This is a genomic window from Aneurinibacillus tyrosinisolvens (assembly GCF_001015055.1).
GTDB classification, from domain to species: Bacteria; Bacillota; Bacilli; order Aneurinibacillales; family Aneurinibacillaceae; genus Aneurinibacillus_A; species Aneurinibacillus_A tyrosinisolvens.
In genome coordinates this window covers 1-56885 of the sequence record NZ_BBWZ01000020.1, presented here as the reverse complement: position 1 = coordinate 56885, position 56885 = coordinate 1, and the positions used below count along the sequence as shown (strand labels likewise).

Annotated in this window: 61 protein-coding genes and 4 pseudogenes (1 of these 65 running past the window's edge); 19 read left to right on the top strand and 46 right to left on the bottom strand. The window is 43.1% G+C overall.

All coding sequences use genetic code 11. From position 1 onward, the window contains the following. On the top strand, window positions 1-97 hold the 3' portion of the coding sequence (locus tag MBEAL2_RS32985) for a hypothetical protein (protein ID WP_236692920.1). It extends 68 nt beyond the left edge of the window; the window shows 97 of its 165 coding nt (coding positions 69-165); its start codon lies off the left edge, out of view; its stop codon occupies window positions 95-97. Window positions 98-242: 145 nt separating this feature from the next. After that, a pseudogene (locus tag MBEAL2_RS17040) lies at window positions 243-1200 on the top strand (aromatic acid exporter family protein). A gap of 70 nt (window positions 1201-1270) precedes the next feature. Here MBEAL2_RS17040 and MBEAL2_RS17035 read toward each other — a convergent pair. From MBEAL2_RS17035 to cdaS, 5 genes and pseudogenes are all read right to left on the bottom strand, one after another. Beyond that, window positions 1271-2011, bottom strand: a pseudogene (locus MBEAL2_RS17035) (tripartite tricarboxylate transporter permease); the annotation flags it as partial. Further along, the gene (locus MBEAL2_RS17030; protein ID WP_047153470.1) at window positions 1930-2142 is read right to left on the bottom strand and encodes a hypothetical protein; all 213 of its coding nucleotides are present in this window, start codon (window positions 2140-2142) and stop codon (window positions 1930-1932) included. The gene MBEAL2_RS17030 and the pseudogene MBEAL2_RS17035, both read right to left, overlap by 82 nt. 57 nt (window positions 2143-2199) lie before the next feature. Further along, a complete protein-coding gene (locus MBEAL2_RS17025; RefSeq protein ID WP_236692919.1) occupies window positions 2200-2634 on the bottom strand; it encodes a disulfide oxidoreductase in 435 nt (144 codons plus the stop codon). Then, window positions 2631-3374, bottom strand: coding sequence for a DsbA family protein (locus MBEAL2_RS17020; protein ID WP_052947777.1), 744 nt, complete (start codon window positions 3372-3374; stop codon window positions 2631-2633). Before MBEAL2_RS17020 ends, MBEAL2_RS17025 begins: the two co-directional genes overlap by 4 nt. Before the next feature lie 126 nt (window positions 3375-3500). After that, window positions 3501-4121 carry a sporulation-specific diadenylate cyclase CdaS gene (cdaS, locus tag MBEAL2_RS17015; protein WP_047153469.1) on the bottom strand — a complete coding sequence of 207 codons (621 nt, stop codon included), beginning with the start codon at window positions 4119-4121 and terminating at the stop codon, window positions 3501-3503. Between the two features lie 160 nt (window positions 4122-4281). On the opposite strand from cdaS, the gene MBEAL2_RS17010 reads away from it, so the two are divergent. Further along, window positions 4282-4500, top strand: a complete 219-nt coding sequence (locus MBEAL2_RS17010; protein ID WP_047153468.1) for a hypothetical protein — start codon at window positions 4282-4284, stop codon at window positions 4498-4500. A 36-nt stretch (window positions 4501-4536) separates the two neighbouring features. On the opposite strand, the gene MBEAL2_RS17005 is transcribed toward MBEAL2_RS17010, so the two are convergent. The 8 genes from MBEAL2_RS17005 to MBEAL2_RS16970 all read right to left on the bottom strand — a co-directional run bounded on the left by MBEAL2_RS17005 (window position 4537) and on the right by MBEAL2_RS16970 (window position 11544). Then, complete coding sequence (locus tag MBEAL2_RS17005) at window positions 4537-5514, bottom strand: ABC transporter ATP-binding protein (RefSeq protein WP_047153467.1); 978 nt, start codon at window positions 5512-5514, stop codon at window positions 4537-4539. Window positions 5515-5541: 27 nt separating this feature from the next. Next, window positions 5542-6354 carry an ABC transporter permease gene (locus MBEAL2_RS17000; RefSeq protein ID WP_047153466.1) on the bottom strand — a complete coding sequence of 271 codons (813 nt, stop codon included), beginning with the start codon at window positions 6352-6354 and terminating at the stop codon, window positions 5542-5544. A 6-nt stretch (window positions 6355-6360) separates the two neighbouring features. Continuing rightward, window positions 6361-7164 (bottom strand): ABC transporter permease, encoded by an 804-nt coding sequence (locus MBEAL2_RS16995; RefSeq protein ID WP_047153465.1) that lies wholly within the window; start codon window positions 7162-7164, stop codon window positions 6361-6363. 159 nt (window positions 7165-7323) lie between these two features. Next, complete coding sequence (locus tag MBEAL2_RS16990) at window positions 7324-8529, bottom strand: cytochrome P450 (protein ID WP_047153464.1); 1206 nt, start codon at window positions 8527-8529, stop codon at window positions 7324-7326. Between the two features lie 209 nt (window positions 8530-8738). Beyond that, the gene (locus tag MBEAL2_RS16985) at window positions 8739-9188 is read right to left on the bottom strand and encodes a DinB family protein (protein WP_047153463.1); all 450 of its coding nucleotides are present in this window, start codon (window positions 9186-9188) and stop codon (window positions 8739-8741) included. 61 nt (window positions 9189-9249) lie between these two features. Continuing rightward, entirely contained in the window at window positions 9250-10173 is a 924-nt protein-coding gene (locus MBEAL2_RS16980; protein ID WP_047153462.1) for a S66 peptidase family protein, read from the bottom strand. 123 nt (window positions 10174-10296) lie between these two features. After that, complete coding sequence (locus MBEAL2_RS16975) at window positions 10297-10533, bottom strand: DUF1450 domain-containing protein (protein ID WP_047153461.1); 237 nt, start codon at window positions 10531-10533, stop codon at window positions 10297-10299. Window positions 10534-10575: 42 nt separating this feature from the next. Then, the gene (locus MBEAL2_RS16970) at window positions 10576-11544 is read right to left on the bottom strand and encodes a cupin domain-containing protein (RefSeq protein WP_047153460.1); all 969 of its coding nucleotides are present in this window, start codon (window positions 11542-11544) and stop codon (window positions 10576-10578) included. 338 nt (window positions 11545-11882) lie between these two features. Here MBEAL2_RS16970 and MBEAL2_RS16960 point away from each other — a divergent pair, with 338 nt between their 5' ends. Beyond that, window positions 11883-12086, top strand: coding sequence for a DUF3311 domain-containing protein (locus MBEAL2_RS16960; RefSeq protein ID WP_047153458.1), 204 nt, complete (start codon window positions 11883-11885; stop codon window positions 12084-12086). Further along, entirely contained in the window at window positions 12086-13582 is a 1497-nt protein-coding gene (locus MBEAL2_RS16955) for a sodium:solute symporter family protein (protein ID WP_047153457.1), read from the top strand. Before MBEAL2_RS16960 ends, MBEAL2_RS16955 begins: the two co-directional genes overlap by 1 nt. 79 nt (window positions 13583-13661) lie before the next feature. Here MBEAL2_RS16955 and MBEAL2_RS16950 read toward each other — a convergent pair whose 3' ends face one another. From MBEAL2_RS16950 to MBEAL2_RS16940, 3 genes are all read right to left on the bottom strand, one after another. Beyond that, window positions 13662-14480: a dienelactone hydrolase family protein gene (locus MBEAL2_RS16950; RefSeq protein WP_047153456.1), complete on the bottom strand. Its 819-nt coding sequence runs from the start codon at window positions 14478-14480 to the stop codon at window positions 13662-13664. A gap of 181 nt (window positions 14481-14661) precedes the next feature. Beyond that, window positions 14662-14988, bottom strand: coding sequence for a YnfA family protein (locus tag MBEAL2_RS16945; protein ID WP_047153455.1), 327 nt, complete (start codon window positions 14986-14988; stop codon window positions 14662-14664). 115 nt (window positions 14989-15103) lie between these two features. Beyond that, window positions 15104-15778, bottom strand: a complete 675-nt coding sequence (locus tag MBEAL2_RS16940) for a stalk domain-containing protein (RefSeq protein ID WP_082129987.1) — start codon at window positions 15776-15778, stop codon at window positions 15104-15106. Window positions 15779-15944: 166 nt separating this feature from the next. Here MBEAL2_RS16940 and MBEAL2_RS16935 point away from each other — a divergent pair, with 166 nt between their 5' ends. Beyond that, a complete protein-coding gene (locus tag MBEAL2_RS16935) occupies window positions 15945-16691 on the top strand; it encodes an AAA family ATPase (RefSeq protein ID WP_047153454.1) in 747 nt (248 codons plus the stop codon). A 139-nt stretch (window positions 16692-16830) separates the two neighbouring features. Here the strand turns inward: MBEAL2_RS16935 and MBEAL2_RS16930 are convergent, their stop codons facing one another. Further along, window positions 16831-18594 carry a helix-turn-helix transcriptional regulator gene (locus MBEAL2_RS16930; RefSeq protein WP_047153453.1) on the bottom strand — a complete coding sequence of 588 codons (1764 nt, stop codon included), beginning with the start codon at window positions 18592-18594 and terminating at the stop codon, window positions 16831-16833. 191 nt (window positions 18595-18785) lie between these two features. Here MBEAL2_RS16930 and MBEAL2_RS32980 point away from each other — a divergent pair. The 5 genes and pseudogenes from MBEAL2_RS32980 (at window position 18786) to MBEAL2_RS16910 (ending at window position 22617) form a co-directional block, all read left to right on the top strand. After that, a pseudogene (locus MBEAL2_RS32980) lies at window positions 18786-19919 on the top strand (serine hydrolase domain-containing protein). Beyond that, window positions 19919-20998, top strand: coding sequence for an alpha/beta fold hydrolase (locus tag MBEAL2_RS16920; protein ID WP_052947774.1), 1080 nt, complete (start codon window positions 19919-19921; stop codon window positions 20996-20998). The pseudogene MBEAL2_RS32980 and the gene MBEAL2_RS16920 overlap by 1 nt, the downstream one beginning before the upstream one ends. An 86-nt stretch (window positions 20999-21084) precedes the next feature. Then, complete coding sequence (locus MBEAL2_RS31175; RefSeq protein WP_152667822.1) at window positions 21085-21477, top strand: phosphatase PAP2 family protein; 393 nt, start codon at window positions 21085-21087, stop codon at window positions 21475-21477. Further along, a complete protein-coding gene (locus MBEAL2_RS34005) occupies window positions 21420-21689 on the top strand; it encodes a phosphatase PAP2 family protein (RefSeq protein ID WP_152667824.1) in 270 nt (89 codons plus the stop codon). The genes MBEAL2_RS31175 and MBEAL2_RS34005 overlap by 58 nt, the downstream gene beginning before the upstream one ends. Window positions 21690-21711: 22 nt before the next feature. Beyond that, the gene (locus tag MBEAL2_RS16910; RefSeq protein WP_052947773.1) at window positions 21712-22617 is read left to right on the top strand and encodes an alkaline phosphatase family protein; all 906 of its coding nucleotides are present in this window, start codon (window positions 21712-21714) and stop codon (window positions 22615-22617) included. Window positions 22618-22667: 50 nt separating this feature from the next. Here MBEAL2_RS16910 and uptA read toward each other — a convergent pair whose 3' ends face one another. The 5 genes from uptA to MBEAL2_RS16885 form a co-directional block, all read right to left on the bottom strand. Continuing rightward, a complete protein-coding gene (uptA, locus tag MBEAL2_RS16905) occupies window positions 22668-23261 on the bottom strand; it encodes an undecaprenyl phosphate transporter UptA (protein ID WP_047153452.1) in 594 nt (197 codons plus the stop codon). A gap of 31 nt (window positions 23262-23292) precedes the next feature. Then, window positions 23293-24402 carry an O-antigen ligase family protein gene (locus tag MBEAL2_RS16900; protein WP_047153451.1) on the bottom strand — a complete coding sequence of 370 codons (1110 nt, stop codon included), beginning with the start codon at window positions 24400-24402 and terminating at the stop codon, window positions 23293-23295. Window positions 24403-24600: 198 nt separating this feature from the next. Further along, the gene (locus MBEAL2_RS16895; protein ID WP_047153450.1) at window positions 24601-25785 is read right to left on the bottom strand and encodes an MGDG synthase family glycosyltransferase; all 1185 of its coding nucleotides are present in this window, start codon (window positions 25783-25785) and stop codon (window positions 24601-24603) included. Window positions 25786-26420: 635 nt separating this feature from the next. After that, window positions 26421-27095, bottom strand: a complete 675-nt coding sequence (locus tag MBEAL2_RS16890; protein WP_047153449.1) for a YwrJ family protein — start codon at window positions 27093-27095, stop codon at window positions 26421-26423. Between the two features lie 37 nt (window positions 27096-27132). Further along, window positions 27133-28464, bottom strand: coding sequence for an arsenic transporter (locus MBEAL2_RS16885; RefSeq protein ID WP_047153482.1), 1332 nt, complete (start codon window positions 28462-28464; stop codon window positions 27133-27135). A gap of 57 nt (window positions 28465-28521) precedes the next feature. Between MBEAL2_RS16885 and MBEAL2_RS16880 the strand changes: the two genes are divergently transcribed. Then, window positions 28522-29637, top strand: coding sequence for a methyl-accepting chemotaxis protein (locus tag MBEAL2_RS16880; protein WP_082129985.1), 1116 nt, complete (start codon window positions 28522-28524; stop codon window positions 29635-29637). On the opposite strand, the gene MBEAL2_RS16875 is transcribed toward MBEAL2_RS16880, so the two are convergent. After that, window positions 29627-30046 (bottom strand): EamA family transporter, encoded by a 420-nt coding sequence (locus MBEAL2_RS16875; protein ID WP_269082484.1) that lies wholly within the window; start codon window positions 30044-30046, stop codon window positions 29627-29629. The genes MBEAL2_RS16880 and MBEAL2_RS16875 overlap by 11 nt on opposite strands. A gap of 99 nt (window positions 30047-30145) precedes the next feature. Here MBEAL2_RS16875 and MBEAL2_RS16870 point away from each other — a divergent pair, with 99 nt between their 5' ends. Further along, window positions 30146-30631, top strand: coding sequence for an aminotransferase class I/II-fold pyridoxal phosphate-dependent enzyme (locus MBEAL2_RS16870; protein ID WP_082129984.1), 486 nt, complete (start codon window positions 30146-30148; stop codon window positions 30629-30631). Window positions 30632-30639: 8 nt separating this feature from the next. Here MBEAL2_RS16870 and MBEAL2_RS16865 read toward each other — a convergent pair whose 3' ends face one another. Together MBEAL2_RS16865 and MBEAL2_RS16860 are read right to left on the bottom strand one after the other, a co-directional pair. Next, the gene (locus MBEAL2_RS16865) at window positions 30640-31890 is read right to left on the bottom strand and encodes an ATP-binding protein (protein ID WP_047153446.1); all 1251 of its coding nucleotides are present in this window, start codon (window positions 31888-31890) and stop codon (window positions 30640-30642) included. A gap of 366 nt (window positions 31891-32256) precedes the next feature. Further along, on the bottom strand, window positions 32257-32898 hold the full coding sequence (locus tag MBEAL2_RS16860; RefSeq protein ID WP_047153445.1) for a hypothetical protein: 642 nt from the start codon (window positions 32896-32898) through the stop codon (window positions 32257-32259). Between the two features lie 177 nt (window positions 32899-33075). Between MBEAL2_RS16860 and MBEAL2_RS16855 the strand changes: the two genes are divergently transcribed. Continuing rightward, window positions 33076-33675 (top strand): MORN repeat-containing protein, encoded by a 600-nt coding sequence (locus MBEAL2_RS16855; RefSeq protein ID WP_047153444.1) that lies wholly within the window; start codon window positions 33076-33078, stop codon window positions 33673-33675. Between the two features lie 164 nt (window positions 33676-33839). After that, a complete protein-coding gene (locus MBEAL2_RS16850; RefSeq protein ID WP_047153443.1) occupies window positions 33840-34370 on the top strand; it encodes a YozF family protein in 531 nt (176 codons plus the stop codon). An 87-nt stretch (window positions 34371-34457) separates the two neighbouring features. Here the strand turns inward: MBEAL2_RS16850 and MBEAL2_RS16845 are convergent, their stop codons facing one another. The 10 genes from MBEAL2_RS16845 to MBEAL2_RS29380 form a co-directional block, all read right to left on the bottom strand. Beyond that, complete coding sequence (locus MBEAL2_RS16845) at window positions 34458-36125, bottom strand: YndJ family protein (RefSeq protein ID WP_082129982.1); 1668 nt, start codon at window positions 36123-36125, stop codon at window positions 34458-34460. After that, window positions 36083-36331, bottom strand: coding sequence for a hypothetical protein (locus MBEAL2_RS31165; protein ID WP_047153441.1), 249 nt, complete (start codon window positions 36329-36331; stop codon window positions 36083-36085). Before MBEAL2_RS31165 ends, MBEAL2_RS16845 begins: the two co-directional genes overlap by 43 nt. Before the next feature lie 91 nt (window positions 36332-36422). Further along, window positions 36423-38156 (bottom strand): YcdB/YcdC domain-containing protein, encoded by a 1734-nt coding sequence (locus MBEAL2_RS16835; RefSeq protein ID WP_047153440.1) that lies wholly within the window; start codon window positions 38154-38156, stop codon window positions 36423-36425. Between the two features lie 203 nt (window positions 38157-38359). Next, window positions 38360-38650 carry a hypothetical protein gene (locus MBEAL2_RS16830; protein ID WP_047153439.1) on the bottom strand — a complete coding sequence of 97 codons (291 nt, stop codon included), beginning with the start codon at window positions 38648-38650 and terminating at the stop codon, window positions 38360-38362. A gap of 8 nt (window positions 38651-38658) precedes the next feature. Continuing rightward, entirely contained in the window at window positions 38659-39036 is a 378-nt protein-coding gene (locus MBEAL2_RS16825; RefSeq protein ID WP_047153438.1) for an SHOCT-like domain-containing protein, read from the bottom strand. Then, entirely contained in the window at window positions 39033-39419 is a 387-nt protein-coding gene (locus tag MBEAL2_RS16820; RefSeq protein WP_047153437.1) for a DUF2089 domain-containing protein, read from the bottom strand. Before MBEAL2_RS16820 ends, MBEAL2_RS16825 begins: the two co-directional genes overlap by 4 nt. A gap of 247 nt (window positions 39420-39666) precedes the next feature. Continuing rightward, window positions 39667-40047 carry an SET domain-containing protein gene (locus MBEAL2_RS16815; RefSeq protein WP_047153436.1) on the bottom strand — a complete coding sequence of 127 codons (381 nt, stop codon included), beginning with the start codon at window positions 40045-40047 and terminating at the stop codon, window positions 39667-39669. A 61-nt stretch (window positions 40048-40108) separates the two neighbouring features. Continuing rightward, window positions 40109-41194: a CotH kinase family protein gene (locus tag MBEAL2_RS16810; RefSeq protein ID WP_047153435.1), complete on the bottom strand. Its 1086-nt coding sequence runs from the start codon at window positions 41192-41194 to the stop codon at window positions 40109-40111. Between the two features lie 126 nt (window positions 41195-41320). Beyond that, window positions 41321-41875: a hypothetical protein gene (locus MBEAL2_RS16805; RefSeq protein WP_047153434.1), complete on the bottom strand. Its 555-nt coding sequence runs from the start codon at window positions 41873-41875 to the stop codon at window positions 41321-41323. A gap of 174 nt (window positions 41876-42049) precedes the next feature. Beyond that, window positions 42050-42694, bottom strand: a complete 645-nt coding sequence (locus MBEAL2_RS29380) for a DUF4871 domain-containing protein (protein WP_052947771.1) — start codon at window positions 42692-42694, stop codon at window positions 42050-42052. A 203-nt stretch (window positions 42695-42897) separates the two neighbouring features. Here MBEAL2_RS29380 and MBEAL2_RS16795 point away from each other — a divergent pair, with 203 nt between their 5' ends. Continuing rightward, entirely contained in the window at window positions 42898-43707 is an 810-nt protein-coding gene (locus MBEAL2_RS16795) for a YybI family spore inner coat protein (protein ID WP_052947770.1), read from the top strand. Between the two features lie 507 nt (window positions 43708-44214). Here the strand turns inward: MBEAL2_RS16795 and MBEAL2_RS16790 are convergent. Together MBEAL2_RS16790 and MBEAL2_RS31830 are read right to left on the bottom strand one after the other, a co-directional pair. Next, on the bottom strand, window positions 44215-44511 hold the full coding sequence (locus MBEAL2_RS16790) for a hypothetical protein (protein WP_152667821.1): 297 nt from the start codon (window positions 44509-44511) through the stop codon (window positions 44215-44217). Between the two features lie 464 nt (window positions 44512-44975). Further along, the gene (locus MBEAL2_RS31830; protein WP_161798225.1) at window positions 44976-45134 is read right to left on the bottom strand and encodes a hypothetical protein; all 159 of its coding nucleotides are present in this window, start codon (window positions 45132-45134) and stop codon (window positions 44976-44978) included. A 223-nt stretch (window positions 45135-45357) separates the two neighbouring features. Here MBEAL2_RS31830 and MBEAL2_RS16780 point away from each other — a divergent pair, with 223 nt between their 5' ends. Continuing rightward, window positions 45358-46410 carry an ABC transporter substrate-binding protein gene (locus MBEAL2_RS16780; protein ID WP_047153431.1) on the top strand — a complete coding sequence of 351 codons (1053 nt, stop codon included), beginning with the start codon at window positions 45358-45360 and terminating at the stop codon, window positions 46408-46410. A 146-nt stretch (window positions 46411-46556) separates the two neighbouring features. Here MBEAL2_RS16780 and MBEAL2_RS31160 read toward each other — a convergent pair whose 3' ends face one another. The 3 genes from MBEAL2_RS31160 to MBEAL2_RS16765 form a co-directional block, all read right to left on the bottom strand. Continuing rightward, complete coding sequence (locus tag MBEAL2_RS31160) at window positions 46557-47006, bottom strand: hypothetical protein (protein WP_152667820.1); 450 nt, start codon at window positions 47004-47006, stop codon at window positions 46557-46559. 95 nt (window positions 47007-47101) lie between these two features. After that, entirely contained in the window at window positions 47102-47455 is a 354-nt protein-coding gene (locus MBEAL2_RS16770) for a DUF5316 domain-containing protein (protein WP_152667819.1), read from the bottom strand. Window positions 47456-47778: 323 nt separating this feature from the next. Next, window positions 47779-48171 (bottom strand): thiol-disulfide oxidoreductase DCC family protein, encoded by a 393-nt coding sequence (locus MBEAL2_RS16765; protein WP_047153429.1) that lies wholly within the window; start codon window positions 48169-48171, stop codon window positions 47779-47781. A 193-nt stretch (window positions 48172-48364) separates the two neighbouring features. Here MBEAL2_RS16765 and MBEAL2_RS16760 point away from each other — a divergent pair, with 193 nt between their 5' ends. After that, entirely contained in the window at window positions 48365-48859 is a 495-nt protein-coding gene (locus MBEAL2_RS16760; RefSeq protein ID WP_047153428.1) for an S-layer homology domain-containing protein, read from the top strand. 262 nt (window positions 48860-49121) lie between these two features. On the opposite strand, the gene MBEAL2_RS16755 is transcribed toward MBEAL2_RS16760, so the two are convergent. Then, window positions 49122-50132, bottom strand: coding sequence for a methyl-accepting chemotaxis protein (locus tag MBEAL2_RS16755; RefSeq protein ID WP_236692914.1), 1011 nt, complete (start codon window positions 50130-50132; stop codon window positions 49122-49124). A 202-nt stretch (window positions 50133-50334) separates the two neighbouring features. Between MBEAL2_RS16755 and MBEAL2_RS16750 the strand changes: the two genes are divergently transcribed. Continuing rightward, window positions 50335-50778, top strand: a complete 444-nt coding sequence (locus MBEAL2_RS16750) for a VOC family protein (RefSeq protein WP_047153427.1) — start codon at window positions 50335-50337, stop codon at window positions 50776-50778. 112 nt (window positions 50779-50890) lie between these two features. Here MBEAL2_RS16750 and MBEAL2_RS16745 read toward each other — a convergent pair whose 3' ends face one another. The 5 genes and pseudogenes from MBEAL2_RS16745 to MBEAL2_RS16725 all read right to left on the bottom strand — a co-directional run bounded on the left by MBEAL2_RS16745 (window position 50891) and on the right by MBEAL2_RS16725 (window position 56775). Then, window positions 50891-51883 carry a zinc-dependent alcohol dehydrogenase gene (locus MBEAL2_RS16745; RefSeq protein WP_047153426.1) on the bottom strand — a complete coding sequence of 331 codons (993 nt, stop codon included), beginning with the start codon at window positions 51881-51883 and terminating at the stop codon, window positions 50891-50893. A 72-nt stretch (window positions 51884-51955) separates the two neighbouring features. Then, the gene (locus MBEAL2_RS16740; protein WP_047153425.1) at window positions 51956-53263 is read right to left on the bottom strand and encodes an MFS transporter; all 1308 of its coding nucleotides are present in this window, start codon (window positions 53261-53263) and stop codon (window positions 51956-51958) included. Window positions 53264-53602: 339 nt separating this feature from the next. Continuing rightward, a complete protein-coding gene (locus MBEAL2_RS16735; RefSeq protein WP_047153424.1) occupies window positions 53603-54487 on the bottom strand; it encodes a LysR family transcriptional regulator in 885 nt (294 codons plus the stop codon). 43 nt (window positions 54488-54530) lie between these two features. Next, window positions 54531-55558: pseudogene (locus MBEAL2_RS16730) on the bottom strand (NAD(P)-dependent malic enzyme). A 17-nt stretch (window positions 55559-55575) separates the two neighbouring features. After that, window positions 55576-56775: a CaiB/BaiF CoA transferase family protein gene (locus MBEAL2_RS16725; RefSeq protein ID WP_047153423.1), complete on the bottom strand. Its 1200-nt coding sequence runs from the start codon at window positions 56773-56775 to the stop codon at window positions 55576-55578. Between the last annotated feature and the right edge of the window lie 110 nt (window positions 56776-56885).

The window sequence follows — 56885 nt, the reverse complement described above, 5'->3', positions numbered from 1 at the left end:
TATGGGGCCTAATAGCCAGGGCAGCGGGACATGTATCACCGTAAAAATCAGCGCTCCCGCCAGCGCAATACCCAGCGCTTCTGCTGCCGAAGTATAATTTTTTTTATTTCTCTCCTCCATCTCCGCCTCCGTTTTATCATTCTCTTTGTTATTCTACTAACCAAAAATCTAAATTCCATTTATAATAAATAATTATATCAAAAGAAATTAATGTAAAAACATACGTCCAGAAGGGGAAAGTTATGAAAATCGGGTACCGCACGATCAAAACAGCCATTGGAACTTCGCTTTCGATTTTTCTTGCTCAATGGTTTGGGCTGCAATTTGCAGCTTCAGCTGGAATCCTCACCATCCTGAGCATCCAGATTACAAAAAAACGTTCCTTACAAAATGCATACGCCCGTTTTTCAGCGTGCCTGCTGGGACTGCTTTTTAGCTTCATTACTTTCTATTTCCTTGGGTACCATCCTTACAGCCTTTTCCTTTTGTTATTGCTTTTTGTGCCTCTTTTAGTCCGGTTAAACATTCAGGAAGGCTTTGTCACCTCCTGTGTTATTATCTTTCATCTTTACTCGATTCATAAATTTTCCCTGTCTTTTCTAGTGAACGAATTATCCATCATGGGCATTGGGATCGGATGGGCTGCTTATGAATGGATATATGCCAAGTATGGACGTTGAGCTTCAGAAGTACCAGCAGAAAATCGAAAATAACTTCCATATTATTATGAAAGAATTAGTCGTTTATTTAAGAAATCATGAAAGTGTATGGGATGGCAGGGAACTCATCGAAACAGCGGATTTGCTGAACCGGGCGAAAAGCCTGGCCATCCGAAAGGTAGAAAACCACCTGCTTCGGAATAAGGACCGCTATTATCATTACTTTGAAATGAGGGAACAGCAGTTTGAATTGCTGGAACGCATGGTTCCGCTCATTTCTACCTTAACGTACTCCGTGCCGCAAAGCGAGAAAATCGCGGATTTTCTTGACCATCTGAGCAATCATATTCATTCCGGCAATACCGCTCAGCTTTTTTTACAAAAGCTGCAGAAGATGAGAAGAGAAATGGAACAAACGGATCTGCCAAAAACCCGGGAAGAATTTGAAACGAGAGCCAACTTATTTTATTTCCTCCGGGAAATGGAACGCTATTTAATTATTAAACACCAATCTCAGTCCAATCCACCGCAGGTGTCATAACAAAAAGCCTGATCTTGCCTCTTCAAAAGAAAAGAGACAGCTTCAGGCTAAGTGTTCATATTAAAGGGAATTATGCCTCTTCATTTACAATTACGTTCTTCCCTCTCATTTTGAGAATGATCGGAATCGCAACCCAAAGCAGCGCAATAATCAGAAAGATAAGAGAAGCAGGTCTGTGGATAAAAACCATCATATCCCCGTTGGAAATCGTTAAGGCTCTGCGCAGGTTATTCTCAATCATCGGCCCCAATACCAGGCCTAATACAAGAAGAGCCATCGGATAGTCATTTTTAGACAAGAAATACCCGAGTACCCCGCAGCCAATGAGCAGGAACAAATCGAACGTTGTCACCCGTACCGCATACACACCAAAAATGGAGATGGCAACAATGATCGGAATTAAATATTTGGGCGGTGTTTCAATAATTTTCGCAAATACCTTCACCAGGGGCATATTCAGGAGCAGCAGCATTAGGTTCCCGATAAACATGCTGGCAATAAGTCCCCAGGCGATGGTTGGGTGTTCGTCAAACAATAAAGGACCTGGCTGGACATTGTACATAATGAGCGCCCCCATCAACACCGCGGTCGTTCCCGTGCCGGGAATCCCGAGCGTCAATAACGGAATCATCGCTCCCCCGGAAGCCGCGTTGTTGGCGGACTCAGGTCCGGCAACCCCCTCAATCGCTCCTTTTCCGAACTTCTCCGGGTGCTTGCTGATTTTTTTCTCTAACAGATAGGAGAGAAAGGAAGCGAGCGTCGCTCCTGAGCCTGGGACAATCCCCTTAAAGAAGCCGACCAGCGAGCCGCGATTTTTTCTTCGATTGTTTTTGAAATCGTGAAGTAGAAGAAAATCCCCATACCGATAACAAGTAAACTTACAATCGTGAGAGCAAATATAATGATACGGGTTTGCAGTGTAAAAGATTGTAATCTCTTCATTTGTTCCTGCCTTTTTGTGAAACGCTTACAATTGCGAACACATCATAGTCCTGAATTTTATTCTCTGCTCGTTTTTCCAAATAGAAGTAAAACACTAATTAGAAAAAAGCCGACCAGTGCCAAAAACGGAATGGTAATAAAACCGAGCCAATTAATATACTGTCCGCTGCACGGGACTCCAGCAGTACAGGGAAGCACATCCCGCATAGCTGGAACTTTCTGTTCCAAATAATGGAACAGGGAAATACACATTCCCACGATACTTAAAGCCTGGGCATACGGGATAATCCCACGATCATTTTTATAGCTGGCGATTCCAAGCAGAATGGCCAGCGGATACATGCAAATCCGCTGAAACCAGCACAGCTTGCAAGGTTCAAACTTCATAATTTCACTGAAATATAAACTTCCGCAAAGAGCAGCAAGGGAGACGATCCACGCCAAATAAAGACTGTATGCAGAGAAAAAGCGCATCATTTTATCCTTTATCATTTTGCGGTTTCACCCTTGGCCTTTACGATTGCTTCTTTTAATGCCTCATAATTGAATGTGTCGTTTACGGGTACTTCTATTCCGTTGATATAGATCGTTGGCGTGCCGCCAACGCCCAATTTGCCGACGATCGCCTCGTCATCTCTCACATCCTGGGCGAACGTATTGCTGTCGATATCCTTTTTCAGTTTTTCGTAATCGACGGCAACATTAGACTGCCTGGCAACTTGAACGAGGAAGTCCGCTGTAGCCCAGTTGACATGTTCATCCCCCTGGTGAGCGTAAACGGCCTCGTAAAACTTCCAAAATTCCGCCGGGTTCTGGTGAAAAACAGCCTCCCCTGCCATGGCTGCTGTCCTTGAATCAGCGTCAGGGCTAATAATCGGATAGTTAATAAAATACAATTGGACCGTCCCGTTATCTACAAAATCCTTCTTTAACTGTGGTATGATTACTTGTTCAAATTGCCTGCAAGCGGGACATTTGAAATCAGCAAATTCTACCATTTTCACGGGTGCGCTTTGCGCTCCTAATGCAGGCTGTTTGTCATAGTGAAATTCTTTTGTGTCAACCATCTTGCCTGTGTCGGGGCCGGAAGCAGCATTAAATGCTATAAATGCAAGGCAAACAACGGCGATGATTGCTAGAGTCCATCCCATAAGCCGCTGTATTTTTTTTGTCTCGCTCGCTTTTACTTGCTGTTGGTGCTTTCTTTTCTTGTTTTCATTCATGCTCGCCATGGTTTCCCCCTGCTTCGATACATAGCCTGTACTTTTGTGTATGAATTAACTATTAACTTCTTCATTACAAAATTATAAGACTATTATAACGAAAGCAACGGAATAATTGTAGCTAAAACAGAGGAACTACATCGTTCCTCCGGTGCTGAGCGGATATAATTTCCCGTTTAAAGCAAAAGATGCTTTTCCCGTCTCCTCAGAAACGACAATGACCAGTGCATCGCTTCGTTCGGTCAAGCCCAGGGCAGCACGGTGGCGCGTTCCCAGTTTTTCCTCGCCGACAAAAACACTTGCAAGCGGGAGCACATTTGCAGCTGAAACGATCTGATTAGCACGGATCAACACGGCACCGTCGTGCATGGGGCTTCCCGGAAAGAAGATAGACTCCATCAAAGAGTAGGTAAGCATCGCTCCTACAGGAATTCCCGGGGTAATTAAGGAATCAAGCCCATCATTTCTCTGGATAACGATCAACGCACCGTGCCGGCGCTGGGATAAGTGCTGAACACCAATCGAGATGTCCAGGTATTTATCTGTAAATGATGACAAATAACAATTTAGATAATAAGAAGCAGCTGTTGATTCAATGTAGGCAAACTCTCTCCTTATTTGTTCGAATCTGCCAAGTAGGCATTGACTTTCGTTATCCAGCCGCTCCAAACTTTGCTGCATGTCGGCAATCAGCTTCTGTAAATGCTCTTTTAATTCCGCCTTCATGGGGGAAAAGTCGCACTCTTTCTGTTCCATACGTCTACCTCGTTTCCCGTCCGTTTTTCACCGCTACTTTTACTGTTGCCATTGCTATATGACAATATTCCGATTTCTGTTCCGAAACATATACTATAACTAGGAATAAAAACCTCCTTTTTTCCACAACCTAAGAAAAACACAATTTGAGGTGACCGGAATGGGATTTTTTAATGCGATATCAAACTGGAAAGCAGCAAAATATGAAAAAAAGATAGCGGAGATGCAGTCCCAGGGAATATGCCCTGACTGCTATGGGAGAGGCTTTAATCCTCTACTGCTGCATGAGTTTTTGTATACAAATTTATATGACTGCCCCGGCTGTAATGGAAGCGGGTTATTTGCGGATTGGGCTCAAGCTACACAAGCCAGTGAATAATAAAAATACGGGCTTCTACCCGTATTTTTAACAATGCTACAAGCCCTGCTCGTACATCTGGCGAATAATCGAGTCGATTTCCGGTTCTTGCAGAGAAAGATCCACGATTTCCGCCCTTTCGGAAACGAGTTGAATAAGCTGGGCTGCCGTATACTCACCACGATTAAACCGAAGCCATTTGCGAATCCCTTCCTCCCGGATTAGGTCCACACCCTCAATGTCCAGGCTCGTATCCTTTTCCAGGTCAACGATGAGAATGCGAGAGGTGCCAAAATGATCCTTAATCTTCTCCAATCCCCCGTCATACATCACCCGTCCGTTATCAATCAGTATCATTCTCTTGCATAACCTTTCAATGTCCGCCATATCGTGTGTCGTCAGAATAACCGTGAGACCCCGCTCCTTATTCATCTCCTGAATAAACGTCCGCATCCGCTCCTTGGCTACGACATCCAGCCCGATTGTTGGCTCATCCAGAAATAAAATCGAGGGATTATGCAGAAGGGAAGCGGCGATATCAGCGCGCATCCGCTGGCCTAAAGACAGCTGCCTGACCGGTGTTTGATAGAATTCGTCCAACGCGAGGATTTCCGTAAACGTATCCATATTCTTACGGTATTGTTCGTCCGATATGTAGTAGATTTGTTTGAGCAGTTCAAACGATTCAATGGTGGGCAGATCCCACCACAGCTGCGACCGCTGACCAAAAACAACCCCAATCTGGCGGGCATTTTTTTGCCTTTCTTTATAAGGAATAAGCCCTCCTACCCGTACTTCTCCGGAGGTCGGCACGAGAATACCGGTCAGCATTTTAATTGTGGTTGATTTTCCCGCTCCATTCGGGCCAATGTACCCGACCATTTCTCCCGCCTCTATGGAGAAAGATACGTCCTCCACCGCCGTCTTCTTTATGTATTCTCGGTGAAAAAGGCTGCGTACTGCCCCCCACATGCCCTCTTGCCGTTTGGCGATAAAATACTCCTTCGATAGATGCTTCACTTCGATTGCGTTCACTGGCTCTTTCTCCCTCCTTTCTCTATGTTACGATCCGGTACTTTTATAACGATTCAGTCCCCTCATCCATACCATGTAGCAAATCCCAAAAAAAAGGAGGCCGACCGGGAAGCTCAGGGAACCCCAATAGGGTGAATAGGCCGAATGATTCTTATTCAGCAAAAGCAGCGCCGGCAGGTAATTCACAAAAGCAAACGGCAGGACAAAGATGACGATCCACTGCAAAAGCCGAGGATAGAGAGTCAAGGGATAGTTCATCATGCTTTTTGCCGGGAACACGACAACCCAATAAAACCGCTCCGATCGTGTTGTCCAGAAGGCGAAAGCAGAAATGAGCACCATAATTCCGCCCTGGATAAACGTTCCTCCAGCAACAGCGCCAAGAAAAACAGCCCATTTCCATAGCGGCCAATCCAGGTGAAGCTGAACGTAAGCGAGAGCGACGGCTGCGATACTGAACAGAAGCTGGCCGAAAGCTCCCACGTCAAACTTCATCGCCATAAAGTGAAAAAAAGGATGGATGGGCCGAACTAAAAAACGGTCAAACGTTCCATTTAGTACATATTGATCCATGCTGCGAAAATGAAAGAAAAAAAGCACGCATACACCCCAGGATAGAACAGATAAGGCAAAGAGGAAAATTAATTCCCACAGCGTCCAGCCTTCCAGGGAGTGAAACGAGGAGAGCATGACCCACATGGTGACGGCCGTGCCCGCATAGCTCATTGCCCAGCCCAGGATGTTCATAAAAAAAGCATAGCGGTACTGCATCTGGGCCCGTATGCTCGCTCCAACCATGCGAAAATAAAGGCGGGATCCTTTCAGCCAGGATTGAATCATCCTCTCTCACCCTCCCTGTACAACAATCTTTAAGGACGCCCGCGCCCACACCCAGCGGAGAATGGCGAAGGAAATCGCAAGCCATACGAATTGGATAACAAGAGCTTCCGTCAAAGCCTGCCCCTGCAGTTCCCCGGTAAAAATGGAATTCGGTATGAAGAAAATCCCTTGAAACGGTAAAAATCGAGCCACACTCCCCAGCCAATCCGGAAAAAACCACAAAGGAATAAAGGCTCCGGAAAATAAGGAAATGGAAAAATAAAAAACATCTTCTATCCCACCCGTTTCAATTAACCAGAAGGTAAATAAACCAAAAGTCAGCTCAATGCTGTATCGAATTAAATAGCCAATAATCGCGGAAAACAGGAAGAGTGCCCATTGAGCTGCAGAAGAAGGCATATGAAGATCAAAAATCCAAAACAAAGCGACATACAACGGCAGAACCGCCGTCAGAAAATGAAAAGCAATGTTGCCGAAATCAGAAAACAGGGTTCTTGTCGGGTAATCATACGGGCGCATGAGTTCCATGGCAATATCGCCGGTCCGCACCCGCTCCTGGATTTCCCACAACGGCGTGCCGGCTCCATGAATCCCCTGCAGCATCTGGCTAATCACGATATAGCTTAACATTGATTCAAACGAAACACCGGCAACAGACCCTTTGCCACTATACAGTCCGTACCAGATAAAACCCCACATAAATAAAAAAATGATATTGGAAAACAAACGCGTCCAGGCATCAAACCGATAAGCCGCTGAACGCTGAAAGGCCTTCCGGGAAAACTCAAGGTAAACTCGGAGCTGCTTCATTTATCCCTCCTGCATATGTGTTCCTTACGGTTCCGATACACTATCTATTCTTGATTCTACCCGAGTTAACCGACGATGACAATTGTGTTACACTCACGGCATCCAACTCCTCCCGCAAACAAAACGAGGCTGTTTTACAGCCTCGCCAGTGATTCCTATTTAAGATATAAAGGTAACAGGAAACTCTTTCACACCGTAAACAAAGGGGCTTTGAATATACGACAGCTCAGATCCGGCAGTAAATCGTATCTCTTTCATCCGCTCTAAGAGGGTGCGCAGGACAATTTGGCCTTCCAGCCGAGCCAGCGGGGCTCCGAGGCAGAAATGAATCCCGAAGCCAAACGAGAGGTGGGCGTTCGGTTTGCGATCAACGATGAAAGTGCCAGGGTCGGTGAATTTCGCCTCATCACGGTTGGCGGATGCCACCCATGAGACTACCTGCTCTCCCGCTTTTATCTGCATACCGCCAACCTCCACATCCTGGGCGGCAACCCGGCCAATGGCTTGAATCGGCGGATAGAAACGGAGCACTTCCTCGATAAAGCCGGGCACAAGCTCAAGATCCCCGTGCAGCTGCTGCTGAAGCCCCTGGTCTTCGGTCAGGCGGCGAACCGCGTTTGTAATGAGATTCGTCGTTGTTTCATTCCCTGCTGCCAGCAGCAAAATGGAAAAGCCGAGCAACTCTTTATCGTCCAGTTTCTGCCCGTCTATCTCAGCTGCCAAAAGCATGGAAATGAGGTCCTCTCTCGGCTGTCTGCGGCGCTGCTCGATGATTTTAGTGAAGTAGGCGTTCAACTCTTCCATCGCCTGCTCTTTCTCCGCTATGACTCGATTAAACGCCTCGTCTGTGTTCACATCTGCTCCTTTGACGAGAATATCGGACCACTCTTTAAACAGCTTGCGATCCTCCGGGGGAACACCAAGCAGTTCGGCGATGACGATAACCGGCAGCGGGACGGCAAGATTATGTACTGTGTCCATTTTGCCACTGCCCTGCACGGTATCAAGCAGATCGTTCGTAATAGAGGCAATGTGCGGCGCTAGATCAGAAACGATTTTTGGGGTGAACGCTTTGTTCACCAGAGCTCGTAGCTGCGTATGCCGCGGCGGGTCCATCGTTAGAATCGATTCTCTTTCTTTCACTGCCAGTGCGCGCTTTGACGAGAAGGTAGCCGGATCTTTCAAAATACGATGTACATCCTCGTAGCGAAATACGTCCCAGCTGCTGCGCCCTTCATCGTAACGAACAGGTGTTGTTTGGCGAAGCCGGTCATAAACAGGGAATGGATTAAGCCGCTTTTCTTTTGTATCCAATTCAGCCATCGGGATCATGTTAGCATAGCGTTCCGGTTTTTTCGTTTGCATTATCGTTGCTTCCTCTCTGATTGTTTTTGGACATCATTTAATTAACTATGAAGGTTGAGCTGTATCTCTCGTTACCATTACAGCTGCCGCATTGTCTATTTTCCCCCATAACTCCACATGTAACCAAATGTACGCTCCGCTCCATACAGAAAAGGAAAATGCCTGGCGATGGCTCAGGCATTCGATAAGGCTTTACTATAATTGCGCATCTACGCTTCAATAAAGCGTTTCATCGCTTTCATTTGGCCGAGGTGCTCCGCTTCATGGTACAGCATAAGCTCAAATAATTCTCCAAACGTTTGGATGTTCCCGAAAGGAAATTCGAAAGGAAGTTTTTTCGCAAAAAACTCCTCCGAAAGCTCCTGAATGCGCCCGGTTTGACTCCGGAAGTGAGCGATCAGTTCCTCCAGTGCCGGGATATCGCCGCTCCAGTCTGACGGCCTGGATCCCCTACCGAACATCTTGCTGTAGGAGGCTGGAATATTGGATGGCCGGTCCGGATATCCGAACATAAATCCTTCAGCGGCGGTAAGTACATGCCCGATATGCCAGCGGATCGTATTGTTGAATCCCGGCGGCTGCACATTTGCCGTCCTCTCATCAAGCCCCTTTATGAAATGCATCAACGACTTGCGCGTAAGTTCAAATTGCTTAGACATATGTATCCCTCCTCAAATTGGAAACCTCTTCTTTTTTTTAAGTATATCATTTTAATTCATCCTATGGACGCACAGACGTTTCTAGTACAGTTAAGGTGTTGTTCATCGTATTCAAATTTACCCTGGATCCGATCGGAATGGCGGCTTTAAATACACCATGCCCCGTTGCCAAATTGGTCATCAGCGGTTTGCCAAGGGGCACGATTGTGTCATTAATAAGATCATTGTAGGTTTTTCCGTATGCCGGCTCGCACTGAGTACACTCTCCCATCACAATGCCCAGGCAGTCATCAAATTTCCCCGCCAATTTCAAATGATTGATATACCGATATACCGTGTTAATCGGTTCGTGCGTCTCTTCCAATACGAGGATTTTTCCGGTGGTATCAATTTCATAAGGCGTACCCATGGCATCCACAAGGGAAGTAAGATTTCCTCCTACAATCGGACCTGTGACATTCCCTTTGATTCGGCTTACCAGTGGAATGCCAGGGGGATTCTGAATGACCCGGGGAGCAACGAGTGAAGAAGTAGCGGCAAAAAATTGATTAAAGTTATATGGTGGTGTTTCCGGCTTGAAATCAATCAGCAGCAGACTGTGAAACGTGATAAGGTCCGATTGAAAATACAGCGTATTTAATAGGATGGTAATATCGCTATATCCTGTTATGATCTTAGGATTTCTGGCAATCACCCCGTAATCAAGATAAGGAAGAATTCCAGCTACGCCTACGCCTCCTCTCGTAGGCAGAACCATTTTTACGGCGGGATTTTGAAACATATTCATGAGGTCGGCTGCTCTCTGCTGGTCTGTACCCGCAAGAAAGCCACTGGCAGCATATACATACTGACCAAGGATCGTCCTAAATCCCATGTTCTGCAATACTGCAATTCTCGCATCAATGATTTCTCTGGCGAGCGGACTGCCCAGCGTCACGATTCCAATCGTATCTCCCTGCCGCAGCATCGGTGGTTTGATGGCCATAATAAATCCTCTCCTATTCTCCAGTAGCGTTCTATTATATATATGTGAGAAATAGAAAAAGCCACCCATTTTATAGGTGGCTGTAAATTAAATAAATGCAAATTGTTTTTAAAGAAGATTTTTTTACGGTGTTCCGCGCACGGTGTGTATTATTTTTTCGACCAGTGTTTTTGCATCGGCCGCTTCAATCGTCGTCAATTGAATCCGGCAAAATGGCTTCACTCTGCATTCCAGGCACCGTCTAAAACAATCGATGACGCGGACTTCTACGTCCCCTTGATAATCCCGCTGAAGAATGCGTATCGCTTCGTCAGCCTCTGTTGCTTTAAGGTTCCGCTCACAAAACTTCGCTACTCTCATTTTTATCCCTTCTCATAAAAAAACACCCCACAGGGTGTTTCTCTATTCTTGATTATAGTGGGTAAATTGAATATCCAGCGTACGGAGATATGTTTGAAGGCCTGCATCCTGGATCGGAATAATGAAAGCAGCCTCTCCGGATTCATTGTGGTGGGAATGCCACAATCCCGGCGGAGTAACGAAGGCCTTCCCAGTTACCCAATCGATACGAATCGGGTCAATAATTTGTGCCGTAACCGGGTCTACCTTATCTCCAACGAGCGTATACGTACCCGGCGCAGCATAGGCAACGAAATCAAGCGCCACGGACTTATGGCTGTGGGGAGCCTGGTTAGACCCTACAGGGACAATCCCAAACATGGCCCATAGCACATGCGTAATCGTTAATGTTTGATCGAATTTTTCGTTATTTAACAAAATGGAGATACGGTTCTTTAGATGAGCATCCGGCGCATTCGCTACTTCATCTAGTTTTGCCTGAGCCTGTTCTGCTGTGAAAAGCGTCGGCTTAAACCGCGCTTCTGTTGCTTTCGCACCCAGGTAATCAAGAAGCGGAGTATCCAGGATGTAGTAAATGGTTGTATCTTCTGTTGCAGTGTGGCGGCTAACGGAGCCGGATGGCAGTGTTAAGAAATCGCCTTTCTTCCAGCTAATTGTTTCTCCGTTTACCTCTGTGCTGCCGGCACCCGAAATAATGTAATACAATTCGCTTGTTGCATTTGGCTGTGTGTTGATAGAATCTCCCGCATTAATACGGATAAAATTAGCAAGAAGAGACGGGCTTGTTGCGGGAAATTCCGTTCTCAGCTCTTCAGAAAGATCTAACGTTATAATACGAGTTTCACCTGAGTTATATAATTCAGGACCGAATTCTTTCGCGGGAATTGGGCTGATAATGCCGCTGCCAATCGGATCGGCTGCTGAAGCGTACTCGTAAAAACGGGCATCCCCGGTCCAATTTTCATTTACAGTTCCGACAGATAGCTGCCCTGGTTGTGCATTTGTAGACATATGCAAACCTCCTATGATCGTTATACTACTATCCTAACTTGATCTAAGAGAGATGTACAATATAAAATTCGCATTATTCTGGGAGAATTTCTGTTTCTCTGCTATTAAAGAAAAAAGTGTGCGCCGAATACTTGAATGTTCAATAATTAAAGTCTTATATACATATTCCGGAAATGGTTTCCAAAAAGATGAAAAGTAAGCGTTTACTATATAATTTACATGTTTTTCAAGAAAAAATTTCATGTTTTCTCTTGCTTGCTATTATGAAAATTGTTATGATATTCAACATTGACTAATTTATTAATCAACTATATTTTCTTTAGGAGGATACACTTATTATGGGTAGAAAATTCATAATCTTTATTTTAGTCTTACTTCCCTTTCTATCCCAGCTGGCGGCCTTGCCTTTTGTCAACAGAATGACACCGGTCGTCCTGGGGCTTCCCTTTCTTCATTTCTGGCTGTTTCTGTGGATATTATTAACTCCACTATGCACATTTGTTATTTATCGTCTGCAAAAATCAACTGGAGGTCTTGAGTGATGCATGGAAATAAAACAGCTCTGGTAATTACCCTTACTATCGTTCTTGCTGTCGTGTTTATCGGATTTCTATCGGGCCGAAATAAATCCAGCCGCAGTTCTGTCGAAGAATGGTCGGTCGGTGGCCGCAGATTCGGCAGCTTGCTCGTCTGGTTTCTCGTAGGAGCTGACTTATATACGGCTTATACATTTCTAGGATTAACAAGCACGGCATATAAAGGGGGCAGCGTAGCGTTCTTTGCGATTCCTTACTGTATTCTCGCTTACTTCCTCTCTTATTTTTTCCTTCCCAAGCTGTGGAAGGTGGCAAAAGCACATAAATTTATGACCCTTGCTGATTACGCAAAGGGACGTTTTGACAGCAAGCTGTTATCTTCCTTAATTGCCATCGTCGGGGTATTAATGCTCATTCCGTATATCGATTTGCAATTAAGCGGGATTCAGGACACCATGAAGATTGCGGGAACCGGCTACATTAACGTTAACGTTGTCGTCATCGGCTCGTTTTTCCTTGTTGCTCTTTATACATTCTTCAGCGGCATAAAAGGCCCAACGTATACGGCTATCATTAAAGATATTCTTGTGTGGGCAATTATGCTGTTTATGGTCGTTTCGCTTCCAATTATTCACTTCGGCAGCTGGAATCATATGATCGGGGCAATTTCCGAGAAAGCTCCTCAGCTTTTAACCATCCCGACAACCGGCCCGAAGGGAATTCCGTGGTTTATTAGCGCATCTGTTGTTTCAGGGCTCGCCCTGTTTATGTGGGCCCACGCCGCAACCGGGGTATTTACGTCTAAGAGTGCAGATGCTCTGCGGAAGAATGCGATGTTCTTGCCGCTGTATAATATTGTTCTCATTCTTGTTATTTTCCTTGGATTCATGGCCTACATGGTGCTTCCAAAAAATACGGACCCGCGCTTTGCTTTGCTGAATCTCATTCAGGTTTCCTATGGAGGCGTTCCGCAGGGATTGGCCTATGCAACGATTGCTCTGGCGTCGCTTATTCCATGTTCCATTATGGCGATTGGCGCTTCCAACTTATTTGCGAACAATATTTACAGAGACCTGTTTAACCCAAAAGTAGAGGGTAAAAAATTAACAATGATTACACGCCTGATGGTGTTTGTGGTTATCGGATTGGCCCTGCTCTTCGGCCTTCTGTTCCCAACCGCGCTTGTGTCGCTCCAGCTCCTCGGGGTGTCGGGGATGGTGCAAATCTTCCCGGCTATCGTCGTGAGCCTGTTCTGGCGGAACCAGTCCACAGAAGCTACCATCATCGGACTTGTCGCAGGGTTAATCGTGACATTTACCGTGTATGCGACACATCTAACATTCGGCATTTACGAAGGGTTCTGGGGTCTGCTGGCGAACTTCCTCGTTCTGTTCGTGTTAAATCCTTTGTTCGTTGCAAAAACGAAAAGTCAAAGCAACCCGGTTATCGATTCTTTATTTAACGAAAAAAAAATGCAGGCTGAAATGAAAAAAGGAGCATAATAATATCCCTCCTGGGAAAGCCAAAACCTTAAAATTAGGATGGTTTACTCAGGGGGGATTTTTATTTTGCCGCTAAAAACTAGGCCAGCACCTTTTTAAAAAACTGCAGCGTTTTCACCCAGGCGTCACGTGCTGCATCCACATTATAAGAGGCACGGGTATCATTAAAGAAGGCATGGTGTGCTTCTTCATAAATTTCATACTTGAAATGCTTATCTAACTCCTTCATTGATTCAACAAAGCCGGGCACCTGATTCGTTATCCGGTGGTCAAGTCCGCCAAAAAATCCAGCTACCGGGCACTGAATTTTCTCTGCTTGCTCCCTCCCCGGCAAATTGCCGTAATAGATGACCGCACCGGCAAGCCGCGGTTCCTCACATGCAAGCAGGGCACTGAGTGCTCCGCCCATACAAAAACCAACCGAAGCGATTCTCTCGCCTGCACTGTATTGGTATCCCTGTAGAAAATCAACGGTCGCCTTTAAGGTTTGGACAAGCTGCGGAAAGCGGCCTAATCCGCCAAAAAGCGTTCCCAGTGTCTCTTTAAGTTCGTTACGCTCCGGAGCAGGGAGCTTTTCCAGCTCTTGATTGCGCAGGGCTTCATCGCCCCACGCCTGCGGCGGAACTGAATCTAAGAAGTCCTTAACCCGATCAATCCTTTCTTCTCCCATCATTTCGGAGCGGACGCCGTTCTCGGCGTACAAATCAGGCGCAACAGCCAGATAACCTGCCATGGCAATGCGGTCGGTAAGCTCGCGAATGTGCCTGTCCGTGCCCCAAATTTCCTGGATGACGATGACGGCCGGCAGCGGGCGCTCTACATGGGCGGGACGCGAGAGATAAAGCCTTCCATCCTGGCCATTCTGTGAAAAACTAATCCATTCGTTATGCAGCGACATTGTTAGACCTCCTTGAATTACTGTTGTATGTAGACAATATAGGAACGTATTCTTTTCAAACTTACCATAGCTCCCCATTACTTTCTACCTCATCTTTAAGGAGTGAAACCATAATAGAGAATGAGTATTCAGAAAGAAATGCCGCATAAACTATAATCCCGAGCAGTCCAGGAAGCCCGTATTATGTTCTCGGTGCCCAAAGCATGATCGAAACACCAACAAGGCAAATGATTGATCCGATCCAATCATAAAGGTCAGGTGTCTTCTTATCAATTCCCCACCCCCATAAAACAGCTAAAATAATAAACACGCCTCCATATGCCGCATAAACCCGCCCGAAAGACGGAAAGGTTTGCAAGGTCGGAATGATACCGTATAAAACAAGAATAAGGCTGCCAACAATGCCATACCAATACGAAGTTCCTTCGCGCAGCCATAGCCATACTAAATAGCCGCCTCCGATTTCTGCGAGACCGGCAAGTATAAAAAGAAGAATCGATTTTGTCACTGTATCTCCTCCTTCGGTCGTATATGCTTTTTAATAATACAACAACAAAGTCCGGAGTTCAGCCATGTAAGGCCAAATTCCGGACTTTTCGTTACCTGTTGCTTCAGTAAGGTGTTTATTTAATTACCGTTTCTGGAGGAGTAAACACTTCATAAACATTGTGCTTCGTTGTAATCTCGGTAATATACCAGTTTTTCTGAAGGGGTTCCGGATTCTTTTCCACTGTAACTGCTTTTTGCTGTTTACCGTGGCTGCCTTCAGAGGTTATTAATTCATACTCCAACGTATATTGCACTTTCACATCACTCACCTTGTTTACTTTTACGAAGCGAGCATGATCAATCCACGGACTTGAAGCGCCGGTGAGCCAACCGATTTTTTCAAACTTAGCACGCGTTTGCTTTTGCAGGGCTGGTGACAGCATTGCGTATTGAACCGCACCGGTGCGGCTTTTAATCCCTTTCATCCACCATTCGGCTGCTTCTTTAGGCTGTTCCGGCTGTAAACCATACAGAAAGGAATCGATCTGGGCCCGTAATAAATGTTTCTCAGGAACTTTAATCTCAATCGTTTTCTTTTTGTCATTCCACTTAACGGAGGCTCCTAATTTTTCCGCAATCCAGTGAATGGGAACTAGAATTTTGCCGTTCACAACCGTCATTTCTTCCGGGGGCAAGACTTCAACGCTCCCGATACGGATATGCACCTTGTCGGCGCCGTAAATTGTCCCGGCCGCAGTAAGAAAAACAAGCATTATTGACCCGATAACCGCCCATTTTTTGTATGTCATCTCTAATCCTCCATTAAAACATTGGCAAGTATAACTCGATTGTGGTTACATATTCCAACTCCTGTTTAGTATTCGATAAAGTTGATAATCAAATACACGGGCCGTTTTCGCTTCTCGAACTTATGATAAAATAGAGGGGATATAAAAAACCAGGAGGAAAGGTAAAGTGCCTGTATATTTGCGTTCCGTGGAAATTTTAGAAGAAAAAGTCCGTTCGTCTGCTCTGAATTCCTACCCTTTTACCATTCCAACGGTTAAAACATTGAATAAAATTGAATTCACGTCACCGATAACCTTTTTCGTTGGGGAAAATGGTTCCGGGAAATCAACACTGTTAGAGGCGATTGCCTATAAATGTGAGTTTAATACAGCTGGCGGAAGTAGAAATAATACATACGAAGTTGAATCTTCAAATGCAGCATTAGGAGAATATGTTCGTCTTTCATGGCTGCCTAAAATCAATCACGGGTTCTTTTTACGGGCAGAAAGCTTTTATCATTTTGCCAGCCATTTAGATCAGTTAGCAAGGGAAGACCGCACCTTTAGATACCAGGGATATGGCGGGAAATCACTGCACCATCAATCACATGGAGAATCTTTTCTCTCTTTGTTTATAAATCGTTTTGGAAAGAAGGGAATCTATTTACTAGATGAACCGGAGGCGGCGCTTTCTCCTTCACGCCAGCTTTCTTTCTTGCGTCTGCTGCATGAAATGAACAAAGAAGGAAATTCACAGTTCATTATCGCCACTCATTCTCCTATTCTTCTTGGATATCCGGACACCCAAATTTTAAACTTCGATACAGCGCCGATTTCCCCCATTTCATATGAAGAAACATCCCATTATTTTATCACGAGGCATTTTTTAGAAAAAAGAAAAGAATTTCTAAACGAGTTATTCGCTGAGGATTAGCACACTGGAGAAAACACCTTTGTTTTAGGGTTCAGTCTTTCATGACGCCTGGCCTGACAAACATCATGAAATTTTTCACCCTCATTGGATCGATAAAAGCTATCGGCTTCTTTCGCTGCCAGTGTAATTTGCATTCTGCTTATTGGCGGGCATCTATTTGGGCGAATTTTCGAACCGCTTTTTGACGGTTATTTACCTCCAATTTGGAGTAAATAGAGGAAACATAATTGCGCACTGTTCCTTCCGCTAAAAATAACCTGGATGCAATTTCCTTATAGCGAAGCCCTTCCGATAAACATTCTAAAATCTTAATTTCCCGATCCGTTAAATTATATACATCATTATATTGAGGCACAGGTTTTGCTTTTTCTTTCCCAAGGTTTTGAAAGATTTCATACGCCATCTCTTGCGAAATCATGGTCCCCCCACGGTAAACCACTCGAATGATATCGACAAGCTCTTTGGGTGACATCGACTTTAACAAATACCCCTCCGCACCGCTTTGCAGGGCTTCCCCAGCGTAAGTCAGCTCCTGGAATGTCGTCAGCATAATCACACGGATTTCAGGCCATCTCTGCTTGATTTCCTGCGTCGCAGCAATTCCATCCACCTCCGGCATATGTACGTCCATTAAAATCACATGGGGCCTCGTACGCTCGCATTGTTCAATCGCAGCCCTTCCATTATCCGCTACCACTACTTCGAGGTCTTTTTCCCTCCCCAGCAATGTTTGCAGGCTCTCTCGGATTAATAGTTGATCATCTACTACAAGCACCCGGATTTCCTTTTCTCTCAATTCTTTATTTCTTGGAATGATACAGGTAACAACAGTGCCTTCGCCCGGATCGGAATGAACATGCAAGGAACCTTGCAGCAGCGATAAACGCTCTTTCATCCCCTTCAAACCGAACCCATAATCTAATTCGCCGCTTCCCTGTCCATCATCCTGAATCTGCAATCGAATGTGTTGAGGTTCATAATGGGCCGTTATTTGGATGGCCCTGGCATTTCCATGGCGAATGGCATTTGTTAATGATTCCTGCAAACAGCGAACTAATGTGAGCTTCGCTTGCCTGGGAATCGGATATTCTTCCCCGATAAGGCGGTAGATAGCCCTTACTCCCGTGGCCCTGTGAAACTCCTCAGCCATTTGAGAGAGGGATGCTTCTTCTACGGGCGCCATATCATGAACGTGACAGCGTATCGCTTCCAAACTACTCCTCGTTAATGGCAATAAGGTATCAATCTTTTTATGTATTTCTTCCAAAGATTCCAGGGAACGAACGGTTTCCAGCCCCATGATAAGGGAAGTTATCGTATGTCCCAGCGTGTCATGCAGCTCCCGGGATAGCCGGTTTCGCTCTTCCAGAACGGTGATTTGCTCCACCTTTGCAGCATATTGTTCGAGAATTTTCCGCTCATACACTTGCTTATTTGTATATAGCAAAAGATGGCAGAAAAGGCCGACCCCATATGCAATGGCATACACAAAGAGAATCGTAAGAAAGTCTTCGAACGAGCGCTGACTCATTCCGGCCCATAGGTAGGGGAACAAAACAACGATAACAGGAATTGTCCAGCGATAGGCTTTCTTTTCGTTATAGAACGCGACAGTAAAACTCATAATCGAGGTGGCATACATCCAACTGATAGTATCAGGAAAACATAATGATAAATAGAACGTTAAACTTCCGCTGAGCAATAACTCTAAGAGAATATAATAACGGTAATCAATTGTCACATAATAAAACGGAATGACCAGTGAAGCGGCAGCATAGCCCACAATTAACCATAACGGGCCTATTATATCGGGTGAATAGCGAACCATTAAGATAAGGTTTATTACAAACCAGCATAAGCGAAGAAAAAACACGCACCCATCATACCATTTCCATCTATTCATTTGTGAAACCTCTCTATATCAAAGTCAAAAACACTCCCATTATAGCATTTTTTATTGGATGACAAATACGATGACATACATCACTTTTCTTTATGATGATATCTTTCATATGATGAAACCGTGATTTTGAAAGGAAGTCTGTGCGAAATGACTTCCAGCCAGGATCATCTAATCTATGATGGAGGGGTTTCATGAAAGTTCGATATATTACGATCGCAGTTGTATTATTCATTGTTTTTTTTATCTTCTCTTCTTTTAATGCAACAAAGGATCCGGTATCAGATAACCAATTTGTTGCACAACTACAAGACCAGGTTCCAAAACTTATGAGCGATACGCATACACCTGGTGTTGCCGTTGCTTTGATTCATCATGGCCAGGTTGAAAAGATTCTGACCTTCGGCTTTGCCGATCGGGAGAAACGCATCCCCATTACTCGTGATACGTTGTTCAACGCCGCTTCCCTATCGAAAAGCATTACAGCCTGGGGCGTCTTGAAGTTAGTTGAACAACAAAAGCTGGATTTAGATCAGCCTGTGGAACGATATATATCACGATGGCACCTGCCCGATTCCTCATTCAGTAAGTCTGATGTAACAATTCGCCGGCTGTTAAGCCATACAGCAGGGCTGTCGCTGCATGGCTATAACGGATATCCACCGGACACAACCTTACCCACATTAGAACAGTCCCTTTCCGGTCAGAACAATGGATCCGGAGAACTGCGGATTATCAACACACCCGGTTCGCGTTATATGTACTCAGGAGGCGGATATACGTTGCTTCAACTGGCCATTGCAGAGAGTACACATGACATTTTCACTGGATTTATGTAGAAAGAAGTATTGGCACCTTTAGGCATGACACGCAGCTCTTTCACATGGAATCCTGGCATGCAGTCCTCGATGGCTCTTCCTTATGATGCTAAGGGAGCCCTTTTGCCAGCGTATCTTTTCCGTGAAGAAGCCGCTGCAGGATTGTATACAAGCATTAAAGATTATGCAGCCTTCGTTGCTGCCAACGCCGATGGCAAGGGAATTTTACAGCCTTCGACACTTACTTCTATGTTCACGCCCATCACTATTCATCCTGATTTGATCAATCGCATGCATAATGTATTCGAACAAAAGTATGGGCTGGGGTTCGTCATCGAACAAAAGCATGGCAATACCATTATTGGACACACGGGAAATAACCCGGGGTATAACCATGCCTTCAAGTTTATTCCGGCACAGGGAGACAGGATTGTCGTTTTCAGTAACGGCGATAACAAAAGCGTCTATAAATCTGTTTTGAAAGAATGGCAATACGGGAGGGGATTATAATGGCGATGCTTCGTACTACTTTAAAACTGTCCCTGATTTTAACCTCTATTGTTATCCTTCTGTCCGCCTTGTTTCTGGGATATATGACGATTGGACGCGGAACAACCCCTGCTATATCAAGCCCGTATAGCATCGCTTCCCTGGAAACGGACAAAATAGGAGGGGTCGGGCAGACGATTTTGATTCGCGGCACGAACCAGGCCAATCCGGTTCTCCTATGGCTGCACGGAGGACCCGGTGAATCGGAAATGCGATTGCGCAGCTACCAGGCCGAGTTAGAGAAGCATTTCGTTGTAGTGAATTGGGATCAACGCGGCGCCGGTAAGTCTTATTCAGATCAAATGAAGGCGGATTCCTTAAACGTGAAACAGTTTGTTTCCGATGCCCATGAACTGATTACGATGCTAAAACAGCGTTTTCATACCGATAAAATTTACCTGGCTGGACATTCCTGGGGCACGGTTCTGGGAGTTAAACTGGTGCAGCAGTACCCAAATGATTTTTATGCTTATATAGGTGTCGGGCAAGTGGTAGATATCGTTGAAGGAATGGAGGTTTCATATGATTTTGTGTTGGATACCGCAAGAAAAGAAAACAATCAGGAAGCGATTAAACAACTGAAACAACTAAAGAAACCTAGCCATTCATTAGGCGTGGAGAACTTAAAAATATGGGGTGCATTGATAAATTGGGTAACCACTTTCCAGGGAAGCGAGTATCACAATCACAGACTAAAAGAAGTGGCCACCATGCTAAATGCATCCGAATATAGTCTTTCTGATTGGGTCTCGCGAAAAGATGGAGCCACTTTAACAAAAAATTCGAAAGTTTATGAGGAATTATTGGATGTGCATTTTCTAGAACAAGTGCCAGAATTAACAGTGCCTGCTTACTTCTGCCAGGGAACGCATGATTACCACACGCCGTTCGCCCTTGTTGAACGATTCTATAAGCAAATAAAAACACCTAAAAAACAGCTGATTCCTTTTACCGAATCCGCACATTCCCCTGAGGTTGAAGAATCAGAGAGGTTTGCATCTGTTCTCATTCAAATTAAGAAGGATACCTATCTCCCATGAAATCTTTTTCTAATGGGCAAATGAACTTTTTCGTATCCTGGCCAGTCCTTTTACTTGTAATGCTAAAAATATGGAGGAAATAAATCATGACGCTACTTACATTCGATTATTATCTGTTTCAACTCGTAAATCATCTCGCTGTTGTATACCCTTATCTAAACCCTGTTATGGGCTTTTTAGCCCAGGACGGTGAATACTTATTTTACCTTGGGGTTATTTTTTATTGGTTTACAGGCAAGAAAGAGAACCGGTGGATGGTCATCCAGTCTTTACTTGCCGCCTGTGTGGCCCTTGGTATTAGCGGCTTAATTGGCGACTTCCTGTACCGCAGCCGTCCGTTTGTCACCCACCATGTCATTCAGTTAATCCCCCATGCTGCAAATGCCTCTTTTCCGAGTGATCATCCACAGGCGCTTTTGTTATCGCTGCATCCTTTTGGCTGTTCCGTAAAAAAGGATCCTGGGCCTGGCTTGCATTAGCCGCCGGTGTTGCTTTTTCCCGTATTTGGGTAGGTGTACATTATCCTGGTGATGTAGTTGCCGGTATGCTTCTGGGGTCGATATGCGCGGGAGCAATGCAAAAGTGGCTGCCAAAAGCCACCGTTATTACCCAGCTCTTTCAGTGGGGGCTTTCTCTATACGAGGGAGTAGAAGGCAGAGTTTTACCGGTAAACCGCAACAGAACGAATTGAATAAAGAAAGGGTGTGAAGGTTATGAAGAAGGCATGGGTATTGTTACCTGTCCTTAGCCTGTTTGTTATGAGCGCCTGTTCGCCGCGCAGCAATACTGAGAGTGTGAACGCCGCGCAAACGAACCAACTATCTGTTACGAGCAGCCACACCGCTGTATTACCCGCCAAAAAAATCGACCATATCGTCGTGGTCGTAGAGGAAAACCATTCCCAGCAGGAGATCATCGGAAATCGAAATGCGCCCTATATTAACTCACTTGCGAAACAGGGAGCCACTTTTACGAATTATCATGCTGTCGAACACCCAAGCCAGCCTAATTATTTGGATTTATTCTCGGGAGCAAATCAGGGGGTTACGAATGATGCAGTACCTCACCGTTCATTCGCGACTGAAAACTTAGGAAGTGAATTGCTGAAAAAGAAGCTCACATTTGGCGGCTATTCAGAGGACCTTCCGTCCATCGGGTATACCGGTAGCCAGCAGTTAAAAAAGGGCGGAACGTATGCGCGTAAACACAACCCCTGGGTTAACTTCAGCAACCTGCCGGTCCGTGTAAATATGCGTTTCACTGACTTCCCTAAAGAATACAGCAAGTTACCTGCTGTTTCATTTATTATTCCTAATATGAAACATGACATGCATGATGGCACCATCAGAGAGGCGGATAACTGGCTCAAGAATAACCTGGATAGCTATGTTCAGTGGGCGAAGACGCATAATAGCCTGCTCATTGTGACATGGGATGAAGATGACCGATCACAAAACAATAAAATCCCTACCTTCTTTGTCGGACCGATGGTTCGTATGGGCACATACACGGAAAATCTAAACCACTTCAATCTGCTTCATACGCTGGAAGACCTTTACGGGTTACCTCATGCGGGAAAAAGCAAGGCCGCTGCCTCTATCAGCGGTGTTTGGAAGTAAATATGAAAACGAGCCAGCCTTTTTATTCGGCTGGCTCGTTTATTATTCCGTTATTTTCCTCTCTTTTTCCACACGCTATACATAAGATATAGCAATGTAACGATAACTGCGGCAATCATAATCGGTTGGACATATGGGCGGGCCATTTGGTTAATTTGGTTCCAATTCCCCCCTAATTGAATGCCCAGGTAGATAAATAAAATCGACCACGGAATGACCGCACATACCGTGTAAATAGTAAACTTCGCTATCGGCATCCGGGCAATTCCCGCAGGGATTGAAATAGCATGTCTTACAACGGGGATAAAGCGTGCGGTAAAAATAACACCGGAACCATAACGATTAAACCAGTGTTCCGCGATATCTATATGGCGTTTATGGATTAAAATATACTTCCCATACTTCTCCAAAAACGGTCTTCCCCCATAATATCCAATCCAGTAAATGAACAGCTGGGCAATCGTCCCGCCAATCGTTCCCGCAATGACCGCTCCAAGTAAAGAAATTTCCCCTTGCGCGACGAGAAATCCGGCATAGGCTAATACAATCTCACTTGGAATCACCTCAATCATGAGCCCTAATGCAACTCCTATATAACCCAGACTCGCCAATGAAAGTAAAATTGTGTGAATGAAATCCTGCATTTTCTCTCTCCCTCTCTCTAATGTAACAATGTTAATGTGCTTTTTTTTTCCATCCTAGTGGGACAAAGGAGCATCTCCTTGAATAAAATTCCCAGTGCCCGAGCAGCCCGACAGCTAAAAGCGCTGTTTGGGGTGAAAACATCGGAAAGTCAAACAGTCCGGTAATAAGGATAACCGGAACTAAAAACAAGAAAGCATCTAGAAATTCTTTGTGGATGCGGTTGGCTTTCAGCGTTAATAAAAGCCGGTACAAAAGGACAGCGACCATCAGCAAAAACGCCAGGCCTCCCATCGTACCATAGCTCACAAAAAAATAGAGAAAAATATTATGCGGATGAGCGACATACTGACCAATAACCGCTTTATAAATATCCTGGAATCCGTTTGGCGTCACGCCAAACAGTGGATGTTTTTCCCATATGCTCAAGCTTGTTTCCCATATAAGCTTTCGATCGCTCATGGACTCTCCTAAGCTTTCACTTCGCGGTAACCATTTCATCAATAGCGGACAGGATACCAAAAAGCCGATAAGCGCAAAAATGCCGTTCTTCAAACGAAGGCGGAAGAAAAAGAAGAAAAACAGCAAGATCATAGCGGCAAAGCCGGTACGTGACCCTGTTTCTATAATGGCTGTAGATAAAACGAGCAGGCAGCCGATGAATAATGCAGTAATTCTTCGTTTTCTTTGATGTATTTTGTACAGCCATACTACGAGCAGGAGTGCCAGAGCATAGAGCAGCAAAAAGGAAGCAAAATTAGGATTATAGGTACTTCCGAATAAGCGATCCATTTGATCATAGCCAAACAGCCTCGTACCCGTTAACAAACCCCATATCCCATTCGTTGAAAATCCAACATGGAACAGGATTTGCATCCACCCTAACAGGGCGATATATAATCCCCCGCCTATGCTAATCCATATCCAATTCCGAAAAAGGTATAGGGTGCCGTGCTGTTTTACATAAAGATAAAAACCCAGATATCCTATCACAAGAAGCAAAGAAGCTAAATACGTTATGTTATGAAGTTCAATAGAGGCTGCGATAGAAGAAATCAACAAACTTAAAAAGAAAAAAATGCCGACTGTAAAATCAATCGGTGTCCGCCAGCGGATGACCCGATATATTTGGACCAAGCCCATCAATAAAAGCCAGGCAATCCCAATGGGGGCAATATATATAACAAAACCATGCCCGGTTCAAGTCTGCCTATTTTCACCTTTTGAAACGCTTGGATTAACTTTGCTTTTATAGGCCGCTCCTTATAAGTGAACATCCCGTTCTCCTTTCTTCTTTTCTTTGGATGGCGAATGCCATCCAGTGCGATGATACAGAAAACTTTATCCGTTCACTTGGACCATAAGTTCTATATTGGAAGAGACAAGCTGGCTTCGCTCCTGCTTCCACATCGTATGCACTTTTAAAAGATGATTTAACGTTTGAAAAGGCTCTTCACCTTTCCGAGCTCTATCCGCATTTTTCTGCATGGCACATAACAACTCCTGATTATCCAGCATCTTATCCAGCTGTATTGCCATATCATGGTAGGTCCCCGCTGTTAATGCCACGCCTAACTGTACAAGTAAACGCGCATTCGCCTTTTCCTGTTCCAGAATGGGCTTATACAGCAGCATTGGCACTTTCATTGCTACTGCCTCCGATACTGTAATCCCGCCCGGCTTCGTCAATACCATGTCTGATACAGCCATAAATTCATGTATACAGTTCACCATACCCGTAATTAAAACATGATGTTTCGTTTCATGGAATGCTTTGGCTACCTGCCGCCGCAATTTTTTGTTGTCTCCACATACAATAATGAACTGGGTTGGTTTTTCTACCTTAGCGAGGGTTGAAATATCACAAGAATTCATTAATCCCCATCCGCCACCCATGACGAGCACCGTAGGAAGGTCTGAACGTAACCCATGCTTCTTTAGCAATTCCTGTTTTTTATACTCATAGTAAAATACAGGGCGAACCGGGATGCCCGTAACAAACACTTTTTTAGCTGGCACTCCGAATCGGGACAATTCTTCCCGGACTGTTTCTGAGCCGACCAGATAGTAATCGGTGTGTGGGTGCGCCCATGTATAATGCGCTGTATAGTCAGTAACGACCGTGACAGACGGTACAGTCGTTCGTCCCATTTCTTTTAACAATGATACCGCTTCTGCCGCTAATGAGAACGTGCTGATGACCATTTCAGGCTGCAATTCATCCAGAATCTCGCCTAACCGCTCAACTCCAAGGCGATTCAGCTGAGTAAGACACGATGTAACCGGATATCCCCCATGCAATTTACGATAAAAATAGTTGTATACGCCGGGAACTCTCTTGACCGTTTGTTTAAATCCATAGTGACTAATGGGGTGTAAATAGGGATGGATTTTTTGCATATAATTAATAATAATGGGTTCAGCTTCCCCACCATACTGCACGATATAATCACAAAGAGCCTGTGCTGCCTGCCAATGCCCTTGTCCGTAATCCCCAGTTAAGATAAGAATTTTTGTTTTTTTCATACCCTTATATCCTCTGCCTTTTTATTTGTAGCAATAGTTTCAATGAAATGTCCAATTCGCATAGATCATTTAAGGATTACTCTGTATTCTCCTCGACAGCGTACATAACAGTTTAACGTATATTGAAAAGACGGTTAGAAGGTATGATAAGTTCAGATGAAATAAATGGAATTTTTTACAGCTGGCTTTTGCCGTAAAAGTGATCGTTTATGAAAATAAGCTATAGAATAAAGTACACCAAATACGTTTATTTTTATACCTGCTATGTAAATAATTTTATAATATTATTTGCAGTTTCAGGCTTTAATTCGCACGTATTACATAAAAAGGTACAAGAATAGTATACAACACTTGCCAAACATGCGAGGTTCCATTTTTTTTTAATTTTTGTTATCCCCTGTTCATCATCCCCGCCAAAGCATAAAAAAACCACAGAGTTAGTTACTCTGTGGTCGGCATCTAGGCGATCACAGCTTCCCCCGTCCCCTTCTCAGAAACTCAGCGATTCTAGAACGTAAAAGCTTGCTATTTGACGAAACTTATATTACTCCCTCTAAACCCGGTTTGTAAAGAACAAATTCAATCAAGGAAACACACTTTATAAACGATTAAAGGCTATATAGGCTGGAGGTTGTCTATGGTAAATGTACCGTTTTGACGTGCTGTAAGCTCCAATATACCGTTTCCCTTTCGGCTGTAATTAGGGAAAGCCTGTTATTGTCTACCTTATGCAACAGCCCTATTTTTTCGCTGTTGTTTCCGCCGTCTATAACAATGATTTGATTCTCTAATTTTTTACACTGCTCTTCGAAAGTTCTGGCTAACGGAACGGAAATCGGATTAACCGGGAGGTGCTGATTGCTTAGTGAATAAGGCGTTGCATCCTGTTCGTACGGGATCAGCCATTTCACATGGTCCATAGAAATAAACAGTGTTTTATACACAGGAGAATAAAAAACAAAGTAGTCGTTCATGATGCTCGTTAAATACCCATGAATCGATTTATTCCCTGTCACATAAATTTGGACAAACTGTCCTTTAGCGTTGGTGAGTATTTTACGAAACGAAATCGAATGGGAATCGCTTTCAATCGGTTTTTCCGGAGGAGGGCCAAATCCGAGGGTTTCCTCTATTCTGGTTTCTTTCAACCGCTGAATATGAACAACCGGAATGTAGTAGAAGGATGAGGCGATATTATTGTATACGACAATAATATCCAGCCCCGCGTCTACCAGAATGCCATTGCAGTAATTTTTCCCTGAAATTTCAACATCTACATTTTTTCCTATGAGGTGAGCAAAATCACTCATATAATTTCTCCTTTCTTCCCGTATGATATATTTATTGTTAAAACAACCAGGAAACCCAGTAATACAAGACAACAAGTGTAAATAGCGTTGCAGGGGGAATGACGACAAGCGTGATTTTTACATATTGCCACCATGTGATTTTTACTTTCCCACGCCTTATGATATGCATCCACATGAGCGTAGCCAGCGTTCCCATGGGAAGCAGCAGCGCCCCCATGTCGCTTCCAATCACACTGGCCAGGTATGAGATTTTTAGGGTGAGCGGATTAAGATGCATATTCGTTAGCGTGAGGGTTCCTATCATGAGCGCGGGGTGATTATTAAATAGATTGGATAGAATCGTGAGGAGGGTTCCCATCATGACACTTGCATGCAGCAGGCTTCCAGAAACCATGGGATGCATGAAATCGATGAGCCACGCCGTTAAACCGATGTTATGCAGCCCGTAAATAATGACGTACATACTAAAGGCGAAGACGAGAATGTACCATGGCGTTTTTTTCAGCATATCGGTCGGAGGAATCTTTAAGTGAAACCACCTCCACCCTAATAATACAAGCGAGCCAAAGACAGCCATGACAGAGACAGGAATCCCCACAAAAGAAGCAACAAAGAGGCTGATACGGACAGCAAATACGAAAAGAAGGATGTTTCGCATAAACCGGGAACGTTCCTTGTCTAACGAAAGAGAAGATTTCGTTTTGAGGGGATGGTAAGCGGGGGCGGTAAGGCCGGATATCTTAACAGGAACGGTGCGCGGAAGGGCTTTGTAAAAACGAAGGAACAGGAGCCCGGCGAGGAACAATAAACCAAGCGTTGCGGGAACAAACATCATGGCCGTATGCATATATAAATCCATATGCACGATTTTCAGCGCGATTAGATTGACGATATTGCTTACTCCAATCGGGGCGCTGGAAGCGGTAGCGATTAAGCCCCCGGACAGTAAATACGGGATTTTTTGATGGTTTTTGAGACCCATGTTGTTTAGAAGCATGACTAGAATCGGGGTTGTGATCAAAATGCTGCCGTCGTTATTGAAGAAAAGGGTCATGAGAAAACACAATAGATTGACATACCAGAATAAGCGAATGCCTGACCCCCTCGCTTTGGCAGCGAGCTTCTCCGCGACCCAGTGAAAGAATCCAAAGCTTTCCAATACAATAGCCATCACAATCGTCGCTATAATGGTGATGGCTGCACCACTTATCGTTTCCGTGATTTGGCCTAAATCCGATAACGAAACACTTCCAATGAGCAAAATCAAAATCGCACCCACTGTGGCCGGAATCGCCTCATTGACTCCCCTCGGCCTCCAAAGAATAAAGATGAGCGTAACCAAAAAAGATAAAATGGTCATCCAAACCATAGGCTGAAACACAGTTTTCCTCCTTTCATTCTAGCTGGTTATTCATGTTGTGGTGCAATGATGGAGTCTGTTTCATGTACAAGTCAGCGCTTGTCCCTCCCTTCCATCTATCCTCCTAATGAACTTGTACTTTATTTATATGTACCCGGAATAAGAAAAGCGCTGGGCAAGTCCTTATCTTTTCACAATTCCACTGGCACCTATTATTTTGTTTCCATTAATAACATGGTTAGGAGCCTCCGCGGCCTGATTCAGCAAATCGACTTTACAATTAAGCAGGTTGCTGCCTCCTCTGAACAATTAACGGCGAATGCAGGAGAAAGCAGTAAAGCCAGTGAAGTCATCGCTCATACCATTCAGGAAGTAGCGGTTGGTTCTGAAAGGCAAGTCCACAGCGTAGGGAAAAGCTCAAAAACAGTAGCAGAAATGTCAACCAGCGTGCAGCGTATAGCAATGAGTTCACAAAATGTAACAGATGCAGCGATCCATGCTTTGGAAACAGCGCTGACAGGTAACCAGGCAATCGAAACGGCAATTAAACAAATGAATTCGATCAGCCGTACAACAGACAGTCTGGCGGAAACGGTGAAGGGATTAGGGGAGCGTTCACAAGAAATCGAACAAATTATCGAAGTCATCACGGAAATTTCCACCCAAACAAACCTGTTGGCACTCAATGCAGCGATTGAAGCGGCTAGAGCAGGAGAGCACGGGCGTGGCTTCGCTATCGTAGCCGATGAAGTCCGCAAATTGGCGGAGCAATCGGGTTCATCTGCGCAAAAGATTGCACAGCTCATTGCCACCATTCAGAAAGAAACGAATCAGGCGGTTCAGTCCATGCAGACAGCTACGAAGGAAGTAGCCGACGGTATCGAGACGGTGAACACAGCCGGTGCCTCCTTCGGACAAATCCAACAATCTGTCAATGAGGTAGATAACCAAATTAAAGGAATTTCGACAGCTGTACAACAGGTGGTGACAGGAACTGAACAAATGGTCCATTCTATCGATATTGTTACAAGAGTAGCAGAAGAAGCCGCCGCCGGAACACAGAACGTTTCAGCGGCGGCCGAGGAACAATTGGCTTCCATGCAGGAAATTACCGCTTCTTCCTCATCTCTTTCCCAGATGGCGGACGAGCTGCAGACCTTAGTCAAGAAGTTTAAGGTTTAGAGGGTGTTTTCCGGCCTGCTGCAACGGCTAGCAGAACTATCAGAGCTGTCACTATGGTGCTTGTTGCAATATCCTCCCCAACCAAAAGCGAAGAGCCAAGAAGGGTAAGGAAGGGCTGTAAATATTGCAATTGGCTTACCTTTGCTATACCACCAAGCGCCAGGCCATGATACCAGGCAATGAAGGCGATAAACTGGCTCACTATACTCACATAGCCAAAACTAAACCATACTTCCAGGGGGGCACCGAGCATTCCCCAGGATAAATCCATAGCTACAGGCCAAATTAAGATGGGAAAGGCAAGCACTAATGCCCAGCAGATGACTTGCCATCCTCCCAGCTTGCGTGCCAGATTCCCCCCTTCTGCATAACCAACTGCAGCTGACAATACGGCTCCAGCGAGAGCCAGATCTGCCGGTTGAAAGCTCCCAAATCCTTCTTCGTAAGCGTAAAATACTACCGCAACACAACCAGCTATACTTGATAGCCAAAAAACAGTGGATCTGTTATTTATGTAGGAAGTCTTTCGAAAACCGTTGCTCCTGGACTTCGAATTGGCTGGTTAGTAGGTCCCGAATCCGTTATAGAACGCCTGGCCGACTCTAAGCAGCAAATGGATTTTGGGATTAATGTCATTACCCAGCAGCTTGTTTACAGCTATTTCTCATCGAATCTGTGGCAAATCCAGATTGATAGGCTGAGACTGGCACTTGCCCGTCGTCAGCAGAAGATGATACGGGCTTTAGAGAAATATGGAAATGACCAAATCGAATGGACCGTGCCTGATGGCAGTTACCATGTGTGGTGCCGTCTGAAAACTCCGGTACGGGAGGCCGATTTATTAGAGAAAGGAATTAATGAAGGTGTTCTATTTGTCCCTGGGAGTGTGTATGGTGCCGACAAAGGATATATACGGCTAACCCATGCCTGGGAAGATGAAAGTAAAATTGAAGAAGGTGTTTTTCGATTGTGTAACGTGCTGAAAACCCTTTAACTCTTGCTTTAGTTTACCTGCGGTAAAAGAATAGAAAATTCTGTCCCAATGCCTTTTTCACTGGTCACTCGCACTCTGCCTTCGAGGGACTGGATAATTTGGAAACTAACCATCATGCCTAATCCTGTCCCATTTTCTTTCAGGGAATAAAACGGTGATCCAAGCCTGTCAATCTGTTCTTTCATCATGCCAACTCCCTGGTCTTTAATGCCAATCTCTATGTATCCACCATCGGTTGGTGTACAGGTTACCGAAACCATTCCACCGTTTGGCATCGACTCAATCGCATTTTTCAAAATATTAATAAGACATTGGTTCAATCTTTGAGCATCCGCATGAATCCAACAGTCATCACTAATCGCAGTTTTAATCGTGATATTTTGATGCATAGAAAAAGTTTGAGCCATATTTATTACGCGCCGTAATTGATAACCGGCATCTATTCTTTGGTTGTTGTTTGTTGAGGGTTTTCCAAAAGACAACAGATCATTAATAATTTCATTTACACGATCCAGTTCCTCAATGGAGATCTGGATGTATTCCTTCTTTTCAGCAGGTAAATCAGGTTCATTTAGAAGCTGAAGAAAACCACGGATAACTTGCATAGGATTCCTAATTTCATGGGCGAACACGCTTGTCAGCTCACTCATAACCCGCAGCTTTTCTGAGTTTTGCACCTCTAACCGCAGCTGGTGAATTTCTCTAATATTTTCGTTTAATGTAGTGAAGAACCAGGTAGCAAGGGCTATAAAAATAAGATGAATCCCCTGTACCTTCAGGTTTTCTGGCGAAATACCTCTTAGAATGCAAAACCAGGCAATTCCAATAAGAGAGCAGTAACATGATAGGCAGGCGGCAATTTTAATCCTCTTGCTTTTTTTCGCTCTGTGAAATGATTCCTGAAAAAATAATAGTACGGGGACAGAGAATAACACAGCAAGGATACTATTGTAAAATCCGGTATCAATTCCAAAATACAACCGGTAAAGGGTGACAAGGGCTGATAGGAGTATACCGGTGCTAAATCCTCCGTGCAACGTCCCCAACACTAGAGGAACTATCCTTATATCCAAATGGTAGCCCTGGCCAAAACTTACTGGAAAGGACATGCAAAGTAAGATGGATAACCCGCATAATGCCGACATTACTACCTTTTTAATTTTACTATTCTTTAGCCTCTCCGCAAAGAATGTATGGTAAGTAAACAGGGGGATTGCTATAAGCGTTAGTTGCAGCAAAAAATCCTTTATCACATTCATTTTCGTTACCTTCCACATTCTCTTATATAATTAAATACTATAATATAATCACGATCACCATGTTCATTGTGTTTATAGCTATAAAAATATTTATGTTTTAAAAAAGCACCTTTACCAATTTGGCAGAGGTGCTTTGTGTTAGTTCGACGATCGCTTTGTAACTTTCTTACAATTACACTATCAACTTAATTATCACTTTGAGTTTTGCTTTTCCCGGAACAAAGGCTAGCTTTTGTATCTAGCCCCCTCTATCCTTTTGCCTATATTACCATATTTACCATGCAAAGAGAACTGTGTATCCGAAATGTCTGAATTATTCTCTAAAACATACGAATTGCCTATTCCAGGTGGTGTGGCCCTTCAACGTTATGAAGCCACGCCACCATATCCTTTTGGAACCTTTGATACATACCAGTTGTTATCAAACTGTTGAACGGTCAAATTGAGTGTAGCTATTTTTTTTCGACCGGTAGAATCTATAAGAATATAATCCACTGCATAATCCCAACTTTTTTCTCCGGTCTTTTTTCCGTTGAGTTTATAACTTGCAATCCATGGACTAGAACCTGGTAGTTTCCAATCCCATTGCTCATATGCTTTAAGCCATTCCGGAGTTCGCAAATTAGGGGCTGACACAGCAAATTGTATTGCACCGTTCCGATTCTTAAGACCTTCAAACCATAATCGCACGGTTTCTTCCGGGGTCTTTGGTGCAATTGCTTTTTCCAGCTGCTCTATTCGTTTTTGAAGAGATGCTTGTGACACCTTGACTTGGACGGTGTTTGGATGAACCCGGGGAATACTTGTACCAATTTCTTTAGCAGAATCCTTCAAGGATATCATTAGCGTATGATACATTGACAATGTTTTCATTTCTGCAACATTATTCGCTGCGATAGAATGATGCAAGATTTCCGAAGTTTCTTGTACGGAAGCCGCATCAACAGAATGAATCGATACAATGACCAAAAAAATGAATGTTAAGGTTAAGAATCTTATTTTTTTCATGTTATCACCTCAAGTTTTATCATTCCCCCTGACCTTAAAACCAAGTCAACTTATATTTATTGTAAATAGATAAGCTTTTAAAAGACGGATTATGAAAAATATGGTAAAATAAAAATAGTTATTTTCGCCCAGAATTTTTACACAATGATAGATTACATAATGAAGAGGGGGCTTATTTTGAAACGTATGATTACGCTTGCTGCATCAGTGGCTATCACTTGCGGAATGGTATTTCTTCCACTTCCCGGGCATTCTGCTGGAGTATTCGCAGCAAAAAAAACGGTACAAAAGCAAAAACCTGCCACTGTTACAATTAAAAAGAAAGACTTTACGTACATAGGGCAAGTTGTAAAAGGCGTACCCAATGGCCAGGGGAAGCTAGACGGAAAACTGGATGGCATTGTCTTTCACTTTGTCGGAGAGTTTAGAAAGGGAGAGCCTTATAACGGAAAAGGCTCGATGGCAGGCATAATGGACGGAGCAACCATTTTCTTCTCAGGACAGATAAAGAATGGTGAACCGTTCGCTGGGTCTATTAAGTTTAAAGGATTGTTGGATGGTGACAGCGTCACGTTTGAAGGAACGATGCAGAATGGACAGTTATATGAGGGAAAATTAAGCGGAAAAACGGAAGACGGTTCTATTTTCACCTTCAATGGAAAACTAAAAAACAATGAACCGTATAACGGGCATCTTATTATGGATAGCAAAGACGATGCCGGGGAGCCGCTGCATGTTGAAACCGATGTCGTAAACGGGGAAACAGTAGATTTTTAAAATCTATGGAAGCAAAGAAGCGCTTTTTTGATTGCTAAAATACAGCAAGACTTATCCTATATCTTTTTTATTTGTAAATAACTGTAATATTAAATTATAATTCAGGGTACCTTACCACTGAGATTATCTGATATCAAATCCAAGTGTAAAGGGTGAGACGTACCTTGAGACAAAAACTAAAGCTATATTTGGCTGCAGCAAGCACTTTAATTTCCCTCTTAAGTTTTACCGTAAGTGCTTCCGCAGCAGCACAGGCAACCGATCCTCCTAAACCGCCGCTTCCGCATTCCCATCAACCATTCAAAGTACCAGTCACAAAAAGCACAGAACAATGGTCTGTTACAATGGGAGAAGCCATACTGGACGAACCCGGCATGTTAAAATCAAAACGTGGTATTTTTGATGTGTACAGTGTAGTGGTAAAAAACAACGGGAGAACCCTTGACAATGTAGCCGTTGATGTATATCGAAATGAACCAAACTCATCGACTAAATTCGGATTGTTCTCAAATTCATCTGAAACGTCCAGAAGCGGGGAACGTTTACTTCTGCATCAGAATTTTCCTATATCCTTTAAGGCAAATGAGATTGAAGTCGTTGTATCCTGGCAGGATCCAAGCACAATAGCGAAGGACGGCAAAACAAAGCTTGCAGGTAGAAAGTACAAACAATCATTTACATTCACACGAGGTTAAAGGGCAGTAAATATGAGGATCCATAAAAGCCCTTACTGTTTAGGATACAGGAGGGCTTTACTTATGCATGGTAGTGGAACTTCTCCTTCATTCTGCTCTATTTTTAGGACCTAACTTTATTACATAGTCAATAGCTAGAAAAGGAATACCAAACATCCACATCCGGTGCTTCGCACGAAGTCCTCTCCTTTCATTAATGGTGATATGGAACGTTTCATTAAGAGGAAGCCGCAGGCGAAGATAACGAAAAAAATAGTAAATGCCTTCATCCCCTTTTCCCAGCGGATCAGGCAGGCTCGTTAAAATCAGCCCATCCGCCTCATCGTGTTCAACCCGCAGCACCCCGGTCATATTTCCAGATGGGAGCGGCAGGGCGATATTCATATAGGTCCTTCTTTCACCCCCATGATGAGAATACACCGCAACAAAAATTGTTTTCCCGCTCTCTTTGTCCCAACGCACCCATGCCCGCACATTCCTTCTTCCGTCCCGCTCACTGTGGATTGGGATTATTGCACCTTCCATATTTTGCTGTTCTTTTTCGTTATTTAGGGGGAGGTTTAACTGTTCCACTTTTTCACTAATGCGCTTATATACACGGGATAAAAACACAAATCCACGCAGCCACCGCGTTTGCGCAAACAATGAATACTCCGTCGTCTGTTCATAAAACGCCCGGATTTCCGGGTGAATGCGCATCGGATCAAATGTTTCACTCTTATAGATGGAGAAATCATCGACTAATCCTTTAACCGGAAGACGGGACGTATCAACCCAGCGGTTCCGCTCCAGAAAATCGCGGCTGATTCTCCACTGCCCACGCATCCGGCTATGCGGAAAATCCAGCATATTCGCACGCGGTTCCGGCCGAATTATTCCCCAGGCAAGAAGCCCCAACAGCACAAAACCGAAGGCATTCCCTGTACCGTGCACAAGCACCATGTCCCCAATAGAGACAATCTGAACGCCAAAACCCCGTCCGATTCCGTAGCAAACGGCAAATCCCATTGTTACAAGGAGGGCAAGGGAGGAGACTGTTAGGAATATCCTAGCATTTCTGTTCTTTATCGCAGTCAGAACAAGACGAACAGTATAATATACATACACGAGCATACCAGCAGCAAATAACACAACCGCTATCCATTCAAACATCCGGGAATACGTAATCCCAACAGCGATTAGCATCGGGCTTATCACATTTCCGGCGGCCACCCACCGGTATATCCGCGTTTTTTCCCGCATCCGGCCCGCCAATCCTGTAAAAATCGGGGCAGCGAGGGAAGAAAAGTGAAAATGAATGGCCGTCAATAAAATAATGACGCTGCCAAAATGCATGATATCGAAGCTAAAACGGTGCGCCGCAAACCAGAATCCACCCAGCGGCATGTATATAAATCCAGCATCAATGCAAAATTCTTCTAAAAAATAGAATCCTCTTTTTAAAAAACGGAGCAGTCCATAAAGCCCTATCAAGCATGTAACGAGCACCCAGCCCAGCGAGAGCGCACCCGCAACTCCTCCAGCGGGAAGTAAAAAAGACAGGGCTCCCAGCGCCCCCATCGGCAGTTGTAAGTATTGTATCGTTTGATAGAGACGGGATGGCGTCCCGTTTTGGTTCGGATCCTCCGCCACAAAAAGAAAGAGTGGCACCGTAACGAAAAACGCAAACAGCAGCAGCCGCTCTATGTATCCTGCCGGAAGCAGCCACACGCTTAGGAGCCACAGGAACAGACCGGCCAACGTTTGGACGTACATTCCTCTTTAATTACAAGTCCGAACCCAATGTTCGTCTGGTATAAAAACCTCTGTGGGACGGATTCGTCAGGCCGGGGCAAGTACTTAATGTGCGAAAACCGCAAATCCCACTGTTCATGCTTTTCCGAATCCTGTGTGTAATCCCATACCATGTCCCGGTTTGATCGAATGAATGTTTCTACATAAATGGGCTTTTGTTTTTTCATAATAGGCGCACCGCCTTTGCTTTGTTTACTGAATGCTATTAATCTAAATAACCTGTTTCCGGCGGAATACCGAAAACAGGTTGCGTACTCTCTATTCTTCATCCCAGGCGAACGGTATAAGCACATACTCGCCTGTTATCGCATCCACATAACCATGCCCTTCTTTAAAGTTACGCCCATATACAAGCACGGGTGCCGGCGCCATCTGGTCGAAGTAAGCTGGCCAGAGATACTGCAGCTTCAGGGGCTCATTCTTCAGGAAAGATTCAATCGCCTGTTCCTTCGTTACGATATTTTTCGAGTCAGGCAGGTTTAGTTTTTCTTTCGGAGCCGCGAGCGAGAATGCAACTACTTTGCCTGTTTGCTTGTTTATACTCACCTGATAGGACCGGTCGAGTACCGGAATATCCTGGTACAATTCGTTAAAGGAGAAGAAATATTCGGCCGGTTCTTCTGGTGACATGCCCTGCGGGAGTTTGCTTTTATCGACCCAGACTGGAAGCCGCTCAGGTTCCCACGTATAGTCGATCCACTTTAGCTGTCCGGCTGTCGGGCCGGCATACGTCTCCAGGAAGGCGAGCGCGGTTGTAAATGCCTGCTCCTTTGTCACTTTTGCTGCTTTTGGCTGTGATTCATCTCCATTGTTTAGCTGCAGGCTGGCATTTCGTACCTGCCCGGTTTTTTTATCAACGTTCATAAAAGCATAAGTCCGGTGATCTTCGGTGCTAAATTGATACATCTGGTAAGGACTGTTCTTCTGATCCTCATGCATAATTTCCTCTTGTAACTGCAGTTTTGAGGCTAAACCATTGGCATCGAATAACGTTTCAATGATCTCTTTTGCTTCCTTCTCAGATCGGGCGAGGAGCGGCTGCCCTTTTGGCTGCAGCGTAACGTTCTTCTCAAATACGCGCGGCTTCGATTGATTCACTGCTTCTTCCCCGCTCATCATGTCGACAAGCTTGCCGGTTTGCGGGTGCAGGTAAGGGTAGAGGCTGGAGTTGTATTGTAATACAGACTTTGTCTTTACTTCAGTGTTAGGAGGGCCGTACTTTTCCGGCTGGGCTTCTATGTAGTTCAAGCTAATGCTGTCTGCTGTCGTAACCATGCGTTTAATGTCTTCCACCGGTTTAGCGCTATCAGGTTTAGGGACAACAATCTTGCTCAGATCAATCGGTTTATATTGGTAGCTAACGACGTGGCCAAACGCATCAACATCCACTCTCGGCCCGATGTCGCCCACTACGGGAAGGCCATTTAATAGAAGCGGGAATTGTACATGGCGGCTTGCCCATGTTATTTTTGTTCCATCATCATTGTAGGTTGTAGAGGCACCGCTTCCGTTTGATTCAGGCTCTCCAAATTGCTTTCTGCCTTCTGTACCAAACCACTGTGAGAGGAATTTGTCTGCCGCCTCGAGGGTTAACGAACGCGATGGGTATTTGTCAGACGTCCATTCGAAGCTTTGGAGGTCGAAGCGAAGCAGCGCTCCCGTTCTACTATCAAATTCAAGGCTGGCATTTGAGCGTTCCTTTGCATTGTTCGCTTCTTCTGCTTTTCCGTTGCTGAGCTGGAGAATAAACCGGTTTTCATTTTCTACCTGAAAGCTTGAGTTTATCGATAATTTCTTGAACTCCGGCTGCAGCGTAAACAGCTTATCAATGGAGCGTTGTACTGCAGGAGGGATAGGCGCGAGCTGCTCTTTAGATTGCTTTAGTGATGCATTCTGGCTGGTCTGGCTTGCCGTCTCGGCAGCCAGAACCGGAACGGAAGATAGAAATGAACTTGCTGCAAGCAAGGCAGCTAGCGATAGTGAACGTTTCATCGGCATTCTCCTTTTGGATTAAAATGGAAGCTATCTCTATCATACTAATTACATAAGAAATAGCAACCATTTTTGGAAAAATTAATTTCTTTTCATCACCCCAAGGACGAAAAAAAATGCGCGACTCTTTCTCGATAACTCATAGAAAGAATTGCGCATTCATATTCATAGGCTTGGAGTGATAATGGTGTTTAACAGTGAATTTATAGTTTTATTGTAACCTGGGTACCGTCCTGTAATTTAATATCAACGATAACAAGACCTTTTTGATGCTGTAACTCGTTGATGATAGAACTCACAAAGTGTTTTATCATCTTGGGATCTAAAGGTACGATTGAAAAAGTTATTTTCTCCGGCTGATGATTCATCCATTTATTTCCCTGTCTCCAGAGAAATTTAGAAGATAGCAAAGAGCCAAAGACGCGCAGAAAACTGTATGGGACTGGAATCGAAAATTTACGTTTATTGTCCGTTTGAATTTTGACTTTAATCATCGAAAGACCTATTCAATAATAACTGCTACAGTATCGCCATTCGCCGATTGAATATCAACAATTTGGCCATCTAATTCATTTTCAATCGCATCGATTAATAAATCAATATCCAAATCTTTTACATATTTTTCTGCCTGGGGTACATTTACCGCAATACCGTGACCTGCTTTTAATACAGCTTTCACAAGTTTAATTGGCAAAGTAACATTCACATTATCGTGCTCTTTAGAAACGACACGTATTTTTAATGTTTTATCTAAATAAGTAGCGGGTGTTGCATGTGAGGATTCTTTTTCCTTTAACACATGGATGAGCTCAGCCGCTTTTTCGGAATCTATTTTCCCTTCCTGTACCATGGTTAATACTTTTGAAATTTCTTCTTTCATTTGAGATCCCTCGATTCATTTTTTAATAATTTGATTGCTTCCTCAGCCGTGATTTCGCCGTTTTCTAACATTGAAACAACTTTTTTCGTCTCTGGTTCACTTTTTTTCGGCGTTTCGGTATCGTATCCGAGTGCGGCAATAATATCGTTTAATTTTCCGCGCACGGTTGGATAAGAAATACCGAGTTCTTTTTCCACTTCTTTAATGTTCCCTCTGCAGATTAGAAATGTTTCGACAAACTGAAGTTGTTCCGGAGGTAAAGAAGCAATCTTCGATAGCTTGAATTCATTTTCAATTGTGGTGTGGCAATGCGAGCAGTGCAGTTTCGTAACATGCAATGGATTACTGCAAACCGGACAGTTAGTTAGAACAGAATATGTCATGGGAAAATCCTTTCTGTTATTTAAGTTAATTATATAGTTAAAAATAAACAAAGTAAATATCGATATTAAATTTATTTAAAAAAACCGCACGTATATTAAATATAATCAATTCTAATTTTAATAAATGCAATCAAATTTAAAAGTAAACATGAGAAAAACCCCCTTCCAGGCTATCCTGTATTAGAAAGGGATTTTCACCAGATTTCTTGTGTGATTTGTCGCCTCAGGCATCCACATTACTTCCTATTTAATCAATAACTTCAAACCATAATGGAGATTTATCTTCAGGTTCGCCATTGTAATTTATCGTGATTTCCTCACCCTCCTTAATGTCAGCTATGGCGTAAAAGTCAACTGTTAAATTAGCGAGGTTATTAATAAACGTTGCATTTGGATTGTACGAGTGATTAAATAACGATCCGTATCCTAAAGCAATCGCTGTATCTTCATAATTTTCACCCCAGTTGAAGCAGTAATCAAAAACGACCGTCTTCTTCAGATACTTCCGTTCGGTTTTAGGTGATACAAAAACCGGTGATTCCTCAATGAGTTCACCTATTTTAATATCACGTGCAGCATATATCCCTCTGCCATACTTTCCCGTATTTTTTATATATATCGGTTTCACAGTAGTCACTCCTTTCCGCCATTCTTAATCATTTAAGCAAGTCCACATTGTTCATCTTCTCTCAATCAAGATCCCCCAGGTGCCTCTTCAAATAGCGGCTGCGGACGCGAATGAATTGAAAGATAAACTCAGGTTCACCATCGAATATATCGATCGCTTTCTTTTTATAAGGATCGAGAAGAACATGTGGCCGCAGAGCCTGATGCAGTGAAACTATTTTGTTTTTTAAATGTTTGACTGTAAACGTGGTTTCCAAAGTTTCTTCCAATATGTTTCGGTAATGTTTACGGAATTCCGGTACCTGCAGGAGGAGGTGGGAGAGGTGGTTGTCCTTGCTTCCTTCAATCGGAACATAATTGTACCGCATGGTTCCGCCGTTGACTTTTCGTCCCCAGGTTGCATCATAGTCCCAGGGAATGATTTCAAACAAACCGGTCTCACTGTTGCGATAAAGCGCATAGTTGTGAGTAAACCCGTCATTATTCATCGTACAAACGGCTCCAGCGAGCCAGCGCAAATATTTATCAACATTGATATACTTGGAAATCTCATCAGGAAAATCAGATAGGGGGACGGTGTTGATTTGGTAGATGAATTCGTGGAGGAATTGATCGTCTGAACGGTTTTCAAACACTCGTTCATAACCCGAAAGAAGCGATTCTTTTTGCTTCCCTTCTCTCATCAAGGAAAAGTTGGCGTTATTATTGACGGCATAGTAAATGGGACCCGGAGGGAGGCCTCTCTTTTTCAAAAACATTTCATCTACAGATTCCAATTGCAAATAGACACCTTTAAAAGAGCCATTTCGTGTTAAATTTACGTGTTGACTATGTGGTGACAGAACACCAAGGTCCTGAAAGAAATCAAAAGAAAGCTTATTGCGGATGAGAGAGGGGTCTTTGTATTCCGCATTGAGATGAATTTCGCGGGCCCCGGAGCATCTCCTTGGACTGACGAACTCAATCCGGTAGGATTTTTTGCGAAACTCCCGCGTATAGGAACCTCGGTAGGCGATATCAATATCATAAATGGTGTTTCCTACCTTCAAATAGGCAGAAATAGGGGTATCATCCCATATATCGCTCCGTAAATCTTCTAAATCTTCCTCTTCTATTGTCAAAAAATAAAATGGGATTAAATAGGACACATGTTATCTTTCCTTTCTCCTGTTCTGTAAAAGTCGTAACAGATAGGGTTTAAAATCAGCGCAGGGCAGGTAAAGTATGTGAGAGAAAAGTAAAAAGAGGAGCCAAAAGTGCTCCTCCTTTATTTTTCAGCCGATACTGAGTGCCGTAAACGTGGTAGGACCAATCAGATGGACATCAGTGCTATTTATTTCGTCGGACTCTGTATTCACAGTTACCGTATAACGCGCCAAGGTGGTGTCGTCATCCTGAATAACATCCACATGTGAAAATGGAATAGCAAGTTTATCACCTGGTACTCCAGAAGGGCCAACTTCGAGTACAACTTTATAAATCTCTTCACCATTAGCGGGAGTTCCTCTGAAAATTCTTACGTTTAGATCTGTTTCAGGAATAAGAAGGTCATCGTTATCAACGTGAAACACTCCATTTAACCATACCTTATCGCCTTGATTGACATTGAGTTTGACCGTTGCTACTGTAGTAGGATTTTCCTCGTCGCCTGAAATAACTACCTCTTGAGTACCTTCCTTGTTTGGATCAAGCACAAAAAAGTCAAAACCACGAAGCCTTAATCTACCTGGTCTAGGTGAACTAGTAGTGGTTTGTCCAGTAGTTGCTTGTCCGGTAGTTGTTTGTCCAGTAGTAGTATGGGCTTTTCCTTTTCCTTTTCCTTTTGCCATTTTAAAAACCTCCTTTGTATGTGAAATTACTATATCGTATTCAAAATCTACTAACGTGGGACGGCAGTTGACTCAAGCAATACGTACATTTTTTAAAAATTTTACAATTAAAAAAAGAGCGGAGCAGATGCAAAAAGAGCAGCCTTTCCAGATAAATCAGATTGGCTGCTTCCGTTATATAGTTCGAATATTGGGATTTTTATCAGAAAAACCGAATGAGAATAACAGCTTATCCCCTTCCCTGTACGCTGGCCGCAGCTTCCAATCGGTTTCGCTGTTACTTTGAGAAGCGCTCTTCACTTCGATTACAATATTACCAAATAATCTATCCCCTATATAAACATCCAATCGCCAAAGGCCTGGCTTCGGAAGGGAAATATTAGATGGCATATGTGCATCCGCTCCATTATTAGAACCTCCAACTCCCGCATACTCCCATACTTTATGTTCGTTAGCCGTTCCCCCATCCATTATTAATGCCGGAACTTTTTCATCCGTGTGTTTGTTTGTTGCTTCAACTTTAAGCTTTCCGGAGTTTAAGGTGTTTTTATCTCCCCAGAAATGCCACATCCATTTTTGGCCATTGTTTGCATAAAGTTGAGGTCCGATTATTCCAATTTTCCCTTCCTTGCCGAACATCTCTATAGGACTGTTTGGTCTTTTCGGATCCTTTACCATAAAAGCAGGACTTACTTTCCACTCGTTTGTTGTTTTACTCGAAGCTACAGTTTTACTATTTTCATTACCTTTTGATTGCTCCCCGTTTGAACAACCCGCTACCATCATAAACACTATAAGGATAACAGCAACATTTTTCACGTTTTCAGTCCTCTCTATTTGAATTTATTCCCAATTATACTATAAGCCAAATAATAAAAAACCGGTCCCAGGACTTAAGTTGTTACTAAAAAAGAATCCCCGTTTCAAGCCAGAGTAAGCATTGATAGTTTAATGAGTCACCGGAGCATAACTTATCTCAGGCATGGAAAAAATAACTGAAATTCCTTTCAGGAGGTGGCTCCATGAAAAAGTTAGTAGCTGCACTATTGATTTTCTTAATAAGCTTCATTGTTCTTCCGGTAAATGCAGAGCATACAGTAAGCAAAAACACTCTCTATAGAAAAACCTCGAAGTATTACTTGATACAAACGGAAGAAAAAGACCTTTACGGCACAGGTAAGAAGCAAAAAATTCAGCTTTATGCCCTGAAACGCTATCCTGAATTTGAATTTTCAAGTTCATGGAGGTTGATAATAGATGGAAAAGAGGTAGCAGTCTTAGGAAATAATAGTGATCAGTATAGCCTGGGTGAAGTTAAATTTGTTAATTTGTTAGGAGATAAAACGGATGAGGTTTTATTTTATCGCCATTCCACAGGCAGTGCAGGCGCGATTGGGCTGAACGTATACAAACCAATCCAATTAAAATGGATAGAGATTTTTTCTGACCCTAATCCTGCAATCGGAAAAATGGAAGAACGATTTGAAGTAGTGTATGTAAGCAATTTCACGGTGCTTTTCTTCGATAAACAGACAGGTTTAAAAGCGACAGTCCCACTGTACAAAGAAAATTACGCTGGTATTAAAGAAACCGAACTAACAAAAATAGGCACATGGATCGATCCCATCTCAGAATACAACTTTAATGACATTGACGGGGATGGTATCAAAGAAATTACCGCAATACAAACCATATCAGGTATAGCCCACGCAGACATAATCGCAAAGCTTAAAACCCAATATAGATACAGTAAAAAAGACAGGAAATATGCAGCGGAATATATTGCTCTTTATGATGCGAAAAACCATTTGATTTCGACAGTAAAACCATAACCAATTGTGGAGCGCGCAATCCTGTTGGTACGGATTTATTCACTTTTAAGGTGAAAGACGTATTTAAAATAAAAGACATGAAAATAACACTTAAAAACTATGAACATTTAGAGAGTTTTCCCATACCTCCACATTTAAAACAGTATCATAAGAACATAAAACCTTCATAATTAGAGGGCTTCCTGTTGTACATTTAGGTCATCCAGATAAGCAACAACTTGATTTAGCTTTTCCAAAGCATTTGGAGCCATTTTTAGCTAATTGCATTCCAGAATTTCTGACACTGCCTGTAAATTTACGCGCCCACGATTTCCAGAATTAATCATTGCAAAATAACCTTTTTCTGACTTGAGAATTAATGTGTAAGATTGTTTGTAAATTATCCATAGGTACGTATCCCCCTTTTAAACTTTTTTATAACTCCTTTCCCAACTGGCCTGGAGCCGCAAATTATGTATCCTGCCAAACATAACCAAAAAAGGACAGCACCGCGCCATCCCTTCTGTTTTATATGTTCGTGTGACTCGTAACAAAAATCCCTTTAACATCGTCCCTGGCTATTTCACGTGAGTCTGTTGCATCTTTCAAATTTTGAACCCTAAGCGTTTCTCCCTTGCCCAGCTTTTCCCGGTATTTCTCCTCCAAATCCATGTGTGTCACAAGGTCTTTGCTGTCCCCGTTCTCATATTCTATCCAGCTTTCTTCCTCAAGAAGATAAAAATAGCTGTTATTCGTTGTTTCGAACACTATCTTGACATCTTCTGTTTTACGCACGCCAACCGGTTCATTATGATGAGTTGTCACAATTACTGCTTCCTCCTGTGTAATTAATATAGCGAATGCTTCCAAACGTAAATAGCTTACTCAGCCTTTCTCCTTGTAATTGTTACCTGATAACATTGTCCATATAAAAAATATGGGGACAATAAAGAATGCACACACCAGCATACATACCGACAGAATTGCTCCAATGGCAGCCAGCCAGTATGGCATAAAAATCAAAGCGGTTAACACGAAAAAGAGTATCCGAAAAAGGCTGCGTACAAATTTCCTTTCAAAGTAGGAAGTCAAACATTTCACTCCTTGTAAAATATATTGCCGCACTACCTTAATTGTAAATAACTGTATAATCTATAATACGCATACCTTCATGAAAAATACAAATAAAAGGTTAGTTTCCGCAAGAAGTTTATCAGGTATAGACAGCAATATAAAAATCCCGCCTGCTTTATCTTCCGCAGGTGGGATTTTTGGTTTTCAATTCAGTGTTAATCTTCTTTCTTGAGCTCCACAATAGCGCGTGCATATGACTCCGGTACCCGGCCTCGCTGTTCAAACGGCAGAACTTCCTGATCACTCTGCTCCTTCTGACTTTTAACTTTGTAAGTATTCCATGGTTTAGGTTTTGGAGTGTTTACGTCATCCATACCTGTCCCTCCTTAGTGTTTGGCTCCTTCATAGTATGTACGGGGGAAGGTAATATAATGAATAGTGATTAGAATATATCCTCCCTTTCATACCTCCATTCTTATCTTTAGTAGGGTCAGTATTTATATGGTTTCGAAAGATTTCTCTTTAAAAACAGTGATAAAATAGTCTATAATGAATTATCTAAAAATATAAAAGCATACATAAGGGGAGACATGGAACATGAAGAAGAAGAAAAAAATACTAGGTGTAGTTCTGCTGGCTGTGTTTTTGCTGCTTGCAGCCTGTGGCAACCAGCCGGCATCCGGGGGGAAATCTGAGGAGAAAGCATCCGGAGATCAGAAATCGACTGAAACGAAGAAAAAAGTAAGCATTGGTATTACCCAGATCATTGAGCATCCTGCACTTGACGCTTCCCGTGAAGGATTTATCCAGGCACTAAAAGATAATGGATTTGCTGATGCAGACATCGATTTCCAATCTGCACAGGGAGACCCAAGCATGGTTTCGTCCATCGCGCAGAAGTTTGCTGCCGATAAAAAAGACGCGATTCTAGCTATAGCAACATCAAGCGCCCAATCCGTTGTAAAAGCAACAGAAGGTACGGATATCCCTGTATTTTTCACAGCCATAACCGATCCGCTCGGCGCTAAACTCGTGGACAACCTTGAGAAGCCAGGGAAAAACGTAACAGGGTATTCAGATACACACCCGGAGGCAATTAACAAGCTGGTTGCTTTAATGAAAGAATTGATGCCAGATAAGAAAACGGTTGGTATTATTTATAATTCAGGTGAAGCAAACTCGGTGGTTAACGTAAACAACGCAAAGAAAGCAATGGACAAGAACGGACTGAAAGCGGTTGAGGTCAATGCGGGAAATACGTCGGAAGTAAAGCAGGCCGCCGATTCGCTCGTAGGTAAAGTGGATATGCTGTATATTCCAAAAGACAATACAGCCGTAGCTGCTTTGAAGACGATCGTGCAAGTAGCCGAGCAAAATAAAATTCCTATGTTTGTCGGGGAAATGGATTCTGTTCGCAACGGCGGTTTTGCCGGATTTGGGGCAGACTATAAAGATCTTGGATACAAAACAGGATTAATGGCAGTAAAAGTCCTGAAGGGAGAGGCAAAGCCAGGGGATCTGCCGGTTCAATTCCCTAAGGAACTTAATCTTGGAGTAAATAAGGAAGCAGCAGCTAATGAAGGCATTGACCTTGGAAAACTAAAGGCGCAGCTTGATAAATACAACCCGGTTTACTTTGAAAAAAACTGAAAAAAAATAAAGTAGTTAAATGAAATGACCCTTCCTAAAGCCTGTAATCAGGCAAAGGAAGGGTCATTTTATTTTTCTTGGCTAAGATTACCCCATTATTATCCAAAATTTTTGTTTCAGCAAGTGCAAACTCTTTTTTATCAAACTCATAAATATAAGTGTTGTGAACAGAAAGAACAGATGTCGGATGTGAAAAGGCAAACACCCACTGAATGGTTTCTATATCGAAGACGCATCTTCCCTGCATACTCACTTTTAAAACGGTTAGAATTAGAATTTACTTTATCTCTAGGATCAGTAAAGATTCGTTTCCAAACACCATCTATAAGACTGTATACATGTAATCCCATGGCTCCGCCACTGCCAGTCGAATATTGATAAAAAAACACCTCATTCTGGCTGTCATTTGTAATTTCACCAAGCGCGATGTTACTCCCAACGTATTTAGTACGATCCAAAGTGCCTACTATTTTACCGTCAAGTTTTAAGACAGTTGCTCTTGGAAAACCATAAACAGGATTATAAACAGGACCATAAAGTTTTGCTTTGTGCATTATTTTGGGATCAGGTGAAGAAAATTCCATGGTTTGAAGCAATTCGTTTGCTTCCTTGGGATAGGGCAAGCATGGAGAACCAGCTAAAAATAAAACGTAATTAGGAAGATTACAGGTCAGTTTAGGACCTATTATAGTTATTTCATCCACATGCAGTAAATCAATAATGATCCTGCAATGTTGGGTAACCCAACAAACAACAGCTTTGTACTCCAGATCAGCCTTCTTCTCCGATCCTCCCCTGTTTCAGCCGAGAAATTAGCCCTTAACCTGTCCCCGCTCACAAGCGCTCCCGATAGTAATGCCGCTATTATAATGAAAAAACCACCGACATACAGTGCATATGGTACGATTAATGTCCAATCACCTTTAACAACGGAAAACAAACCTATAATAACGAATAAACTAATACCAGTTGCAAGCGATTTAAACAAAAGTATCACCCCAATGTGTCTTTTTTTCCAGCCATTTTTGAACTCCCTTCTATTCATTATTCAAAAACACGAATATGAATTAATTGGAGCGAACTTTTCATACCATGTAAGTTTTTTACTCAGCTTTATGCTTTCCCTTCTTTTATTGTTTGTACTTTCCTATGTGGTGTACAAGTATATCGACTTAAAGGGAATTCAATTCTCCAGATATGTAGAGAAGAAATTGTTTACTTTTTTCCTCCCTCGCCAAACGAGAATGCCTGCTCGGTCTGAATTTATTTCTAATACAACCACCATTGAACATACGTCTGGAAATGACCTGTGTAGATAAAATTTTTATTCTGATTCCTTGGGATTGTTACATGGGAACCGATTAGCGTCTACTCCAAAAATCTCTCTTTTATACCAGGCGCAGGTAACATGCAACTTTCTCTTTTTCCGAACCATTTATAGCGGTTTTTTGCAATAATTTCGTAGAAAAAATCCCTAATTGGCCGCGGAATGATTACCAAGAGATAAAATAATTTCCATATCCCCTCTAAATTTCTACAAATATGAAGGGCAGCTGAGGATTTGACATAATATTCTTCGTTATCTATCAATATAATGCTATCAATATCATGCGGAATTTTATATTTCTCCAGAAGCTTCTGTCCAATATCGCTTTGAAGGGAGGCAAATTTATAATATCCCTTGGGATCCTTTTTAATTATAAATTGAACACTCTGATTGCAGAAGTTACAGATACCATCAAATAAGATAATCCCATTCATTAGTCACATCTCCCTTTTTGCGATGATAATTTGTCAATTCATTTCATGTATTTTTAAAAATACTATCATTTTTACAACCGATTCGTCTAATTTTCCATGGTAAATTAATTGGTTGATGTATGTAATTATCATTCAATTGATTTCCTATTTGAAAAATATGTAAAGGGGAAAGGGGAAAGGGGAAGAGAGAAAAATGAAATTCATGAAAGGTCTTCTCGTCTTGCTATTATGCCTTTCTATGTCCACACCTGCCTGGGCAGCGGATGATACTGAGGAGGGTAGCTATTCTACACAGCCTATTGACTTTTATTATCCCGAAGATATTGATGGCCATTGGGCCGCAGAAGCACTTGATGATCTTATTAGTGCTGATATTGTGAAAGGCTATGATCAGGGAGAAGGAACAGTTCAACTAAAGCCAAACAACGCCATTACACGTGCTGAATTCGTTTCCTTATTAGTTCGTGCCCTGGATTTAAAGCCAACCGGGCAGAGTAAAACATTTATCGATGTAAAAAAAGGCCAGTGGTTTTATAACGATGTAACCACCGCTACTTCCTTAGGGATCGTAGGCGGAATCAATGCAAATCAGTTTGCGCCAACTGCCAAAATCAAGCGCGATGAAATTGCCGCCTTGATGGAATCGGTTTGCTGTCCTCAACATAAAAGACGAACAGAAAGAATTTAACCTCATGGGTAAAAACATTACAGAAGATATTAAGGGGAAAATTTACTTAAAGAAAGATAAAGATGGGCAATGGAAGATCTATAACAGCGACATCCAGACACCAAATCTTGAAAAAGAGATAGGATCCCTTCAGAGTATAGGTACGTAAGCAAAGAACTTGACTCTATTGCTGAAATGATAAAATCCCTCTTAAGTGAACATAAAGCGAAAAGAACGCTCCCGTTTACTTAAGAGGGATTTTTATGTACGGCTAATCACAAATTTAATCAATACATTCGCTTACGATTACAGACCATTCTTTCCCCTTATAAGCGTTGTAGCCTTTAGTACGGCAGAAAGCAAAGATTTTTTCCTGTCCGAATTCTTTTTCAATGGTATATCCATACTCTTCTCCTGCCATTAACTTTTTTACGGCAGTAAGTGAAGTCAGATTTTTTTGTAAAATTTCGTTTCGATTACGCGAGCCGATGACAACACCTTGATTATTAATGACAAATAAATCGCTTTGGCTGCTTATTTTTACTGAGTCAATAATATCGTAAATAAAAGACCAGTTAAATCTTGTGGTAAATACGCCCAGAATAGAACCTTTATCATCACGCACAGGACAGGAGTAAGCAACAGTATATCCGTTCATCGCTTTTGAAAAATACATATCCGACACATACACATTGTTAGTGTCCATTGTCTCTTTAAACCAGGTGCGGTTTGACATATCTTCCCCCACGAGTTTCTGGTTTACACTAGACGCAATGACAACACCTGCTCTATTCACTACGAACATATCATAATAGACTTCATAAATATCGACAATTTGTTTCATAAACCTTGTGGCGTTTATCTGACTTGTTCGATCATTCTCAAGCAGACACGACTTAATTTCTTTGAAAGTAGCCCATGCTTGAACGTCGCAATTGCGTTCAAATAAATTACGATCAATTTTATCGATTGTATCATAGGCGACATCGGCGGTACGAACCGCAATGACTTCATTTGCTTTCTGCTGGATATTATTAATAAGCTCATAGCTTTTATCGTTAGCCTGCTTGCTCTGTAAAGAGAAACGCTTAATTTCATTTGCAACTACGGAAAAGCCCCGCCCCGCTTCACCTGCACGCGCTGCTTCAATCGCTGAGTTAAGAGAAAGTAAATTAGCCTGGGAGGCTACCTGATCAATGGTCTGTACGACGCTTTTCATTTGCTTATTTGCTTGTTTGAGCTCGTTTAGTAATACCGAAACGTTCAGTCTCTCTTCTATCTTTTCTTTTATCACTTAACTCCCCTCCATTTTTATATATTGTATGAAGAATAGCATATATTGAGGGGAGCTTAAGATTTTATGTTAGATTTTCTCACATGAAATATGAACTCCATAAACGTTTTTGATGACTAAACTCCAATCTTGACCCTAATGCTGCGTTATAGCTTACAGTAAACACGAAGATAAATTCTCATAAGCAGAAAGGAGATTTAATATGGAACAATTTTACGTTATGCCTTCTTTTGTCAAGCTATCCGTACACCATATCACTGAATCCGCTGAGTGGTATGCAAAAGCATTGGGATTCGAAACCGTTTTTTCAATGCCTGGTCCGGATGGTAAAACCATGCTCACTCACCTGCGTCGGGCAAAATACCAGGACATTCTTCTCGTTGCTACACCCTCCGAATTTTTTTCAACACAGGAACATCCCGGATACGGAGTTACAATCAACTTCGCATCTGACAACGTTGATGAGATTTTTGAAAAATCAAAGAAGCTAGGTGCCAGCATTATCGAGGGCCCTCTAAATCGCCCCTGGAATGCACGGGAGATTACGATTCAGGATTTGGATGGATACCAATTAACATTCACACAACAAATGGACCCATCTAAAACATTTACCGATGTCATTACTAATGTACAAAACAACAGATAGCCTCGTGGACAAAGTAATTGATTTTAGGGGAATTTAGAATTAAGAGGACCCAATGTACCATAACGATACAACGGGTCCTCTTTTATACTGCTTACTGACAGATTATTTTATTTTACTTATTCTCTTTAAATTTTAGGACAACCTTCCCAGAATCGCCAGAGATTGCTGTTTCATAAGCCATTTTATACTCTGTAAACGGCACAATCTTTGAAATTACAGGTGATACATTAAACTCTTCCTTCTTCAAATATTCTATGCTTTGTTCGAAGTCATGCGGGAAAGTATAAATAATGCTCCCATGTAACGTGATTTCATTTCTGACAATCTGTACAATCGGAAGATCGGCCTGCTGTGCGAGCCCAATTAAAATGGTGTCTCCACCTGGACGTGTGAGCTGGACGGCCTGTTCAACTGATTGTTTAACGCCTGCCGCTTCAATGACCACGTCAAACGTTTCATCCGTGATTTCTTCAGGGTAAACCGCTGTTATATCACCGAGACTTTTCACTCTTTCCAGCTTCACCGGGTTAATATCAATGGCCGTTACACGAGCGCCTAAATGATTTCCCAGTGCTGCTGCTAACATCCCTTCATTTCCGCACCCAATAATAGCAACCGAAGTGCCCTCTGTTATGGTTGCCTTCTTAAGTGCATGAACAACAACAGCAAAAGGTTCAATTAAAACCGCTCTTTCATCGGCCATATCATCGGGAATGGGCAGTACATATTTTGCCGGGATAACAATCTCCTCTGAAAACCCTCCATTGGTATTAACCCCTATCGATTTCTTATGGCGGCAAATATTTGTTTTTCCTTTTAGGCAAAAGTCACACTCACCACAGAAGGAATTAGGGAAAATCACAACCCTCGTCCCTACTTTATAGTTAACATCTTTGCCGGCTTCTATTATCGTTCCTACTAATTCATGGCCCGGACGAAGCGGATAAGAAGCATGCTTTAAGCTTCCTTTAAAGACTCCAAGATCCGATCCACAAATCCCTCCATAAATCACTTCAATCTTTACTTCCTCATTCAACAGCGAAGGTAAAGAACTAACCTCTCGCAGTTCTAAATCACCCGGTTTATTTAAATACAATTCTAACATCTTCATCGCCACCCATCACTTCGTTGTGTTTGTTTGTTAACCTTGATGTTCCGGCAGTAAACTTTAGTACTGTTATTTTACCATTAATTCAGTCGGGGGATGTTGAGAGCCCTCCGGGATAGCGGGTTCAATAGGTTCTAAATCTGTGAGCAGGAACAGATAACTTAGAATCCCAACGACGAGAAGAGCGGCTGCCACCAGGAAGGCGTACATAAAGGATCCTGTAGCTTGAACGATAAATCCCGTGGCAATAGGAGCAATAATTCCCATAGAATTATTTCCGAAGGTTAAAATTCCTGTCAACGTTCCTACACTTCCCTTCGGTGCAATAAAGGTGGGAATGGTGTAGGCAACCCCCGAAGTAACAACAAGACCACCCAGTGCCAAAGAAATCCAAAATACGGCAACGTTAGGGTTATGGGTAAATGCTGCACCAATGATGGACAGACCGAAAAGCATCCCTATCACCAGGGTCGTTTTGCGTACCCTCGTTGAATTATACCCCTTGTTTACAAGGCGATCGACGAGCCAACCACCAAAGACGAATTCTGTAATGGTCCCTACAATCCACGGGATCGCCGAGTACCACCCCGATTTCAAGATCGACATGCCCATTTCTGTTGCAAGGTAGCCTGGAAGCCAGGTGAGAAATAAAAACCACGAGTATCCATAGGCTGCAAATCCAATAAATACGGCCCAGACCTTTCGCTTTGTCAACAGGTAACGCAAATTTTCCATTGCACTGCCTGAAGCTTCTTCTGAACTTTGTGAACCGCCCTCAACAATGTAAGCATATTCTTCCTTTGTTAACCGTTCGTCTTCATGTGGCTCACGGTACCATACCCAAAACACAATGGCATAAAGAAGGCTAAGAATGGCAGTTGCAACAAAACCGCCGCGCCATCCCCATTCGGTAACGATTAAGGCGATGATCGGAGCACCGATGGCATTAGAAAGTTTAGACTGTGCGTCATAGGAAGTGATAGCCTTCCCCCGTTCATTTTTAGGAAACCAATGACTGATGGCCTTGGCAGCTGCCGGGAAATAGGGAGCCTCCCCAACACCTAATAAAACCCTGGATAATATGATTAATCCCCATCCATTGGCTACTGCCGTTAAAAGACAGGCTACCGTCCATATCATCGTACCGACCCTTGTTACCCATTTGACCCCTAGCTTATCAAGTAAGGGGCCCACAGGAATCTGAAGAATGGCGTACGACCAGGCAAAGGCAGATAAAAAGATCCCCATCTGGCCTGGCGTCAAATTAAATTCCTCTTTTAACAGCGGCATTGCAATTGACATATTGGTTCGATCAAAATAGTTAACGATAACCCCGACAGCAATTAGGAAGGCTATCGACCAACGGTGTTTTTTCATGTATTCCTCACCATCCACTCATTTTTATATTCCGTTAAAAATCCATAGTTTTCATTATAGCAGTATTGTTTAGATATTTGGAGAAACGAATCTCTTATCGTTTCGATTTCTAAATTCTCTCAGAAGTTGAAACCGCTTTAATTTTATACCGCTCTTTATGCATCTACTGAGGTGTATACCGATTCACGCTCCTTCTTTACTTTAACCTTTAACCAATCAACCTTCTTTGTCACACTCATTAATTCACCCACTTGCTCTTAAACAGTATAGCCCATGGTTGACACTCGTAAAAATAACTATAAATCATAAAACCAATGACTTTTTGTAATAGAGAGGTGTTCATTCAACCAAACAACTGCTTTCCTCTACAAATGTTTTAAATTGAGTTACGGCAGGTGACATGTATCCATTCGTTCGCCATGCCATATAAACGATCCTTCTGCACACTGGTTCACAGACACGAAGAAGTGAAAGCCTTGTCATATCCAGGCCTGGAACAAAGGGGGCGAGCGCAACCCCAAAATTAGCTGCGACCAGTCCAGCTATCGTTGCATCTTCAACACCTTCAAAAGAAACGGTTGGTTGAAACCCCGCATTTTGGCAAAGCCTCTCAATGACATCACGTATACCACTTTCATGTTTATAAATGACAAAGGGCTCATTGGCTACTTCTTTCAAATAAACTTGCTTTCTATCGGCCAAACGGTGCTCTTTTGGAACAATGAGAAATAATTCCTCATTAATAATTGGGACAGTGCTAATATGTTCAACCTGTTCATTGGGGGAACAGAATCCAAGATCGACTTTCGTAGATTCCAATTGATTCATAATTTTGTTTGTTGTATCTTGGGTTAGTTGAAACCTTATATCTGGGAACTTTCTTCTGAACACACCCAATAAATTTGGAACAAACCTTGATCCCAGTGTGTGGATAAATGCGAGTGATACGGTTCCATGTAAAGGATTAACCATGTCCTTAAGTTCTTGTCTTGCAATGGTGATTTCCTGTAAGATTTGATCTACATGCTCTAAGAATGATTTTCCATATTGATTTAAAATGACGCCGCGAATTTTCCGTTCAAATAACGGGACGCCCAATTCGTCTTCAAGCTTGGCAATAGACCGGCTCAATGCAGGTTGGGTAAGAGCCAATTCATCCGCAGCCCTCGTAAAGTTCTGAAGTTTTGCCAATGTTTGAAAATAGAGAAGCTGATGCAAATCCATTGAGGCTCCTCCTGCAATTATTTTGTTGTAAACCTCTTACATGTTAAATTAAAACCGGCTGTTCAGTAATACTTTTACTTTTTTCCTGGAATGCGTTAACCCGGGCGACCCCGCTTTCTGTCGCTGCCCTGGATACAGCTGCAGCAACGTGGGGAGCTACTCTCTTTTCAAAAGGATGCGGAATAACATAATCCGCATGAAGATCATTTTCCGCAATTAAATCTGCTATCGCATAGACGGCCGCTAGTTTCATGGACTCATTAATTTCTGAGGCTTGAACGTCCAGCGCCCCTCGAAAGATGCCTGGAAATGCCAGTACATTGTTTACCTGGTTTGGAAAATCAGATCGGCCTGTCCCAACAACTTTTGCCCCTGCTTTTTTCGCTTCTTCCGGCATAATTTCCGGAATCGGATTGGCCATCGCGAAGACAATCGCATCTCGATTCATTGTTTTGACCATCTCTTGATTCAATGCTCCTGCTGCCGAAACCCCTAAGAATACATCAGCACCTTTTACTGCATCCGCAAGGGTTCCTGTTCTGCGTTCCCTATTCGTCATCTGTGCGATTTCTTCTTTTACCGCATTCATTCCATTCTTTCTTCCTTCACAAATGATTCCCCTGGTGTCACATAGCAGGATGTCCTGGACTCCCATTGAGGATAATAGCTTAACGATGGCTACACCTGCGGCTCCCGCTCCGTTTACCACGACACGAGTTTCAGCCAGTGTTTTATCTACTACATTTAAGGCATTGAGTAACCCTGCGGCAGCAACAATGGCGGTCCCATGCTGATCATCATGGAAGACAGGAATCTTGCATTCTTTTTTTAGCCTCTCTTCAATTGCAAAACAGCCGTCCCATCCGATACCACGGCAACCAGATTCCCCTTCATCGTATAGTCATACGCTTTATCGTTGTCCTTAAAGATTTCCATGCATGGTTCTGCCACGCCAGGAGAGTAGGCAAGGCTTAAATCTTCAGCACTTTCTAAGGGTACCTTAGACTGCACCTCTAATTTCCCTTTGCATTTTTTATGTAAATCTAAAGCATCCTCGCGTAACTTTTGCATAAAGATCCTCCCGGAAATTATATAATATTCTTTCTTTCTAACTCCTTTATTTCTGTTTCGGTCAATCCCAGCATTTCTTGAAGAACCTCAACATTATGTTCTCCCAGGTCAGGAGCAATGCTTCGGATGCTGCCGGGTGTTTTTTCGAATTTAGGCACAATGCCTGGCACTTTGATTTCTCCCAATCTTGGATGACTTACACTGACAATATTTTCTCTCGCCTTATATTGAGGATGTTCAAAAATATCTTTTATGTTTAAGATAGGACTAACTGGAACGCCATGTTCATCGAGTTTTTCAAATAGGTCATCCCTATCCTTTGTACGTATCCAATCCGCAACAATTCCATTCGTTTCTTCATTGTTTTCCAGGCGTTTAGAATTTGTATAAAATTTTTCATCTGACAGCATATCTTCCCGATCCATCGCCTTGGCCAGCCGATTAAATGTAGAATCCGTACTTGTCACCAGGACAATCCAGTGATTGTCTTTCGTTAAAAACGTACCCGATGGACTGGAATGCCCATTTAGCCCTGGCGCTCTTTCCCTTACTTTACCGAGTTGATCGTATTCGGCGACCAGAAACTCCATCATCCGGAACACGGTTTCATATAGGCCAATGTCCACCATTTGTCCGCTGCCCTCGTCATTGGTATCCCGGTGATAAATAGCAGTTACGGCAGCAAACGCTACATAGATCCCTGTAATGTAATCCGTTAGAGAAAACGAAGGACTAACCGGATGCCGATCTGTAAAACCTTGAAGGTAAGTAAACCCGCTAAACGCTGTAGCCGGCGTACCAAAACCTGCTTTTTCAGAAAAAGGGCCCGTTTGGCCATACCCAGAAACACGAACCATAACCAGATTGGGGTTACCCTTTTTCAACTCATCATACCCGGCACCCCATTTTTCTAATGTTCCAGGCCTAAAGTTTTCTATAACAATATCAACTTTGGAAACTAGTTTTTTAAAGATTTCGACTCCTTCTGGTGTGTGCAAATCCAGTGTGAGTGATTTTTTATTTCTCGACATCCCCGGCCAGCGGAGCGGTTCCCCATCTCGAAAAGGTCCTACAGTCCGTAATGTATCTCCTTTTCCAGGCATTTCAACTTTAATAATCTCGGCTCCAAAATCTCCTAATAATGCGGCTCCAAAAGGTGCAGCAATCATCGTGGAAACATCAAGGATTTTTACTCCTTCTAACGGTGTTCTTTTCATTGTGTTCCTACCTCACTTTTATGTCTCTTCCTTACACACTGACATGGGACTTCTTCTCACCCGGCGAATAAATATCAAGGATATTCCAGTGGCCGGTCGTCGGAACCGGA

Bases quoted from the DNA above. Each gene is read 5' to 3' on its own strand.
- MBEAL2_RS17030 (WP_047153470.1), bottom strand. From the start codon at position 2,142: ATGAAGAGATTACAATCTTTTACACTGCAAACCCGTATCATTATATTT.
- MBEAL2_RS17025 (WP_236692919.1), bottom strand. From the start codon at position 2,634: ATGATAAAGGATAAAATGATGCGCTTTTTCTCTGCATACAGTCTTTAT.
- MBEAL2_RS17020 (WP_052947777.1), bottom strand. From the start codon at position 3,374: ATGGCGAGCATGAATGAAAACAAGAAAAGAAAGCACCAACAGCAAGTA.
- cdaS (WP_047153469.1), bottom strand. From the start codon at position 4,121: ATGGAACAGAAAGAGTGCGACTTTTCCCCCATGAAGGCGGAATTAAAA.
- MBEAL2_RS17010 (WP_047153468.1), top strand. From the start codon at position 4,282: ATGGGATTTTTTAATGCGATATCAAACTGGAAAGCAGCAAAATATGAA.
- MBEAL2_RS17000 (WP_047153466.1), bottom strand. From the start codon at position 6,354: ATGATTCAATCCTGGCTGAAAGGATCCCGCCTTTATTTTCGCATGGTT.
- MBEAL2_RS16995 (WP_047153465.1), bottom strand. From the start codon at position 7,164: ATGAAGCAGCTCCGAGTTTACCTTGAGTTTTCCCGGAAGGCCTTTCAG.
- MBEAL2_RS16990 (WP_047153464.1), bottom strand. From the start codon at position 8,529: ATGCAAACGAAAAAACCGGAACGCTATGCTAACATGATCCCGATGGCT.
- MBEAL2_RS16985 (WP_047153463.1), bottom strand. From the start codon at position 9,188: ATGTCTAAGCAATTTGAACTTACGCGCAAGTCGTTGATGCATTTCATA.
- MBEAL2_RS16980 (WP_047153462.1), bottom strand. From the start codon at position 10,173: ATGGCCATCAAACCACCGATGCTGCGGCAGGGAGATACGATTGGAATC.
- MBEAL2_RS16975 (WP_047153461.1), bottom strand. From the start codon at position 10,533: ATGAGAGTAGCGAAGTTTTGTGAGCGGAACCTTAAAGCAACAGAGGCT.
- MBEAL2_RS16970 (WP_047153460.1), bottom strand. From the start codon at position 11,544: ATGTCTACAAATGCACAACCAGGGCAGCTATCTGTCGGAACTGTAAAT.
- MBEAL2_RS16960 (WP_047153458.1), top strand. From the start codon at position 11,883: ATGGGTAGAAAATTCATAATCTTTATTTTAGTCTTACTTCCCTTTCTA.
- MBEAL2_RS16955 (WP_047153457.1), top strand. From the start codon at position 12,086: ATGCATGGAAATAAAACAGCTCTGGTAATTACCCTTACTATCGTTCTT.
- MBEAL2_RS16950 (WP_047153456.1), bottom strand. From the start codon at position 14,480: ATGTCGCTGCATAACGAATGGATTAGTTTTTCACAGAATGGCCAGGAT.
- MBEAL2_RS16940 (WP_082129987.1), bottom strand. From the start codon at position 15,778: ATGACATACAAAAAATGGGCGGTTATCGGGTCAATAATGCTTGTTTTT.
- MBEAL2_RS16930 (WP_047153453.1), bottom strand. From the start codon at position 18,594: ATGAATAGATGGAAATGGTATGATGGGTGCGTGTTTTTTCTTCGCTTA.
- MBEAL2_RS16920 (WP_052947774.1), top strand. From the start codon at position 19,919: ATGGCGATGCTTCGTACTACTTTAAAACTGTCCCTGATTTTAACCTCT.
- MBEAL2_RS31175 (WP_152667822.1), top strand. From the start codon at position 21,085: ATGACGCTACTTACATTCGATTATTATCTGTTTCAACTCGTAAATCAT.
- MBEAL2_RS16910 (WP_052947773.1), top strand. From the start codon at position 21,712: ATGAAGAAGGCATGGGTATTGTTACCTGTCCTTAGCCTGTTTGTTATG.
- uptA (WP_047153452.1), bottom strand. From the start codon at position 23,261: ATGCAGGATTTCATTCACACAATTTTACTTTCATTGGCGAGTCTGGGT.
- MBEAL2_RS16900 (WP_047153451.1), bottom strand. From the start codon at position 24,402: ATGGGCTTGGTCCAAATATATCGGGTCATCCGCTGGCGGACACCGATT.
- MBEAL2_RS16895 (WP_047153450.1), bottom strand. From the start codon at position 25,785: ATGAAAAAAACAAAAATTCTTATCTTAACTGGGGATTACGGACAAGGG.
- MBEAL2_RS16890 (WP_047153449.1), bottom strand. From the start codon at position 27,095: ATGAGTGATTTTGCTCACCTCATAGGAAAAAATGTAGATGTTGAAATT.
- MBEAL2_RS16885 (WP_047153482.1), bottom strand. From the start codon at position 28,464: ATGGTTTGGATGACCATTTTATCTTTTTTGGTTACGCTCATCTTTATT.
- MBEAL2_RS16880 (WP_082129985.1), top strand. From the start codon at position 28,522: ATGATGGAGTCTGTTTCATGTACAAGTCAGCGCTTGTCCCTCCCTTCC.
- MBEAL2_RS16865 (WP_047153446.1), bottom strand. From the start codon at position 31,890: ATGAATGTGATAAAGGATTTTTTGCTGCAACTAACGCTTATAGCAATC.
- MBEAL2_RS16860 (WP_047153445.1), bottom strand. From the start codon at position 32,898: ATGAAAAAAATAAGATTCTTAACCTTAACATTCATTTTTTTGGTCATT.
- MBEAL2_RS16845 (WP_082129982.1), bottom strand. From the start codon at position 36,125: ATGTACGTCCAAACGTTGGCCGGTCTGTTCCTGTGGCTCCTAAGCGTG.
- MBEAL2_RS31165 (WP_047153441.1), bottom strand. From the start codon at position 36,331: ATGAAAAAACAAAAGCCCATTTATGTAGAAACATTCATTCGATCAAAC.
- MBEAL2_RS16835 (WP_047153440.1), bottom strand. From the start codon at position 38,156: ATGAAACGTTCACTATCGCTAGCTGCCTTGCTTGCAGCAAGTTCATTT.
- MBEAL2_RS16830 (WP_047153439.1), bottom strand. From the start codon at position 38,650: ATGATTAAAGTCAAAATTCAAACGGACAATAAACGTAAATTTTCGATT.
- MBEAL2_RS16825 (WP_047153438.1), bottom strand. From the start codon at position 39,036: ATGAAAGAAGAAATTTCAAAAGTATTAACCATGGTACAGGAAGGGAAA.
- MBEAL2_RS16820 (WP_047153437.1), bottom strand. From the start codon at position 39,419: ATGACATATTCTGTTCTAACTAACTGTCCGGTTTGCAGTAATCCATTG.
- MBEAL2_RS16805 (WP_047153434.1), bottom strand. From the start codon at position 41,875: ATGGCAAAAGGAAAAGGAAAAGGAAAAGCCCATACTACTACTGGACAA.
- MBEAL2_RS16795 (WP_052947770.1), top strand. From the start codon at position 42,898: ATGAAAAAGTTAGTAGCTGCACTATTGATTTTCTTAATAAGCTTCATT.
- MBEAL2_RS31830 (WP_161798225.1), bottom strand. From the start codon at position 45,134: ATGGATGACGTAAACACTCCAAAACCTAAACCATGGAATACTTACAAA.
- MBEAL2_RS16780 (WP_047153431.1), top strand. From the start codon at position 45,358: ATGAAGAAGAAGAAAAAAATACTAGGTGTAGTTCTGCTGGCTGTGTTT.
- MBEAL2_RS16770 (WP_152667819.1), bottom strand. From the start codon at position 47,455: ATGAATAGAAGGGAGTTCAAAAATGGCTGGAAAAAAAGACACATTGGG.
- MBEAL2_RS16765 (WP_047153429.1), bottom strand. From the start codon at position 48,171: ATGAATGGGATTATCTTATTTGATGGTATCTGTAACTTCTGCAATCAG.
- MBEAL2_RS16760 (WP_047153428.1), top strand. From the start codon at position 48,365: ATGAAATTCATGAAAGGTCTTCTCGTCTTGCTATTATGCCTTTCTATG.
- MBEAL2_RS16750 (WP_047153427.1), top strand. From the start codon at position 50,335: ATGGAACAATTTTACGTTATGCCTTCTTTTGTCAAGCTATCCGTACAC.
- MBEAL2_RS16745 (WP_047153426.1), bottom strand. From the start codon at position 51,883: ATGTTAGAATTGTATTTAAATAAACCGGGTGATTTAGAACTGCGAGAG.
- MBEAL2_RS16740 (WP_047153425.1), bottom strand. From the start codon at position 53,263: ATGAAAAAACACCGTTGGTCGATAGCCTTCCTAATTGCTGTCGGGGTT.
- MBEAL2_RS16735 (WP_047153424.1), bottom strand. From the start codon at position 54,487: ATGGATTTGCATCAGCTTCTCTATTTTCAAACATTGGCAAAACTTCAG.
- MBEAL2_RS16725 (WP_047153423.1), bottom strand. From the start codon at position 56,775: ATGAAAAGAACACCGTTAGAAGGAGTAAAAATCCTTGATGTTTCCACG.